The sequence below is a fragment of the Sphingomonas sp. M1A8_2b genome (genome assembly GCF_053345535.1).
The window spans coordinates 1-56893 of record NZ_JBKFAH010000005.1; the positions used below are offsets into that span (position 1 = coordinate 1).

Consider the following 56893-nt stretch of genomic DNA (forward strand, 5'->3'; position numbering starts at 1 on the left):
CCAGTGGGTGAACTTCGACCATTTCTCGCAGTTCGCGACCAATGGCGGCAACACCAACCGCGACTATAACGCGATCACCTACGGCATCGGCGCCGAAGTCGGTCCGCAGAGCATCGGCCTAAAGGGTCTCACCGGCAACGCCGGGTTCCGCATCCGCGCCGAGGTCAACACCTTCGGCGCAGCGCAGAGCTTCCGCCCGATGCTCGGCATCATCACGCACTTCTAAGCGACGGCCCGGTATCGGGCACACGCGAGGCGCGTAACGGGGGCGGGGAGTGGCATCGGTCACTTCCCGCCTTTCGTGTGTCCGGGCTCGATCGACTGCAAACACCGCAGGATCGATCTACAATCGCGGCCCTGTTTCCGCTGCTCGGAACATGACCTACCTACAAGCCGCCAGAATGCATCTTGGCACCTTTGGACGACCCCTCCGACCGAACGGGCTTCCTTCGCTGGCGGGGTGGATGTCATCGGCGCGCGCCGTCGTCCTTGGCGCTTTGTACCGCCAGCGCGATGACGCTGGGGCGCACTGCGCGGCCTTCCCTATCCCTTGCAGCGCTCGTGCCGCCACAGATAGGAATAGGAACCAGGCCCGGTTCCGACCTGGGAAAGCGTCAAGACGACGCAAAACGCGGGTTTTCGCAAATACGTATCTGATTTTGTGCGTCGCTAAGCCTACCTCCGATCCTATCAATACCGCAGGTACGTCATCGTCGGCGGGCTCGGCATGATCTACATGTCTATATTCCAACATGTCGACATGGTGATGCATCGACCACGCCTTCTGCTGTCCCCGGAAACGTGACGCTAACGACCTAGAGGAGGTCGTTAACCATCTCCGATTAAACCGACCGTGCCGGGCGATCGACTACGGCATAACGGGGGTGCGACGATGCCGAGCGATAAACTCGACCACGCGGTGGTTCACCCGCTCAATCAGCCGTTCCTGCTGTACGGCGTGCTGTGTTTCATTTTCGGGATGGCGATGTACATCACCGGCGTCCTGCTGGTCCTTCCGCGCTATCTGCTCGGGCTGCACGATCTGCTCGATCCGGTCGCCGGGTGGCTGGTCTGGTATAGCGGCGTGCCGATCATGGTCGGCATCACGCTTGTGCTGTTCGACCTGCTGTACATGCTCCAGCACAAGAAGCCCGACGTTCCGGTCCGCTATATCCCGGTCCAGCGACGCCGCGTCACCGTAGCGCTGACCGCGTATAACGACGAGGACAGCATCGCCGGCACGGTCGAGGATTTCCTCACGCATCCGCTGGTCGAGCGCGTCATCGTCGTCAGCAACAACAGCAGCGATGCGACTTACGCACGGGCCGAACTCGCTGGCGCGCTGACGTTCGACGAGCTGGCGCCGGGCTATGGCCGCTGCGTCTACCGGTGCCTGAGCGAAGCGGTCCGGTTCGAGGATACCGAGTTCGTCGTGCTGTGCGAGGGGGACAGCACGTTCCGCGCCTATGACATCGAGAAACTGCTCGCCTATGCGCCGCATGCCGATGTCGTGAACGGATCACGCACGGTCGAGCCGCTGCGGCAGTATCTGACCCAGCTGACCGCGTTCATGTATTACGGCAATCTGTTCGTCGGCAAGCTGCTCGAGGCCAAGCATCTCGGGCGCGGCACGATCACCGACGTCGGCACCACCTACAAGCTGTGCCGTCGCGATGCGCTGATCGGCCTGCTGCCGCATCTCAACCCGGCGGTGAACCTCGAGTTCAACGCGCATTTCCTCGATACGGTGCTGCGACGCGGTCTTCTGCTGCTCGAATGCCCCATCACGTTTCACGCGCGAATTGGCGTCAGCAAGGGCGGCAACGTCAACAACTGGCGCGGATTCTCGGTCGGCACGCGGATGATCTACGGTCTGTTGTCGGACTGGAAACGCTACGCATGAGCGGCGATTATCATGGCTCGCGGCTGGCCGAGGATCATCGGCGCGGCGCGGTGTGGCGCGCGCTGTGGCACTATGTCTTTCGCCACCGGATCGCGGCCGATGCCTGCGTGCTCGATCTTGGCGCGGGGTATGGCGACTTCATCAACAGCGTCACCGCGCGGCGTCGGATCGCGGTCGACACCTGGCTCGGCCTGGCGGACCATGTCGCCCCGGGCGTCGAAGCGCATGTCGCGCCCGTCACCGATCTCGCCGCGATCGAGGCGGGCAGCGTCGATTTCGCCTTCGCCTCGAACCTGTTCGAGCATTTGCCGCAGGCCGCGTTCGTCACGGCGCTCGGCGAGATCGCCCGGACGCTGTCGGGGCGCGGCACGCTGACCATCCTCCAGCCCAATTACCGCTATGCCTTTCGCGAGTATTTTGACGATTACACGCATGTCGCGGTCTATTCGCATATCAGCCTCGCTGACCTTCTGACAGCGCATGGCTGGGACGTGATCGAGGTCCGGCCGCGGTTCCTGCCGCTAACGGTGAAGTCCCGCCTGCCGGTCTGGGCGCCGCTGATCGGTGCCTATCTCCGCTCGCCGTTCAAGCCGATGGGCAAGCAGATGCTCGTCGTCGCGCGCCTGCGATGATCGACCCAGCGCTGAAAGACGATGCCGCAAGATCGAAAGCACGACGTTGGGCGATCGGGGCGATCTGGATCAGCCTTGCGCTCACGCTCGCGTTGCTGGCGGGCGACCTGGTCAGGCTGATCCGCACGGGGTGGGTCAACGCATTCTACCCCTATGATCTGGATTACGGGGAGGGGATCGTCTGGCAGCAGATGATCAATATCGTCGCGGGCCGCGGCTACGCACCGCTCGGCGTCTACCCCGCGATCGTCTATCACTACCCGCCGGTCTATCATCTCGTCGTCGGCGCGGCGTCGGCGCTGTTCGGCAGCGATGGGCTGGCGACCGGGCGGCTGATTTCGCTCGCCGCGACGCTAGTCATGATCGTGGCGATCGGGCGTCTTACGTTCGCGGCGATCCCGTCCGACACCCGCCGGCGCGTCCGTATCCTCGCGGCGATCATCGCGGGCGGGTATGTCGCCAGCATCCCGACGATCGCGGTCTGGGCGGGGTATATGCGCGTCGACATGCTGGCGGCCGCGCTATCGCCGGCCGGGCTGTGGCTGACGCTGGGTGCCGTGGAGCATCGCGGCCGCCTGATCCTGGCGGCGCTCTGCTTCGTCCTGGCGATCTACACCAAGCAGACCTCGATTGCCGCGCCGATCGCCGCGTTCGCGGCGCTGTGGCTGGTGCGTCCCAGCACCGCCTGGACGCTGTTCGGGTTGTGCGCCGTGCTGGGTCTTGGTGCATTGGCGGGGTTGAGCGTCATGACAGCGGGCGGGTTCCTGCGGCATACGGTGGTGTACAATCTGAACCGGTTCGATCCGTCGCGCGCGATGCTGTTGCCGCTCATTCTGATGCCGCAGATCGTCGCCATCGCGATCGCCGCGCTGGCGGTCGGCGCGACGTGGCATCGCCTGCGCCCGACCACGTTCAAGACGCTGCGCGCAAGACTGCGCGCGCAGGGGGGGCAGGGGGGGCGCTGCGATTTCGCCGTGGTCCTGATGTTGGCGTTTCTCGTCCTGAAGACGGTGATGCTGCCGACCATCCTGAAATCGGGTGCGACCGACAATTATCTGATCGAATGGCTGTGCGCGATCGCCGTGTTCGTGGGCATCGGCGTCGTGCCGGTACTCGCCGTCGCGCTCGACGACCGGCCCTGGCCGCGTGCGCTGCTGGTCGCGATGGTCCTGGCAGGACTGCCGATCCATGCCTATCGCTCGCTTGCGGCGGTCCGCGAGGTCCGCGTCGCCGATGGCCTCCACCACGATCTCGTGGCGCGCATCGCGCGCTCGCCCAAACCCGTCATATCCGACGAGATGGTCTTGCTGATCCGCGCGGGGCGACCGGTGATGTGGGAACCTGCGATCGTCGCGGAGTTGGGCCATGCGGGGCTTTACGACGAAGCAGCCTTCGCCAGGCTGATCCACGACCACCGGTTCGGTTTCTTCATCACCGTCGGCGACCGCGGCGATTACCCCTACGATGAACGCTATAACCCGGTCATCGCCAGTGCGATCGACGCCGCCTATCCCCGACGCGAGCAAAGCGGATCCCTGACGCTCCATCTGTCGCGCTGAATCTTCAATGCGTTTGGTAAGAGCTCTGCCAAATTTACAGTTAGAAGGTTATGCAGGCTGTTCTTGCGCCGTCCGGGTTAATCAAGCTGCATCGAACCGCCCGGCGAATTCGCGATCCGCATAATAGCGTAGTTTGGTGGCGATGAGGGGCCGCTGCGCGGCGAGAAACAGAAGTTGGCGGTCAGGGCTGAGCGTGCGAACCTCGTCAGGGGTAAGGAGCGGCCGGCCGACATGTTGCTGACCGCAGGTTATCCCGGTCCCCTCGCCGTCGAGTGCCCGGCTCATTGTTTCGAACACGACCGTCTCCTGGCCGAGCAGGTCGGAGACGAGCTTGGCACTCTGCTGATCGTTGACACCAAACACCTGCAGGACGCCTGCGTTTGACAGGAAGGTGCCCGCTCGCTGGCCGTACAGCGCGCGCAACTGGTGGATGTCCTGCACGATCGGCCAGAGCTGGATCCCATAGCCCGCCATCAGTCCCATCGCGCGCTCGACCGGCTCAAGGTGGCCAAGTGCTGCGAACTCGTCGAGCAGGAACAGCACCGGCCAGACCGGGCGTCCCGGCGTCCGTGCAAGTTCGGTCAGCGCCTGGGCTACCATCAGGCGAAGCCAGCGGGCATAGGTGTCGAGCCGGTCGGGTGGCAGGACGAGGAAGATGCTCGCCGGTCGTTCCTTGAGGTCGGCGAAGCGGAAATCCGAGTGGCCGAGCGTCGCGGTCATGCGTGGTGAGTCAAGGAAGTGGGTATGGCGCTGCGCCGACGACAGCACGCCCGCGGCTTCGCGACCGGACTTGCCAAGGTGTCGATTGGCGGCGCGCGCGACCAGACCGCCCATGCCTTGCATCCGTTCGAGCAGGGCAAGGAAGGCGGCCGGCGCCAGCGTCAGATGCTCGCGCAGCGTGGCAAGGGTCCTGGTGGAGGCGGGCTCACGCGCCAGGATGTGCATCAGCAAGCCGGCGATCAGTGCCTTGGCCTCCTCGTTCCAGTGCGCCTCGGTCTGCTGGTTGTGCGCATCGTGGACCAGCGCGTCAGCGAGGGTCAAGCAGTCGTCGGCAACATCGAGGCCGGTCGGATCGATGCGGTCTAGCGGGTTGAACGCGGCCGGCACCAGGCCGGTGATGCCGAACGGGTCGAGAACGTGGACGGGTCCGAAGCCCCTGCGCTGACGCGCGGCGATGAGGGCATTCTCGCCCTTGGGATCGATGCAGACGCAAGCGAAGGGATAGTCGAGCAGGTTCGGGATGATGGTGCCGACACCCTTGCCGCTGCGCGTCGGCGCAATCGTCAGCAGATGGGCGGGACCCAGGTAGCGCAGCAGCTTGCCGGACTTGCGGTCGCGGCCGATCAGGAGACCGGCGTCGCCCATCAAATCGCGCGTCTCGACGTCGGTCGCAAAGCGGGCGGAGCCATGAGTGTCGTCAGCGTCTGCGCCACCATAACGCAGGATCAGGGGCTGGAAGAGCGCGTGTAGCGGTACGGCCAAAATGATGAGCCAGATCAGCACCTGGCTGATCGCGACGAGCGTCGGATAGCGGGCCAGGCTGAAATACCAGATCAGCCCGTCCGTGCCGAGGATCAGGACGATCGCCACGGCCAGCATAAGCACGACGACGCCGAGCAGATGGCGGGCGAAGCGGAAAGGGGCAAACACCAGGCTCTGGATCGCCCAGACCGGGTTCTGCCGCGCGATACGGACGAGGTTGCGCGAGGCGCGGGTGAGCTGGCGAAACCACGCCATCGTCACGCCGCCTGGAAGAGGGTGAGGCGGACGATCCCGGGCAGGGCGGTGATCTCCGCCTCGATCGCCGCCACCTCTTCCATGCGGTCGCTGGGCCAGTCTCGCGAGATGCTGACGCTGCCTGCGTCGGTTTCGATGTCGATGAGCCGGGTCTGCGGTAGCAGGTCGAACAGGTGCACCAGCCTGTCGTGCAGATCGGGTGTGACGCAGCGGCTTCCCAGTCCCACCATCTGGAGCTGCCAGGAATGGGATACGGCCACAGGAATTGCTGTCATTGCACTGTCTCCGGATGGGGAGAGAAGCCGTTCGCAGGTGCACGCTCTAACGCAGCCCGGCCAACGTCATGGCGGTCACTCTGACTGAGCTGCGGGCGGCAAATAGGGAGGACACGTAGCGTCATCGCCGACGCCGGTTCTGCGCCGAAGATGTGCCTACCAAGCCGGCGATCCGCCGAGCTCGAGACGCGTTGCCTTTGTTCATCACGGGACCTTCTCCGGTGACGTACCTTCCGTGTCGAATGCCCGCTTCCCGCGCCGCTTCCACAAGGCAAGCGTGTTGCCGGTATCGTCGGCACGGGCACGACCGACCAGCTCCAGCAACGCACCGTAGATGGTGGCGCGATCGTCGTCGGTGAGATCGACCAGGCCGGCCTTTTGAACGAGGCCGCCCAGTTCGATCAGGTGGCGGGTGCGTTCACGACGTTGCACGACCCAGCCCCGTGTATCAGTTCTACGCCGCGCTGCTTCCAGACGCAGGACCAGGACCCTGTTGCGCCGCTCCGCCGTCGCTATGGCCGTCAGGCTTCGCCTTACCCCTTGGAGCGACGTCTGAAACGGCCTTGCGGCTTCGTCGCTGAAAGAAGGCAGCGCCGGTTGCACGCCACGCCTCCTTCTGATCAGCATCATCTGCCGCAACCGCAGCAAGCAGCACACCTGCAAGGGTCTCAGGCTCGAGTCCTTGAGCACCTGTTGCGACGACCAGCTCACCAAGCTGTTGAATCTTCTTCGCTTTGAGGTCTCGTGCGCGATCGTTCAGCGCTTTGAGCTCGGCGTCATAGTCCCGGACTTTACGCATCGTGTCTGTTCCTGCATGGCTCATCACGAAGGCAGACTATGCCCCTCACGTGTTACAGCTACAAGTCATGAGCGACCAACCGAAGTGGTCGTAAGTGCGCGCTTATACGTCGTTGCCGACGTACGCTCAGAAGTTTAAAAGACGCGGCGTCATGGCGATCTACCACTTTTCCGCCAAGGTCATCAGTCGCGCGAACGGTTCCAGCGCCGTTGCTGCGGCTGCATATCGCTCTGCTTCGGACCTGTTCGATAACCGTCTGGAACGGCATCATAACTTCACGAAAAAAAGTGGCGTTGTTCACTCCGGAGTGATGTTGCCCGATGGCGCGCCCGAGCGGTTGCAGGATCGCACGACTCTCTGGAACGAGGTGGAGGCGGCGGAGAAGCGCAAGGACGCGCAGCTCGCCCGGGAGATCGAGTTTTCGATCCCGCGTGAGATGAACCGTGAACAGGGCATCTCGCTCGCGCGCGATTTTGTCGCGGAGCAGTTCGTGAAGCGCGGCATGGTCGCGGATCTCAATGTGCACTGGGACAAGGCCGAGGACGGCACCCCGAAGCCGCACGCACATGTCATGCTGGCGATGCGCGAAGTGGGGCCTGACGGCTTTGGCCAGAAGGCGCGCGACTGGAACCGCAACGAGTTGTTGCAGCACTGGCGGGAGGCGTGGAGCGCGCACGTCAACGAGCGACTGGCGGACCTCGGTATCGACGCGCGGATCGATCATCGCTCCTATGCCGAACAGGGCATCGCGCTCGAGCCGCAACACAAGATCGGGCCAGCGGCCTCGCGGCGACCGGGGCAGGGGCTCGAAGCCGAGCGGCTCGAGGATCACGACCGTATCGCGCGCGAGAACGGCGAGCGTATCATCGCCGATCCGAATATCGCGCTCGATGCGATCACGCGGACGCAGGCGACATTCACCAACCGCGACCTTGCCCTGTTCGCGTTCCGGCATTCGGACGGGAAGGATCAGTATACCCGGGTGATGGCGGCTGCGAAGGCGTCGCCGGACCTCGTCGCGCTGGGCAAGGACGGGGGTGGCAACGAGCGGTTCACGAGCCGTGAAATGATCGCGACCGAGGTGCGGCTGGAGCGGGCGTCCGACAGGCTTGTAGAGAGCAGGGATCACTTCGTCGCTGCTACTCGCGTTCAGCGCGCCCTGGGCGCGGCGCAGGGCAGGGGGCTTACCTTGTCCGACGAGCAGCGGGACGCGCTTGGGAGGATCACCGAACGCGACGGACTTGCGTCCGTTGTGGGCTATGCCGGCAGCGGCAAGTCGGCGATGCTGGGTGTCGCCCGCGAGGCGTGGGAAGATGCCGGCTACACGGTGCGCGGTGCCGCATTGTCCGGCATTGCAGCGGAGAATCTGGAGAGCGGTTCCGGCATCACGTCGCGCACCATCGCGAGCCTCGAATATGCATGGGGCAGAGACCGTGAACAGCTTGGGCCCCGCGACGTGCTGGTGGTCGACGAGGCGGGCATGATTGGTACGCGGCAGATGGAGCGGCTGCTGTCGGCTGCGGACCGGGCCGGTGCCAAGGTCGTGTTGGTGGGGGACCCCGAGCAGTTGCAGGCGATCGAGGCGGGGGCGGCATTCCGGTCGATCAGCGAGCGGCACGGTGCGGCCGAGATCACCGAGATCCGTCGGCAGCGGGCTGCTTGGCAGCGTGACGCGACCCGGTGGCTTGCGACCGGTAGGACATCCGAGGCGATCGGCGCGTACCGCGAGCACGGCATGGTGCACGCGGCGGACACGCGTGAGGCGGCCAGGGCCGCACTTGTGGAGGGCTGGGACAGGCAGCGCCAGGCAGAGCCGGGTTCGACCCGTATGATCCTTACCCATACCAACGCCGAGGTGCTGGTGCTCAACGGCGAAGCGCGTGAACGGCTGCGCGCAACTGGCGACCTTGGCGACGACGTCGCCGTGCAGGCGGAGCGCGGCGAACGGCAGTTCGCGACCGGCGACCGGATCATGTTCCTGCGTAACGAGCGCGGGCTGGGGGTGAAGAACGGTACGCTGGGCACGATCGAGCAGGTATCTGCCGGGCACATGGGAGTCAGGCTTGATGACGGGCGTCAGGTCGGGTTCGACCTCAAGGACTATGCCCATGTCGATCATGGCTATGCCGCCACCATCCACAAATCGCAGGGCGTGACGGTCGACCGCGTCGACGTGCTCGCTACGCCCGGCATGGACCGGCACGCCGCCTATGTCGCCCTGTCGCGGCACCGGGACGGGGTACAGCTGCATTATGGCCGCGACGATTTTGTAAGCGAGGCGAAGCTCGCCGCGGTACTGTCGCGCGACCGGTCGAAGGACATGGCGGCGGACTATGCGGCCGAGCCCGAGGAGGCCGCTCGTGCCTTTGCCGACAGGCGCGAGATCCGACTGCCGGAGCGGGCGCGTGAGATCATCGAGAAGGTCGAGGCCAAGGCGCGTTCGATGTTCGCCGGGTTCAGACCCAAGCCGCAGGAGGTCGCATCGTTCGTGCATGAGCCCGACGGCGCGACCCGTCCGGGTGAGGCGAAGGCGATCCAGCGTTATGCCCGTGCCGCGGTCGATATCGCGCGCATGCAGGACAAGGATCTCCCAGTGTTGGCGTACCAGGAAACCGCACTGGCGCGTGCCGGCGAGGCGCTCGACAGGGCTCGCTACAGCAGCAGCAGCGATCTTGCGTCGGCGTTCGCGCGCAATCCGCAGCTGGCCCGGGATGTCGCGGCTGGCGACATGAGGGCCGCGTCCCGTGCTCTGGCCGAGGAAGCCCGCGTCCGGGCCGACCCGGCGCTGCGTGCCGACCGATTCATGGAGCATTGGCGGGTGCTGGAGGCCGAACGTGGTGACGCCCGTACAGGCCCCGTCGCGCGGCGCATGGCCGTCATGGTCGACGACCTCCGGCACGACCCCATGCTGCAGGAAGAGCTGGCCCGCCGCGCACCCGAGCTGGGGATCCGCATCGAGAGGGCGCTGGCGATCGAGCAGGTGCTCGATCGCCAGAGGCAATTGGAGCGCGACCGGCAGCAGGATCACGATTTGAGCCGATAGGAGATAGCGGATGGCGGACGGCGAAGACGAGGCGGCACGGGCATTCGAGGACCTTCGTGCCGAGGTGTCGTTGATGCGTAGCGCGGTCGATCGGCTGGCGGCCGAGCGCGCCGAACCGTCGGACACGCCGGACTATGCGGAGACGCTGGGGATCATGTCCCGGAACCTCTCCGCGACGGCGCAGCGCATTGATGCGGTGGTAAACAGTCCGGCGCTAGCGCTTACTCCGCATGAAATCGGCCGGCAGATCATAGAGATCGGTACTGCGGGGCGGAACGAGGATCGCCGTGCCATCGCCGCTGCCCGGCAGGTGATCGAGGAGGTCGCAACAAGGCTCGGTCGTCAGCTGGATTCGCATGTCATGGCCGAGGATCAGCGGCGCCAGCATCGGCGCGCCAGTCTGACCGCGCTATTGGTGGGTGCGCTGTTGTGGGCGATCCTCGCAGGCCCGATCGTGCGCAGCCTACCGTCGAGCTGGCTGTCGCCGGAACGTATGGCGGCGCGGACGTTGCGCATGCCGATGTGGGAAGGCGGCCAGCGCCTGATGCGGGCGGCATCGCCCAGAGCGTTCGCCAGCATCGTTGCAGGTAACCGGCTGGTGACTGCTGATCGTGATATGCTGCAGGCCTGTCGCAAGCGGGCTGGCAGGGCAGGGAAGCCCGTGCACTGTGCGATCGAGGTGAAGCCGGAAGGTTAAGACATGGCTGATGATGTGCCCGTACAGTATCGCGCTGCGCTCGAGGCCATGCTGGATCAGGCGCTATGCGATGAGGCGCGGATCGAGCCGCAAGGCTGGGCAAGGCGACTGGTTGCGTGGCGGTATGAGTAGATGGCTGGACTACGTGTTCAAACCAGAAGCGCGTGCGCGGCGCGAGTGCTGCTGTTCCTAGACCACGACGGTGGAATCGAACCATGTCCTTAGCTAAGAGTATCAGGCTGAAACCGGTTTTTGCATCGTAGTGAGGGTGCCGGCATGATGAGATTCGGCAAGCCCCATGGTGAACCCATCAATTGCTCATGAATGAACGTGAGGCTATGCCGCCAGGCAATGTCTTCCGTTCAACTGATCCGCTCCAAGCGACATGGTGACTCCCGCGGGTGGTTCACCGAAACCTATAACGTCGATACTTTTACAAGATGCGGTATCGAGTGTCGTTTCGTACAAGATAATCATTCGCTGTCGGTGTCCGCGTTCACGCTGCGTGGCCTGCATTTCCAGACCCCGCCGCGGGGGCAGGACAAGCTGGTGCGGTGCATTAGAGGACGAATTTTCGACGTCGCGGTCGATATTCGCAAGGGGTCGCCGACCTTTGGCAAGTGGGTTGGAATGGAATTGTCGGCGCAGACCGGCGACCAACTTTTCATCCCGGTCGGTTTCGCGCACGGCTTCCTGACGCTCGAGCCCGATTGCGAAGTTGTCTACAAATGTTCGGACACCTATGCACCCGAAACCGATCGCGGCCTACGCTGGGACGATCCGGCGATCGGCGCGGGGGGGATCGCCTGGCCGATCCCGATCGGCACGTTTCCCGAGCTCAGTGCGAAGGACAAGGTCCAGCCGCTGCTGACAGAGTTCCACAGCCCATTCCCCTATGACGGACGTCCGCTCGTCCCGCTCGTCTGAAGGATAGATTGATGCGCATTTTCGTAACCGGGGGCGCGGGATTCATCGGCTCGGCGCTCGTCCGTCACCTGATCGAGACCACCAGCCACGAGGTGCTCAACTTCGACAAGCTGACCTATGCCGGGACGCTGACGACCGTCGAGCGCGTCGCGCAGTCGAACCGCTACCGCTTCGTCCAGGGCGACATCTGCGATGCCGACGCGGTCCGCGCGGCGATCGCCGAGTTCAAACCCGACGTGATCACGCATCTCGCGGCCGAGAGCCATGTCGATCGCTCGATCGACGGTCCCGGCGCGTTCGTCCAGACCAACGTCGTCGGCACTTACACGATGCTCGCAGAGGCGCGCGGCTATTGGCTGTCGCTGGATAACGACGCGAAGGCGGCGTTCCGGTTCCATCACATCTCGACCGACGAGGTCTACGGCTCGCTCGGCGATACCGGGCTGTTCACCGAGGAGACGCCGTACGATCCGCGTTCGCCCTATTCGGCGTCGAAGGCGGGCTCAGATCATCTCGTCAGCGCGTGGGGGCACACGTTCGGGCTGCCGGTGCTGATCACCAACTGCTCAAACAATTACGGGCCCTACCACTTCCCGGAAAAGCTGATCCCGCTGATGATCGTCAAGGCGCTCGCCGGCGCCGACCTCCCGGTCTACGGCAAGGGCGATCAGGTCCGCGACTGGCTGTTCGTCGAGGATCACGTCCGCGCGCTGCACGCGGTGTTCGAAAAGGGCGAGCCCGGCCGGACCTACAATGTCGGTGGCAACACCGAGAAGCAGAACCTCGAGGTCGTGAAGACCGTCTGCGCGATTCTCGACCGGCTGCGCCCGCGCGCCGACGGTCAGTCCTATGCGACGCAGATCACCTATGTCGCCGACCGCCCCGGCCACGACAAGCGCTATGCGATCGACGCGACCCGGATCAAGGACGAGCTTGGCTGGGAGCCGGCCGAGACGTTCGAGACCGGGATCGAGAAGACCGTCGCCTGGTATCTCGACAACCAGGACTGGTGGCAGGCGATCGTCGCCGAGCACAGCGCCGACCAGCGCCGCGGGCTCTCGGTATGAGCGAGGGCCGCATGAAGCAAATTCTCGTCACCGGCGGGAACGGCCAGCTCGGCACCGAGCTGAGGCGCTATCCCTGGCCCGACGGCTGGGCGGTCACTGCGATCGACATCGACGAGCTCGACCTGCGTGATACCGCGGCGATCGCGGATATGGTCGCGTCCAGGCCCTGGGCCGCGGTGATCTCGGCCGGCGCCTATACCGCAGTCGACAAGGCCGAGAGCGACATCGTCACCGCCTGGGCGGTCAACGCCATGGCCCCTGCGGCGTTTGCCGAAGCCTGCGCGAAGGCGGGTATCCCGATCGTTCAGGTCTCGACCGATTACGTCTTCGACGGCGCCCGCGACGGCGCGTGGGACGTCAACGATCCGGTCGCGCCGCTCGGCGTCTACGGCGCGTCCAAGCTTGGCGGCGAACTCGCGGTCCGGACCTCGGGCGCCCGCCACGCGATCGTCCGCACCGCGTGGGTGGTCAGCGCGCACGGCAACAACTTCGTCAAGACCATGCTCCGCGTCGGCGCGACCACCCCGAGCTTGCGCGTGGTCGACGACCAGCAGGGCAGCCCGACGTCCGCGATCGATCTCGCGGCTGCGCTCGCGACGATCGCGATGCGCCTCGTCGACGATCCCGCCGCCCCCACCGGCACCTATCATTTCAGCAACGCAGGCGCAGTGACCTGGGCAGGTTTCGCCCGCGAAATCTTCGCGCAGAGCGCGGCACGCGGCGGGGCCAGCGCCGAGGTTCAGGGCATTGCGACCAGCGATTATCCGACCCCGGCGACGCGCCCCGCCAATTCGCTGCTCAGCCACGCCGCGATCACGCGCGATTACGGCATCCATCCCCCAGCCTGGCAGACCGCGCTCGGCAACATCCTCGACGAGCTGCTCGGGGCCCCCAAGAAGGACATCTCCCAATGAAGGGCATCATTCTCGCCGGCGGTTCGGGGACGCGGCTGCATCCGGCGACGCTCGCCGTGAACAAGCAGCTGCTGCCGGTCTACGACAAGCCGATGATCTACTACCCGCTGTCGGTGCTGATGCTCGCCGGCATCCGCGACATCCTGATCATCTCGAGCCCCGAATATATCGACAATTACCGTCGGCTGTTCGAGGATGGGTCGGCGTTCGGCCTTGCCATCTCCTATGCCGAACAGCCCAAACCCGAGGGCCTCGCCCAGGCCTTCACGATCGGCGCGGACTTCATCGGCGACGACGATGTCGCGCTCGTGCTCGGCGACAACATCTTCTTCGGCGCGCATCTGAGCGACCTGCTGGCGAACGCGGTCGCGCGCAAGGGGCGCGCAACGGTGTTCTCCTACCGTGTCGAGGATCCCGAGCGCTACGGCGTGGTCGAGTTCGGCGAAGGCGGCAAGGCGGTCAGCCTCGAGGAAAAGCCTCTGAACCCAAAATCACACTATGCGGTGACGGGTCTGTATTTCTACGACAATCGCGTCGTGCAGTTCGCCCGCGATCTGAAGCCATCGCCGCGTGGCGAACTCGAGATCACCGATCTCAACCGTCTTTACATGGATGCAGGCGATCTGTTCGTCGAACAGATGGGGCGTGGCTATGCCTGGCTCGACACCGGCACGCACGACAGCCTGCTCGAGGCGAGCGAGTTTGTTCGTACCATCCAGAACCGACAGGGCATCCAGATTGCGTGCCTGGAAGAGATCGCGTTCCAGCAGGGCTTCATCACGGCCGAGCAAGCCCGTACGGCCGGTGAACGATTCATCAAAACCGCGTATGGACGCGCAATACTGAACGCCGTTTCCGACCGGGAAACCGGATTTCCGGGATAGGCAATCCGCTTACCGGGAAAGGACGATCGTCTATAACTGCCATCCAGGCGGCAAGCAGGTCTCTATTGCTTGCCGGAAAGCGATACGAGGCATACCGCGCTATTTAAGTTGATTTTGTAGCGGCTCTGCCAAAAGCGTACGCGCTGTTAATTCGGTATGGGGTGGTTCTTGCTTGTAACTAGCGATCATGGGCGATCCACGCGGGCAAGCAATACCGATGTCCGATTGCTCAAGCCCCTCCTGACGATAGCGGCAACCGCGTATTTCGTGCCGTTGATCGCCCCCTTGATAACGTCTGGTACACTGTCCCTCGACCTGTCGAGCACGGGCAACACGCAGTTGACCTCGCTGATCGCGGCCGTGACCGCATTGCTCGTCTTTCGGCGCGTCACGATCTACCCCGGATCGCGGGCGTTCGGCTTCATCCTGCCCGCCTTCTCGACGACGTTCGGGGTCGCTGCGGCGATCCTATTGACGTCGCGCATCAGCTACAGCGGTTCGATGCTGCTCACCGGCTATCTCGCATCGGTGGCCGCGACGTTCCTGCTCGGCTATTTCAATCAGAATGCGGCGCCGCAGCGCATGTATTACGTGCCTGTCGGAAAGATCGGCATCGTCGACGATACGCCTGAGATCGACTGGATCGAGCTCGTCGAACCGGTCGTCCCAGACGACCCCCATGCCTCGATCGTCGTCGATCTGCGATCGAGCCATTCGCCCGAATGGGAACGGATGCTGGCGCAGGCGGCGATCTCGGGCATTCCCGTCTATCATACCAAGCAGTTGCGGGAATCGCTGACCGGGCGCGTGCAGATCGAGCATCTGTCCGAGAACAGTTTCGGGTCGTTGTTGCCCGCGCTTGGGTATCGCGGGATCAAGCGGACGATCGACGTCGCCGCGAGCATCGTGCTGCTGCCGATCCTGCTGCTGCCACTGCTCGTCGTTGCGCTGCTGGTGCGGATCAGCTCGCCCGGGCCCGTCCTGTTCCGCCAGCCGCGCATGGGATATCGCGGTGTACCCTTCGACATGATCAAGTTCCGCACGATGGTCGAACAGTCTGCCACGACCGGCGACGTCGCGGCACGCCACTCGGCGATCACCCGCGATGCCGACGACCGCATCACCGGTATCGGCCGCTTCCTGCGGCGTTCGCGGATCGACGAGCTGCCGCAGATCATCAACATCCTGCGCGGCGAGATGAGCTGGATCGGACCGCGGCCGGAAGCGGTACCGTTGTCGACCTGGTACGAGAGCGAGCTCCCCTTCTACGCCTATCGTCATATCGTCCGGCCGGGGATCACCGGGTGGGCGCAGGTCAACCAGGGGCATGTCGCCGGGCTCGACGACGTCCACGTCAAGCTCCACTATGATTTCTACTACATCAAGTTCTTCTCGTCGTGGCTCGACCTGCTGATCGCGCTCCGCACCATCGGAATCATGGTCACCGGTTTCGGCGCCAAATAATCGCCGCCAAATACTCAGCGCCAAATAGTCAGCGCCAAATATTCAGCGAATAATCCCCGAGACGCTTGCCACGATCGGCGCGCTCACGACGAGTAGGATGACGGCCCACCAGCGTATCCTGCGATAGGCGCCAAGCCGGGGGGCGGGCGGGGCGGTGGGTTGGGGCCTGGGATGGCGCCCGTCATAGCGATGCAGGCGGTCCTGGACACGGCGCTGGCGGGCCATGTGCAGGCGTTCGCTTTCCGCCAGGTCATGGTCGTGCCGGGCTCTGGCGCCTGGCTCCGACAGGCAGCGATAGGCTTGCTGGATCTCGTGCAGGCGGCCCGGCAGGCCCGTCGAGGATCGGGCGTGGTCGGGATGATGATGCTTGGCCAGCCGCACGAACGCGGCGCGGATCTCGGGGTGCGAGGCGTTGCGGGCGACGCCGAGGACCTGGTAGAAATTGCGCTGGCTCATCGGACCTCGCGTGCCTCGACCAGTGCGCGCATCGCGGCGATCCGCTTGCCGGCGGAGTCATGCGCGGCGAACAGCCCGATACCCAGATCGCCGCCACCGAGGTGCCCCAGAATGGCGGCGCCCCTGACCGGATCGAACCCGGCGTCGAGCATCAGGGTGCCGCCCAGCGCATCCGCTTCGCGTTCGATCTGGCGGACGACCCGGCCGCTCCGTCCGAGCGTGCGGCCGATGCCCTGCCTGACGTCGCCGGGCCTGACGTCGCCGGGCCTGACGTCGCCGCCCCGCATGACGATCGCGTGATGCAGGATGTTGTGCGCCATCTCGTGCGCGATGATGAACGCCAGCTCGTCGTCGTTCCGGACCGCCGACAGCAGACCGGTCGTCGTGAAGACGTGGCGCCCATCGGCATAGGCGTTGCGCTGGTTAGACCGCGCGAGGTGGACGTAGGACGGGCAGGCGAGACGCGGCGTCACCGTGACGGTCGTGATCACTACGTCGCGCAGCAGCGAAACCGGAAACGGCGTGGCCGTCATATGTGCGAACAGGTCGCGGACGGTGTCGGCGCGGGCATGCGCTCGGGCGGCATCGAACGGTGCGGCAAGCGCGGTCTCGGGCGGAATCCCGCGGCCATCGATCGCCAGCATCACGTCGCCGGGGCGTATCCCTGCCAGTGCCGCAGGACCGCCCGGCACGACCGCGATCACGCCGGGGCCACGATCGAGCGCCTGTCCGGCGATCATGCCCGGGCGATCGGCCAGCTCGAACTGCGAAAGATGCTGGAAGACGAGGCCGAGATCGGGTTCGAGCGCAGGACAGTGCGCGCGGCCGGCGGTGGCGAGACGAAACGCGATCTGCTCCACGCGCCCATCGGCTTCCCGGCCGGGCGATGCGGATATCTGGGCCGACATCTGGGCCGATGTGGGGGGAGATATTGGGTGTCCGGCCGGCACGAACGCAGCGCCGATTGCGGGTTCGACCGCGATCGACGCGACGATACCGAGTATTCCGAGCAGGAGATTGACCGAAGGCATGGGCGATCAATCGATCGATTTAAGCGGGCAGACAAGAAAAAGGCCCGGAATGGATAACCATCCGAGCCGTTCTTCTATCGTAAACCAGATCGATTACGGGCTGTTGGGCGAATCGTCGTTCTTGTCGACGGCTACATAGATGCCGAGACCAACGGCAACGACGGCCAATGCGGCGACGATGAAGCCACCACCGCTGGCAAGTGCGTTGTCGCCATCGACCGACTCTTTGGCCGGCTGGGTCAGCGGGGTAGCGACGGGAGCCGCTGCTGCGATCGTCGGCGCCGCAACGAGCGAAAGCGCCGTCATCGCCGTGTAAAGTGCCTTCAGTTTCATTGCCTTCATCCCCTTTTAGGATTCAGAGAACCTAATATTGCCTACCGCATAGACCCGATCAGTTAGTATTGTCCACCTCAAAATCACGATGATTTGCGATATTCGACATGGACTTAACGACGACATTGAAACTCCGCCCGTAACGGCAAGTTCCTTCGTCTGTCCGGTACCGGACGGGATTCCATCCTCGAAGTCATCGCGCACGCGGTCGACCGACGAGATCGGCCCGGATCGTCGCGAGGACTCAGAGGCCGTGATACTCGCGGTACCATGCGACGAAACGCGGTACGCCTTCGGCGATCGTCGTCCGCGGTTCGAAGCCGAGATCGTTCTGGATCGCGCTGATGTCGGCGAAGGTATCGCGCACGTCGCCGGGCTGCATCGGCAGCAGCCGGCGTTCGGCGGGGCGACCGCAGGCCTGCTCGATCAGCGAGATCATCTCGCCGAGGTCTTCCGACTGGCTGTTGCCGATATTGTAGATCCGGTGCGGGCTGACGCTGCCGCCTGCCTTGAGCGCGCCGTCGTCCGCAGGCGGATTGTCGACGCAGGCGACGATGCCGGCGACGATGTCGTCGATATAGGTGAAGTCGCGGCGCATCTGCCCCTCGCCGAACACGTCGATCGGACGGCCTTCGAGGATCGCCTTGGTGAACAGCCACATCGCCATGTCGGGACGGCCCCAGGGGCCATAGACGGTGAAGAAGCGCAGGCCCGTCTGCGGGATCCGGTAGAGATGCGAATAAGTCTCGCTCATCAGCTCGTCCGCCTTCTTGGTGGCGGCATAGAGCGACAGCGGCTGGTCGACGCGGTCCTCGACGCGGAACGGCAGCGTGTCGTTGCCGCCATAGACCGACGAGGACGACGCATAGACCATATGCTCGACCTTCCGGTGCCGGGCGATCTCGATCATGTTGAGATGCCCGGCGAGATTGGCCTGCAGATAGGCGCGCGGGTTCTCGATCGAATAGCGGACACCGGCCTGCGCGCCGAGATGGACGATCCGGTCGAAGTGCTCAGCCTCGAGCGCGGCGTCGAGCGCGACATGATCGGAGAAATCGACCTGCTTGAAGGCGAACCCGGCCCCCAGCTTCTCGAGCTCGGCGAGGCGCGCATGCTTCAGCGAGACGTCGTAATAGTCGTTGAGGCTGTCGATGCCGAGCACCGTGTCGCCGCGGGCGAGCAGGTGGCGGCTGACGGTGAAGCCGATGAACCCGGCCGCGCCGGTAACGAGAACGCGCATGCGGTCACTCCTGGAAATTCGAGACGCGCTCTAAAGACACAAGAGCGGGTACGGCAAGAGGGGGAGGATTTTGAGTTCTGCCGAACGCAGGGCCGCACAATCCCAACCCTTTTCGTGAACGGGTGCGCTCCGAACTATGGTCAAAATTCGTCCGAAGTGCCGGGAACCATGATGTTGCGATAGGGGAGCCAAGTGTAGGAGTAGGATCCATGAACCAGATAAACATATTGCACTGCGATACTGTACGATATGATCGATAGGGTCGCTATGATCCGCGATTTTTGGGTCAAGGAAGGAAGCGAGGTGATGCTGCCATAAACAAAGACTTGAAGCGGGATCAAAAACAGCGATAGCCGATCGATGCCGACCGACGACGATGAAAATTGCAGACCTAAGACCGACATCACGGCCAAGCTGGAAAATATCGTCCAGATCATCTTTTCGGAAGATGGAATAATAAAGTTCTTGCGAAAGGCAAAAAATACTGCAGCGGCAAGAACATTCATGGAAATCCGAATAGCTGCGCCGCTGGATTGATAGTTACTGTTGATGTAACTTGCGACGAGGCGGTCCGATGATCCGCTGAGTGCGATGACCGCAAGTATGACGAACATGATTGAGCCGGTGATCCCGACCAGCAGATTGCGCTTCGCCACTGGCGCGAGCAATATGGGCAGGAAAAGTATCGCCGTCTTATGGAACAATGCCCCAAAAGCGACCTTGGTCACGATCTTCCAGGCCCGGTCATGGCGTGCCGTCGAGATCGCCCAGCATATAACCCCGATCGCGGCAGCCTGTCGCGTATAGCCCATGCCGACGACGATAACGAGATAGGGGACTGATACAGTCATCGCTAGCCATGGATTCGGCTGCCTACGGACCAGGCTCGAAAGGCCGAGGATAAAGACCGTGGCGCAGGCCAGATTGGCGACATAGACTCCCCCGTCCACCTTCGCCGATATCCAATTCAGGAATGCGTAGGCGGGCTCGGTCAGTCGACATGCCTCTGCCAGAGATTGCATCGAAATGTCGCGATACATGTCTTCGTAGGTAACCCAGTCACCCCCGACCTGATATCTCAACCCCACCATCAAAATCGTGAAAACCAGCGCCGCGCCGTACAGGATGCGCTCGAGACCGATATTCCCCTTCGACGAGTTCGACGAGAACTGAACGGTGCCGATCAGCCATATGCCGAGTAACACGAAATAAGGGATCACGATTTCAAACCTTGTTTTTATCGACGAGGTGATGAGGGGAGCGACCCCGAGGGCGTAATTTCTCAGTCCGTTGGCAGCGATCCGGTTCGGCATAAACCCTAACCAGCTTCTGGCAAGCAGCCGAATGGTTGGCCGTCCGTCCAACCATGGGGAGCGCCGTGATATACTTGGTCACGGTATCCTGCGGGGTATTCCAGCGGCATAAAGAAGCGTCGATGGGCTGCATTCTTGATCCTCACTCGTTCGTCGCGTGCAGGGGTTTGATATTCGGACCAGAATAAACGATCGGATGTGAAAGCCCGCTAGGGTCCTCGTATTGCTGGAGTAAGATTGTACCGTGGACATTTCTTCGATGCGCCGGCCGGCGTCGCTGTACATGAGCTACGACGGCATGTTGGAACCACTCGGACAAAGTCAGGTGATTGCCTATCTGACGCCACTGGCGAAAGAATTCTCGGTTCATCTCTTCAGTTTCGAGAAGCCGGGAGACAGTGATTGGCATGACGATATGGAGTTGCTACGGGCGAAAATACGCGATGCGGGCATCACGTGGCACCCACAACGCTATCACAAACGACCCAGGATCATTGCGACAGTCTATGACATGGTACGCGCAGCGGTAGCCGTGACAGTCGTGGCACGCCGTCATCGGGTCAAGCTGTTTCATGCCCGCAGCCTGTTGAGTGCCGTGATGTTGATGCCGGCGCTGCTCGTTGGCCGGGGACGGCTGCTTTTCGATATTCGCGGTTTCTGGACCGACGAACGCGTCGAGGGCGGCATCATCAAACCGAATTCGGTAGTCGAGCGGACGCTCCGCTGGCTGGAACGGGCGGTGTTCCGCCGCGCTGACCATATCGTCACGCTGACGCATGCTTCCGTCGAATGCCTGCGCGACGATCCCCGGTTCGGTTATCCCGCAGCACCCATCACGGTCATCCCGACGTGCGCCGACCTCGATCTATTTACCCCCGGCGATGCGAACACGCCCGGATCACCGTTCGTTGTCGGCTATGTCGGACAGATCGGCGCTTGGTATCGGTTCGACGCAATGATCGAGTTGTACAAATCCTTTGAACGCCGCCTCCCGGGGGCGCGGATGTTGATCGTCAATCGCAGCCAACAAGAGGAAGTTCGACAGGCGCTGTACGATGCAGGCGTTCCGGCGAGCCGATATGAAGTGGTGGCGGCAGACCGTGCCGACGTTCCCCGGCATGTCCGGCGGATGGACGTTGGGGTAGTGCTGATGATCGATGCTTTTTCGAATTTCGCCCGCGCGCCGACCAAGCTGGCCGAATATCTGGGGTGCGGAGTGCCATGCGTGGGCGACCCCCAAGTCGGCGATCTCCATGCGATACTCGATGGCGAACAGGTCGGTGTAACGATGACGGATCATTCGCCTGCCGAACGCGACCGTGCCGTCGACCGGATTTTGACCCTGAAGGCGGACACGCAGCTCGCCGCCCGGTGTGTCGCCTCGGCACAGCGACACTTCTCCTTGGCCGACGGTGTGGAGCGGTACCGCGAGATATACCGATCACTGCTTATCGGGGCGGCCTGATGCCCCGCATTCTGGTACTGTGCCCGTACCCCCAAGGGATTGCTGCGGGTCAACGACTAAAATACGAGCAATATCTCGATGAATGGCGCTCGGTGGGATTCGATGTTGTCGTCTCGCCGTTCATGGACGATGCCATGTGGCAATCGGTTCATAAACCTGGGCGTCTGGTTACCAAAATGCTGGGCATTGCGCGCGGTCACGTGCGCCGGCTTTGGGATCTTGCGCGCATGTGGCGTTACGACGTGGTCTACGTTTTCATGTGGGTGACGCCGTTCGGAACCGGGTACATGGAGTGGCTCGCGCGAGCGCTTGCGCCTCGGCTGATATACGACATCGAGGATAACCTTCTGACGGACGAGGGCGCGCCAAGAACGCTGCGGCAGCGGATCAAAAATCCCGGCAAGGTCCGTTTCCTGCTGAAGCGAGCAGATCATGTCGTTACGGCTTCGCCCTTCATGCTCGATCGTTATCGAGCACTGAATAGTAAGGCGGCGGTCACACTGATCTACCCTTCGATCGACACCGACCTGTTTTGCCCGCGGAGCGATGCAGCAGATGAGCGAAAGCCGGTAATCGGTTGGACCGGAACGTTCAGCTCGGCGCCCTATCTCGACCTCTTGCGTCCGGTCTTCCAGAAATTGGCCCAGCGGGTCGACTACAAACTGATCGTCATCGGCAATTTCCCTTATACGCTAGCTGGCGTCGATCTGACAGTGCTGACTTGGTCGCCCGACGAGGAAGTCGCTCAGATGCAGCGCCTCGACATCGGCGTTTATCCGCTACCTAGCAACGACTGGGTGCTGGGCAAGGCGGGGCTGAAGGTCATCCAGTACATGGCATTCGGCCTGCCGAGCGTATCGAGCGCGATCGGCACTGCAACGCGGCAGGTGACCGATGGCGTCGATGGGTTCTTGGTCGAGACCGAAGAACAATGGCTCATTGTCCTGGAGCGTCTGTGCAAAGACGCCGACTTGCGACGCCGGGTCGGCGAGGCGGCCCGACGCGAGGCCATCGCTCGCTATTCCCGGCGAGCGACCGGCAAGCAGTATCTTACTGTTATTCGGTCGGTTATGAACGATGATTAATCGAATGGTACGAGATGCCGCTGGAGGCTGCGCTGCCGCGGAGGAATGATGAGAAAATGAGTGAAAATCTCGACCGGAAGACGATCGATGGGTTTGGCGATGAATGGGACAGCTATGACCAGACCGATATGGCTAGCGATGAGCATGACCAGTTGTTCAGCGCGTATTTCTCGATCTTCCCCTTTGTCGATGTACCGAAAAATGCCGAAGGATTCGATCTCGGCTGTGGATCTGGTCGTTGGGCGGCCCTTGTCGCGCCCAGGGTTGGCATTCTCCATTGCATCGATCCTTCCGACAAGGCACTCGCCGTCGCACGACGTCGACTAGCGGACGAACCAGGCGCACGGTTTCATCTCGCGACCTCGCAGCAGATCCCGTTGGCAGATGCCAGCCAGGATTTCGGCTATTCTTTGGGCGTTCTCCATCATATCCCGGATACACGCGCAGCTTTGCAGGACTGCACTCGCAAACTGAAGCCTGGCGCACCTTTTCTGGTCTATCTCTATTATCGGTTCGATAATCGTCCCGCATGGTTCCGGGCGGTATGGAGAGCGAGCGACATCGTCCGTCGCGGGGTGAGCCGCTTGCCCTTCGCGGCACGCAAGACCGTGACGAGCGTAATGGCGGCAATTGTGTACTGGCCACTCGCCCGTATCGCGGGGCTGGCGGAGAGACTGGGGATGAACGTTGCAGCCCTGCCGCTCAGTTTCTACCGCAACACCAGTTTCTACACGATGCGCACGGATGCGCTGGATCGCTTCGGCACCGCGCTCGAACACCGGTTCACCCGCCCGGAAATCGAGGCGATGATGAGCGAAGCCGGACTGGGTGATATCCGCTTTCATGACGGTGAGCCCTTCTGGATCGCCTGTGGACGCAAGCGGCTTTGAGGCACGCCCCTGGACATCCGAGCGGTATTTTCATTCCGTGGAAAATCGCATGACCTTCGGTTTTGTGGACCGTCACGCGTGCCCGGCTTGCGGATCGGCGGATCGAGTCACATTGGTCGACACACCGCTCGACGGAGAGGTGATAGGTCCGGTCATCCGTCGGTATTATGCGGTCGATCCGGCCCAACTCGCGGGCGGGCGCTACGTCGTCGTCGAGTGCTGCGAATGCGCGGTGATCTATCAGGCACAAGTGGGTGACGAGGGCCTGCTGACGACCATCTATGACGACTGGCTGAACGCGGTGCAGGACACTGATGATCAGGCTGGGCTGAACTGGCTTGCGGCGCATCCGCGCAACAGCCGTGACGGTCATGAGGCGATGACCGCTGCGGCTATGTTAAAGCGTCCGGTGGAGGGGATGAAGACGCTCGACTTCGGCATGGGCAAGGGGCTCTGGGCCAGTATAGCCCACCGCCTACGATGCGAGTCGTACGGCTTCGATCTTTCCGAAACCAGAATGAAGGAGGCGCGCGCGAAGGGCATCGTGGCCATCGCTTTCGGCGACATCGCCGGGCAGAATTTCGATTTCATCAATACAGAACAGGTCATGGAACATGTGACAGATATACGATCTGTGATGGAGGTGCTGTCCAAAGGACTGCGCAAGGGCGGTATCTTGAAGATTTCGGTCCCGGCGCAGGGGAACATTCGCGATAGCTTGGCCAAGGTCGCCGCAGGCGCGGTGGTGGATCCGCGCGAGATCATTCCGGCCTTGCCGCTTGAGCACGTCAACACCTTTTCTGCCAAGGGCCTGGAACAACTCGGCCGGAGATTCGGGCTTGTGAAGGTACGACCGGGCTTCCTCCAGAGAGCGTGGTTCATCCGGGATCCCCGCAACTGGCTTTCCACCAGACCTAAGAACACGCTGAAAGAATTCGTCAGGCCGTTCGTTCGCTATGAAAACGATCGGAACCTGACAATCTGGCTGATGGCCGGGTAGCGATCCTGATGTTCGCGAGCCTTCGGGAATGACCCTATCCGATACCGATCTCCGTCCGCCGGATACCGTTCAGCGCCGGCTAGCATTATTTTTGCCCGATATGAGCGGGGGAGGGGCGGAAAGGGTCGCGCTCGCCTTGATTCGCGGTTTTGTTAAGCGGGGGCATGGTGTCGATCTCGTGCTGGCGAACCGACGCGGCCATTTGCTGCCGCTGGTCCCCGAAGGGGTAGAGATCTTCGATCTCCGCGCACCCACTTTGCGGCACACGCTTTGGCCGCTGATCCGCTATCTGCGGCACCGACGCCCCGACGCGCTCCATGCGATGATGTGGCCGATTACCGTGATCGCTGTGCTGGCGAAGCTGTTATCCCGCGTCACAACGCGTATTGTCGTCAGCGACCATATTGCGCTGTCCCGACAATATGGTGGTAGCGCGCGGACGATGCGCGCGTTGCGACTGACGGTTCGCGCGCTCTACCCGTATGCCGATGCGCGCGTGCTGGTGTCGGCAGACGCGGCCGACGATCTCGTCGCGCTCAGTGGACTGCGGCGCGCAACGATTGAGGTCATCTACAACCCGCTTGACCTTCCCGAGGGGCTGATACGCGATGCGTCGGCCGAACGGCGGTGGGGCGATAACGGCGCGGCGCGGATCGTGACACTCGGCGTGCTCAAGGAGCAGAAGAACCAGGCTCTCTTGTTGCACGCCTTTGCGAAGATCCGCGCACGTCGATTGGCGCGGCTCGCGATCGTTGGCGATGGCGCGTTGCGCCCGATGCTCGAGGAACTGGCCGCTACACTTGGTATCACGCAAGACGTAATCTTTGCCGGCTACGATCTCGATCCGTGGCCCTGGCTGGCTTCGGCTGACGTATTCGCCTTGTCATCCGACTATGAGGGGTTCGGCAACGTGCTGGTCGAAGCGCTTCATGTCGGTCTTCCAGTCGTCAGCACCGATTGCGAAAGCGGGCCGCGCGAAATCCTGAGCGACGGCACTTACGGCCGCTTGGTCCCCTGCAACGATCCGTCGGCATTGGCGACGGCGATCGAGAATGCGCTCGACCACCCGCATGATCCGTCATCGGGGCGAGCACGTGCAAAGACGTTGTCGGGGCAGGAATCGATCGACCGCCATCTCGCTACGATGCTCGGCTGACCGGCACTCTAGGCTGGGCGATTGCGACGAAGCGGTTGCCGAGGTCAAGCGCGAACCAGTTGCCAATCGCGGCTGTTACTATGCCTATGCCGCCGATGGCGTGGCGCACGCGCGCAGCCTTGCCGATGGGGGCCTTGCCGATGGGGGCCTTGCCGATGGGGGCCTTGCCGATGGGGGCCTTGCCGGTGGGGGCAGACGAGGCCGATCTATAGGGCCACCCATCCTCGCTCGTCACGAACATCCGCAACTCGTAGCCGGCATTCTCTAAAAAGCAGCGCTGCTGTTTCGCCGAAACGCGCGTCAGGTGGTAGGGCGTGAAACTTCCTTCCGCGGCGGGCTGGACGCGTCGTTTGAGCCAGCCAAAAAGCCGCGAGGCGAAGAGCACCGCGCCGGGATTGTCCTCCAGTGGTCCCTCGATAAAATAGACCCCGCCGGGCGCGAGCAGATCGTCCAGAACGTGCAGCGTGTCGGCGGGATGCGGCAGGTGTTCCAGAACATCGCCGATATGGATAGCGTCGAAGCGCAAACCGGACGCCAGCGCGCGATCGAGTGAATGAACCGGACATCCGCTCAGCGCCGCAGCATGTGCGATCGTGCCCTCGTCGAGCTCAATTCCGTGCGCGACATAGCCTGCGCGTTTAGCTTCCTTCAGGAATGCACCGTTGCCACAGCCATAGTCGAGCAGCGATCCGCCGGGCGTGAGAAAAGCCGCAACCTCATCCAGAGCGCCTGCGCCCGTGGTGTCCTGTTCCGTCGCGTAATGTAGATCGTGATAACTTTCCTGGCTGTACATCACGGCGAAGTCCGCATCGTCCGGGACAGGATGCAGGAACGTGGCACCGCAATCGGCGCAGGTAAAATGATCGAACCGCTTATCGTTCCACCGAGTGGCATAGGGAAACTGCGGCGCTTTTGCCCCGCCGCCACATAACGGGCACGTGGCAGTCGTATGATCTGGCTGTTCAATCAGAGGCGCGGTGCTCATCGTGTTTCCTCGTAACATGCCTCTGCCGAATGAGACATAGCGGTCTCGTCGCCTCCTGAGAACCAGATCGGCCCAGCCGGAGACTGGCTATGCGCATCCCGACCCAGGCAGCGATCAGTCGGCGCAGCGCCGGCGAACTGACGACGGCAATTGTGAGCGCGCCTGCGCCGAGAACCGCCAGGCAGGCAATCAGGGGCAGCCGTCCTTGTGGCAGAGGCAGGAGCATACGGGCCGCTATCCCGAACATGGCCGTGGGGACGGCGATCCGCATCACGTCGCCGAACAGCCACGCCAGATGCAAGCCTGGCGCGAAGCGCCGATGGACTATCGCAGTCCAGACCAGCAGATAAAGCATGTTGACGCCCAACCAGGCTCCGCCTGCGCCTGCGATGCCGTAGTGCAGCGTCCCCCAGAGCAATGCCGGCAGCAGTATGACGAGCATTAAGATGAGACCGCGCACGTGCAAGCGAAGGTCGCCCATCGCGAACTGTAGAAAGAAGACCATCGCTGATAGGGCACTTGCCGCATTGCCTGCCGCGTATAAGGCGAGGGTAGAGCTCGCGCGTTGCGCCAAGTCGGCGCGACCGGTCCACGCCCATAGCACTGCGCTTGCGAAACACGCCAGAATGGTTGCGGTCGATGCGGCGATCACTGCGATCAACTGTGTCGAGCGGCGATAGAGATCAAGGAGTTCGGGCACGCGGCCGGCTGCATGCAGATGCGCAAGGCGCGGCGAAAGTGCAAAGGTGATTGGTCCCGCAGCCAACGCCACGCCGCTTGCCGCAACTACAGCTAAGCTGAAGTAACCGTAATCGGCGAGTGTCAGCAACCGGGACAGGATAAGCTTGTCGACCTGCGAGATAATCGACCACAGCGATGCACCTATGCCGACCGAGAAAGAAAAGAATAGCACGGTTCTCAACCGACGCGGTGCGCTCACGGCTGCATGCGCGGACACGGTCCCGCGCATCAACGCATGACATTTCAGCCGTAGCGCCACTACTTCAACGATTGCGACCACCAACTGGAATGCGAAGAACCCGACCGGATTGGAACCGAGCAGCAATAGCCAGGGGATTACAAGTGCGTACCGCGCTGTCGCGATCACCGCGTTGAAACCGCTCAACCAGATGATCCGCTCAAGACCGCTTACTGCACCGCGATACAGTCCGGAGCACAGCCGCAGCGACAGGGCCGGCGCCATGATCATCAGCGATGTCTCCACGGTCCCGAGCGACAGATGCTCGATGCGCAGCCAATGTTTCGCCAGCCATGGCGCCCCGACGATCATCGCGAGCGCCGTGAGAGTCGCAACGATTGCAAATACCGCTTCAAGGAGATGGAGCAGGCGACGCACTTCTTGGGCGCCCAGTACACCAGCGCGGAACTGGGCCATCTCACGAGCCAGCGTCGGCGAAAGACCCATGTCGAGCAGGAGCAGCCAGGCTTGGAGCATCACAAAGATGGCGACCAGTCCGTAGGCTTCGTTGCCCATGAAGCGCAAATATAGGGGCAACATAACGATGCCCGCGAGCGCGACGTAAATCTGCGCCCCGTAGCTGGCGATCATGTTGGATTTGAGCGAGGTGATCACTGTGGGGCCTTGCGACGGCCGCAGCGTGCCGGGGGCTTGTTCCTATGATCAATTCGGGGTCGAGATACCAGCGGTCTGCTTCGCAAAATGGCAACCGGAAAATCGTGTTCCGCTCTTATCGCCTCCGTATGGCTATGTCGTTCAAGCACGGCGCACGGTAATACTCCGGCATGTCGGCGGGACGCAGCGTGGTGTCCGACCGTCGCCCCAGGAAATAGACGCCGCTTGCCGCGTCGCGTGCCGGGGCATGCTGCACGAACCGGTCCAGCATCCGCAACCAGAAAAACGGTGCCGTGACGATGGCGGCGCCACGTCCTCCCGCGCCGAGGCTACGTGCCATATGCTGTATCGACCACAGCAGCGCGACCCCCGGTCCGAGCGCGGTCCCCGCCGCGACCTGCTCAAAGCGGCGAAACAGCCAGCGATGACCACTGAAGGTAAATCGCGTGAAGTCGTAGGCCGCCATGTGGACCTGCTGCATGAACGGCGTTTCCGCGAGCACGATGCCGTTTGGTTTGAGCACGCGGTGAATCTCGTTCACCACACGATGCGGTTCCAGCACATGTTCCAATACTGCTTGAATGACGACCCCGTCGAAACTCGCGGCACGGAACGGCAGGCTGTGCCCGTCGCAGATCACTATGGTATAGTCCGTCGCATAGACATCGGTACCCACCATATCGATCGCGACCTCATCGTAGAGGGCGCTGACGCCGTCGCCAACGGTCCCGCCTCCTATCACCAGCACGCGCGGCCGCGTCCGACGGTCGAGCAGGCGTAAAAACGCGCCAATGGTTCGCGGCGCGACCGGATTGCCCCCATAGGTCAGCCGATCGAGCAAGCGTCCGATCGCGCTGCCATGTTTGACGGGCGGTGTCTCGTCGCGATCGACATACGCCTCGCGACCGAAGATGCTGTCGTCGAAATCAATCAGCACGGGTTGTCCAGATGAAACCGGGAAGTGCGTGTCGCACGCCTCGCAGTGATCGAGTCGAATCAACGCCGCCCCACAGCATGGACACTGCAGGATATCCAGGAGCGCAGTGGCAGGCGCATTCATGAGTTCACTATCTGGCCCAAGGTAAAATTTAGTCAAATAGGAATTTCATGGTCCCACTGCGTCGGCATGGCGGAAATCTCCAATTCAAACATACTCTGGATTGAAAATGGATGGTGTCATCGAAATCCGACATAGTCGCGTATATCGTCCATTTTCCAAATCCCTACATAGCGGGGAAACTCGCCGTCGACATGCTCGATCAAGTAATGAATCGGCTTGGGAAAGTTGAAGGGAGCGCGTTCCAAATCCAAGAGTCTGAAACCGCCGGTCGTTATATTCATATTCTTCAACAACCTCGCCTTGTGCGAGGTGATCGCGGCGTATCTGATCTTGGACGCCGATGCCTGTCGAAAGGCTCGGTTGATATCCTCGAACGACAAATGAAACAGCGTATCGCGGCAATGCCACAGGTCGGCATCAGGAAAAGTATCCTGGCAAATATCAAACATGCGCACGTCGAGGTTGGGATTCGATCCGCGAGCAGCATTCAACGCCTTGTCCGCGATGTCCCCGCCGATGTACGATATTCCCGTTTTGTCCAGAACCAGCGGCATCCAGTTCAGATCTCCGCAGGGCGCATCGAATATTGATTTTATCGATAGATCGTGAATTATCTCAATGAGTTGCGATCTGTATCGTGCTGTTTTCGACACTTCCGAACCGACCCCGCTCTCGCTCTCGTCGGATCCCCAGTAATTCGAAGCGTAAATGGCATCGAACGTCGTTTTTGTGTCTTTTCCTGCCTCGGGAAGGGATGGCTCGAATATTATCGGGAACGGCACCATGCCAAATCGCCGGCCAGCCTTGTTTGCAATCTTGTGAAAAATATTCCGACGGGGGAGGATTATCATTGCTCGATCTTGCTGAGGACCGGGTATTTTTGCAAGTCGGTTCTCGATTGGGATGCCTCGAAATGACCAGGGCCGTGTTGAATTGAGCAGGGCCGTGTCTTGAAGTGACCAGGGCCGTGTCTTGAAGTGACCAGGGCCGTGTCGAGATCATGCGATAGTATGCGCGATTAGGCCGGCATATTCACTCCAGCATTCTTATAAGGCGGGTGGGAACGCCGCCCACCACCGAATGCGCCTGCACAACTTTGCTAACCACGGCTGTAGCCGCGATGACGGCGCCGTCGCCTATCGTGACACCCTTGAGGATCACGGCATTGGTGCCAAGCCAGACGTTGGAACCGATCGTCACCGGGGTCACATCGAGGCCCTGGAGACGATAGGGTATAGTACGGGACGCGATGCGGTGGTTGTGATCGCGGATCGTCACGTTCCCGGCGATCAGCGCATCGGCTCCGATATCGATGCGACCGACCGCGACGATTGTGCAGTCCGAGCCGATGAAGCCATCCGGACCGATCGTCAGCCGTCCTTCGGAATGCAGCAGACATCCCGATTCGATGTGGGTGTGGTCGCCAATCGAGATCGTCGCGCCGTTCATGACACGAATCCTGGTCCCCCTGCCGACGAAGACGCCGCGTCCCACACGGAGACCCGGATAGCATCGGCCATACCATGCCACGATGATGGCTGAACGCATCAGATCGCATGTGTTTGACAGTGTTCGCAAGAGCTTGGCGATCATCACGGTGGACGACTTTACAGGAAGGATTCAACGATCGGCGACGCTGATATCCGTTAGGGGGCGGGTTCCGATGTCGGTGTTGCCGGCCCCGGTCAATCCCGTTAGGACGCCATATTTCGGGGGGGCATAAGACCATGTGCGGCATCGCGGGCACAATTGGTATCCGACCCATCGATCCGCATGTTGCTGCGACGATGCGCGATACGCTGGCGCACCGCGGGCCTGACGATGGCGGCGCCTGGTTTTCCGACGATCGCCATGTCGCCCTGCTGCATCGACGGCTGTCGATTGTCGATCTCTCACCGCTCGGCCACCAGCCGATGCAATCGGTGGGGGGGCGATATATTCTCGTCTATAACGGCGAGATCTACGATCATCTCGCGATCCGCGCGGAACTCGAGACGGCGGGCGTCGCGCCGGCATGGCGGGGCCATTCGGACACCGAGACGCTGCTCGCGGCGATCGACGCCTGGGGCGTGCGCCGCGCGCTCGAACGCGCGACCGGCATGTTCGCGATCGCCTTGTGGGACCGGCGCGAGGGTACGCTGACGCTGGCGCGCGACCGGTTCGGCGAGAAGCCGCTCTATTACGGCTGGGCAGGGGGGATGTTCGCGTTCGCCTCCGAGCTCGGCGCGATCCGGACGCTACCCGGGTTCGCCAATCCGGTCGATCGCGCCGCGCTCTCGTCGCTGCTGTCGCGGACCTATATCCCGTGTCCGCAATCGATCTATCAGGGCATCTTCAAGCTGCCGCCCGCGACGATCCTGACGCTCACCCCCGATGCCGTCGCCCAGCCGCGCACCGCGCCGTTCGCCATGGGCCGTCACGACGGCGTGACGCTCGAGCCATATTGGTCCTACCGCGACGTCGTGCGCGACGGTCTGGCCGACCCCTATGCGAGCGAAGCGGAGTCGATCGAAGCGATCGAGGCGGCGCTGTCCCGCGCGGTCGCGGGCCAGTCGATCGCCGACGTGCCGGTCGGCGCGTTCCTGTCGGGCGGGTTCGATTCCTCGACCGTCGTCGCGCTCTACCAGGCCGCGGCACGCGGCACGATCCGCACCTTCTCGATCGGGTTCGAGGAAGCGGGCTTCGACGAGGCGGTCTATGCGCGCGAGGTCGCGGCGCATTTCGGCACCGAGCACCGCGAGATGTATGTCGGCGCGGCCGATGCGATCGCGGTCATTCCGCGGCTGCCGGCGATGTACGGCGAACCGTTCGCGGATTCGTCGGCGCTGCCGACGCATCTGGTCAGTGCGTTCGCCCGCCGGCACGTCACCGTGGCGCTGTCGGGGGATGGCGGCGACGAACTGTTCGGCGGGTATAACCGCTATCTGCATGCGCCGCGGCTCTGGGGGGCGCTCGCGTCGCTGCCGCACCCGGTACGGCGTCTTGCGGCAGGGGCGGGTGCGCAACTGCCCGACGCGGTATGGAACGCGCTGGGCGGTATCGCGGCGCGCAAGCGTCGACCGCCGTTCTTCGGGGGCAAGGTCCGCAAGGCGCTCCGCACCGCGGCCGATGCCCGCGGGCTCGACGACGTGTTCGCCTCGCTGCTCGACGAATGGCATCTCGCCGCGACGCCCGTGCTCGGCACCGACGGCCGCAGCCGCCCGCCGCTCGACCTCGACATCGGCGATGCGCCCGACGCGATCCGGATGATGTACGCCGACGCGACGAGCTACATGCCCGACGACATTCTCGCCAAGGTCGATCGCGCGGCGATGTCGGTCAGTCTCGAGACGCGCGTGCCCTTTCTCGATCATCACGTCGCGGCCGCGGCCGCGCGCGTGCCGCTCGACCAGAAGATCGTCGGAGGCAGCACGAAGCATGTGTTGCGCCAGGTCCTCTATCGCCACGCGCCACGCGCGATGTTCGAACGACCCAAGGCGGGGTTCGCGATGCCCGTCGGCCAGTGGTTGCGCGGACCGCTGCGCGAATGGGCCGAGGATCTGCTCGATCCTGGGCGGATGCGGCAGGAGGGCTATCTCGATCCCGTCCCGATCCAACGGCGCTGGCAGCGTCACGTGGCCGGCACCGCGGAAGATACGCCTGCCTTGTGGGCCGTGCTGATGTTTCAGGCGTGGCTCCGCCAAGGCGGCGCAGCGCCCGACAGCGTGTGAGTCGCGCGATTTCCGGAAGCCATGACGCATGATGACGCGCGGGGAACCCGGCGGGCGATCGCCTGAGTCGAGGACGATCGTCCTGTCGATCAACACGAGCTGGAACATCGTTAATTTCCGCAGCAACCTGATCGCCCGGTTGCAGCGCGAGGGGTATGACGTGGTCGCGCTGTCGCCCGACGATGGCCACCGCGCGGCGCTGATCGCGCTGGGCGTGCGGCATTTCACGGTCGAGATCGACAGCAAGGGCCTCTCGCCGGTCCGCGATCTGGCGCTCGCGCTGCGGTATTTTCGTATCCTGAAGCAGGTGCGCCCGCTCGCGTTTCTCGGCTGGACGATCAAGCCCAACGTCTACGGCTCGCTCGCCGCGCACGCGCTCGGCATCCCGGTGATCAACAATATCTCCGGGCTCGGCACCGCGTTCATCAAGGTCGGGCTGGTGACGCGGGTGGTGCGGCTGCTCTACCGCACCGCACTGGCGCGGTCGGCGACGGTCTTCTTCCAGAACCGGCACGACCGCGATCTGTTCGTCGCGCAGCGGCTGGTGCGGGGGGCGCGTACCGCGCTGCTGCCGGGCTCGGGGATCGATCTGGCGCAGTTCGTGCCGGAACCGGCCGGGGAGGGGCCTCCGGTCTTCCTGATGGTCGCCCGGCTGTTGCGCGACAAGGGCGTGGTCGAGTTCGCCGATGCCGCGCGGATCGTCCGCGCCAGCCGCCCCGATGTCGAATGCCATCTGCTCGGCTTTCTCGACGTCCAGAACCGCACCGCGATCGACCGTGCCACCGTCGCGCGCTGGGAACGGGAGGGCACGCTGCACTATCTCGGCGAGGCGGCCGATGTGCGACCCTATCTGGTCCAGGCCGCGGCGGTGGTGTTGCCGTCGTACCGCGAAGGCATGCCGCGCTCGCTGCTCGAGGCGGCCGCGATGGGGCGACCGCTGATCGCGACCGACGTGCCCGGCTGTACCGAGATCGCCCGCGCCGGCGAGAACGCCTTCCTGTGCGAGGCCCGCGACGCGCGGTCGCTGGCCGACGCGATGCTGGCGTTTCTCGACCTCGACGCGGCCGCGCGCGCGGCGATGGGGCGGCGCAGCCGGGAGATCGCCGAGCGCGAGTTCGACGTGTCGGTGGTCGAGGCGCGCTATCTCGAGGCGATCGCGCGCGCGACCGCCCAAGGCTGAGCTACAGGCTCAACCTACAGGCTCATGTGCCGCGCCGACGAGGGCGCGCGACTGCGCCGCGCATAGGGACGCACCCCCGACATCAGGCCGAGACACGCCGCGAACACGGCCGACAGCGCCGCGGTGCGCAGCGGATAGTCGACGACGCTGTGCAGCAGAATCGCGGCGGTCGCGATGACCGCGGCCTGCGCGAACGGATCGGGCTCCTCGGCCCGCCAGATCGCGCGCAGCCGCACCACCCACCAGGCCAGGAACAGCGCCGCGAAGCCGATCCCGACGATGCCGGTTTCCAGCAGCAGTTCGAGCCAGTCGCTATGCGCGTGGTTCATGAAGGTGGTGGTGACCGAGCCGAGCGGCTCCTGCGTGTGGTAGACCGGCTGGAAGCTGGCTGTGCCCGAGCCGATCGGGAAATATGCGCGCGCCGCCTTGAACGTGAGCGCGAACGAGGTCTGGCGCGACAGCTCGACATTGGTCTTCTGGGCGCCGAACAGATTGTTGCCGAACGGACCGACGACGATCGTGACGATCGCCGCGAGCGACATCAGCCCGGTCGCGATGACGAGGCCGCGCCGTATCGCAGGGCGCTGGCGCCCGAAGGTCAGCCAGGAGATGAGCGCGACGGGGACGCTGAGACCGATCCCGGCGAGCGAGGAGTTGATCAGCAGGCCGACGAACACGACCGCATAGGTCGCGGCCACGAGCAGCCGGATCGCCGACGCGCTGCGCTGCGACTTGCTGCGCTTCAGCAGCGTCGCCTGGAGCGCTGCGAGGAAGGGGATGCAGACCAGCAACAGCGTCGCGTTGTGATTGGCGTTGGCGAAGAACCCGACCGCCACGCCGTAATTGGTGATCTGATAGAGATAGGCGCCGGTTCCGCCGATGACCTGGAGCGCACCCAGTGCGACCGACGCGAGCGTGACCACGACGATCGCCGCGGCGATACCGCGCCCGCGAAACGCGCCGAGCACGATCACGCTCAACAGCACGGCGATCGCCGGCAGCAGCCACAACAGGCTCGACGGCGCGATATCGGGCGCCAGCGTCAGCGGCAGCCAGGGCAGGGGGATGCCGAGCAGCCGATAGCCTTCGACGACGGGGCCGCGGCCCGGCAGCAGCGTCCATAGCGCGGGCGGCAGGGGGACGAGTTGCAGGACCGCGATCGTGACGAAGATCGCGAGCAGGCCAAGCGGCGCGCGGATCTGTGCCGGCGGGCGTTCCTGCAGCATCGTCCACAGCGCCCAGCCGATCAGCGGCAGGCTCAGCAGCTGGAGCAGGAAATTGGCGGTGAAGCCGGCCGCGCTCGCACCGCCGAGCAGCAGGCAGGCCAGCAGGAAGACGGGGACGATCGCGTGGCGGATCATGGTTTTGAGTCCGATACGGGGCGAAGATCCAGATCGCGCAGAGTCACGCTGAGCGGCGACGGAAACTCGCCGGCCTCGCCGCGCAGCGTCAGGAGCTGGCTCGGGCAGTTTGCGGGTACCACGACATCGGCCGCGATCCGGTGCGGTTTGGCGGTCGCGGTGACGGGCAGGGTCAACAGCGTGTCGGAGGCCGCGGCCTTGCAGGCGAGCGTCCAGTAGAGCTTGGCGGTGGCATCGGTCTTGCCCGGATCGACGGTAATCGCGAAGCGGTACCGCCCCGGCCGCAGCACCAGCAACTGGCTGGCGAGCACACCGCTGTCCCGCCCATAATACTCCACCCCAACACTCCCACCCCGCAGATCCGCCGCGCCAAGGCTGCTGGCGGTCAAGGTCCAGTCGAACGGAGGGGCCGCTTTGGTTTCTCGGAACCCGGCATTGGTGATCGGCATGGCGGCTTGCGCGGCCGATACGCCGTAGATCCGTTGCCACACCGAGCGCGCGGCTGCGTATTGGCGGCGCTCGACCAGACGGTTCACCAGAACCGGGCCCCAACTCTCGGCCCTGCCGGCCTCGGCGCGCGCGGACGGGCTTGCGAGCCTGAAGATCGCATCGGGCGCGAGGGCGGACTTGGCCAGCGCGATCAGGACCGCGCGCTCGAGCACCGGATCGGTGTTGAGCGTCCGGCGGACCGCATCGCGGGTTTCGGGCACCATCGTCATCTGCGCCATCGCCGTCGCGATCGGCGCCTGCGTCGCGCCGAGGATTCGCGCGAGGACCGAGAATTGCGTCGCCGCATCGGCATAGCGCGCAGTGCGCAGATAGCGATCGAGTAGCAGCAGATGGATCAACCGCTGGCGCGGATCGAGCCGTTGTCCGGCCTCCAGCGTCGCGACCGCGCGGTCGGGCATGTTGTCGAGCAACTGTTGATGCCCGAGGATCAGATAGGCGCGCGCATCGAGCGGCGCCGCTGCGGCTGCTCGCCGGACGGCGTTCAGGGTTTGCGTATCGAGGATACCGTGTTGTGCCACCAGCTTGTCAGCCGCTCGGCCCAGCACGACGTCAGGATATTCCGGGGCGAACCGTGCGATCTCCGCCGACGACGTCGGCAACGTACTGACCATCGCGGATTTGAACGACAACCAGCCCAGCGAGACGCTAGCGACCGCCAGGATCGCCGCTGTGGCAATGCCGCGAACGCTCATCGTAGCATCACGCGGCCTGCTTCGCCCGGTCTCACGGCTCATCGTGCATCGTTAGCATGATCCGGCGCTTCTTGTCGTTGTCGTCGGCAACGTAACGGTACTGATCCTTGCTCTGTCCGTAGCCGTAGCCATACCCATACCCATAGCCGTACGATGCCTGCGGTTGATAGCGCGTCAGGATGGCGCCGACCATGCGAGCACCGGCAGTTCGCAGCCGGTTCTGCGCCTCGACCGCCGCGCGAGTCCTGGTGCGGCCGGATTCGATGACCATCAGCGTCGCGTGTGCAATCGACGACAACAGCGGAGAGTCTGCCAGGCCGAGGATCGGCGGGCCGTCGATCACGACGACGTCGAACGTCGCCGAGGCGTCAATGAGCAACGACGCGAAACGTGCCGAGGCGATCAGTTCGGGTGGGCTCGGCGGAATGGTGCCCGACGGCATGATCCACAAACCCTCCACATCGGTGTGCAGGACGTGTTCGCTCAGCGAACCCGTATTGGTGAGGATATGCGACAGGCCGATATTGTCGCGCCCCGTGACGAAGGCCGGACGGCGCATATCGGCATCGATCAGTAGCACCGATTTGCCTAGGCGCGTGAAGCTGTGCGCGAGTGCCCAGGCCGATGTCGACTTACCCTCTGCCGGTCTCGTGCTGGTGACCAGGAGCGTCTTGGGTGCGCCGCCTTCGGTCACGAACTGCATCGCCGATGCGGTCGATAGATACGCTTCGGAGACTGGCGACAGCGTATCCTTCAATTCCTCGATGGGTTTCGTACTCTTGGCGTTGGGGATCCCACCAAGGAACGGCAACTGCAGCTTGTCGCGAACGTCGTCTGGCGTCTTGATCGTGTCGTTGATGAATTCAAGCGCGATCGCAGCCAGCATGCCGGCAACAAAGCCCAGTACGGCACCGATCATGAGATTGAGATATAGATTAGGCGAGAACGCCCCACCGGGGACCAAGCCACGATCGACCACCGAGGCGACAGCGGTGCCGATACCGCCGGCGACACCGATCTCCTTGTAACGCTGGAGAAGCGCATCGTAGAGCGTGCGGTTGGTATCGACGTCGCGCTTGAGGATATTATACTGGATCAGGCGGCCGCGTTGATCGAGCACCGTACCGCTGAGCCCCGCAACCTGCGCACGAAGCCGGTCCTCCTCGGCGCGTGCCGCCTGGAAGTCCTGACGCAGCGTGCCGATACGATCGGAATTGGCGGTGCGCGTCTCGGTGACCACCGACGCCCGCAACGCATCGATGCGCGCCTTGAGCGCCATCATCTCGGGATAGTCGGGACGAAACGTCTGGAGCTTCTGCTGATATTCGGCATCGAGCGCTGCGATCTGCGCGCGCAACGGTGCCGCGTTCAGGCTTCCTTCGGTGGTGGCGCCGCCCAAAGTCGCTTCGCGATATTTCTGCTCTGCCGCGATCCGCCGCGCCTGCGTGGCGGCAAGCGCGGTGTTCAGCGAGACCAGCGAGCTACCGGTCAGCGAATTGGTGTCGCCCCCTTCTTCGCTGCTGCCCGTGCTGATCAGCCGCTGCTGTTGCGCGTAGGCGGTAAGCCCCCGTTCCGACTTTTCCAGATCGCGACGCGTGGTCGCAATCTGACGCTGAAGGAAGTCGCGCGCGTACGAGGACGACTGGTAGCGTCGTTCAAGATTTGTCGCGATATACGCATCGGTGATGCCGTTGACGATCTTCGCTGCAAGTTGTGGATCGCGCGCAACGAATGATACGCTGACGATCATGCTCTGCGGCTGTAATTTTACCTGCGTTCCGCCCTGTACGAACCGTGCTGCGGCTTCGGTGTTTGCCGCGCGGTCGGTGCCTTGGCCGACGATCGCCGGATCTGCCGCAAGGTTCAGATTTTGGGCAACGCGTTCGGCGAGCGCTCGGCTGCCGAGCAAGGCGAGCTGCGTGCCGACGAAATTGGTGTCGTTGCGCGAACTGCTTTGCCTGCCGCCCTTGCTTCCTTCGTCTGCCATGATCTCCACCTCGGGCGGGTTGAGCTCAAGTGAGGCGACGGAGCGATATTTCAGCGGTGTCAGCAGCGTGATGAGAACCGCTGCAGCAATGCCGGTGCCGATCGCCGCGAGGATCAACCAGCGCCATTCGACCGCGATGCGCCACAACAGCGACAAGGAGAGTTCGCGACCGCTATGCGTATTTCCGTAGCCGCCATACCCACTGTCCGGGGTCAAGGGGGCGAGATCGCGGCGCTGATCCGGCTGCACGGTCAGGTTCGTAGGACTCACGGCCCCTGGGCTTGCCATGTACAAAAAGTCCTAAAGGCGAGGCGTCAGAGCGCCAGGAAGATGGAAGCGAGCGGCAGGCTCTGCATCAGGTCGCGCTGGGTTTTCTTCACGCCCGATCCGTCGACCACGACCGTGTCGCCGGGATAGACTTCGGGATCCTTCATCTCGCCACGACGAATGCTCGTCAGGTCAAATGCCGCTGCCATACGCTTGCCACCGATGGTCCGAAAAATGGCGACACGGCGGGGGTTGGCCAAATCGTCGGTCCCACGCGCAAGTGCAATCGCTTGAATGAGCGTGAGTGCCCCGGTTGCTGGATAGATGCCGGGTTGGCGGACCGATCCATCGACGGTCACGACGCGGCTTGCCGACGACTTTAACGACACCGTAACGCTCGGATTCCGCAGATATTTCTCGTCAAGCCGGTGTCCGATCACGGTGGCGAGCTCGGTCGTGCTGAGCCCTACCGCATCGACGCGACCGAGCAGTGGCATGGTAATCCGGCCGCTCTGATCAACATCGTAGTCGCGGCTGAGATCGGCGACCTGGAACACCATCACACTCACCGTGTCTAGCGGCGCAAGCTTGTAGGTATCGTCGACCGCAACGATCTTTGGCGCGTCGGGTGCGCCGAAGTTGGTGGAATCATAAGATATGGTTCCACCACGCGTCGATGCGCACGCCGCCAGCAGCAAGGCGAGACCGATGACAGCCATCCGGCTCATCAATCCGATTTTTATCATGTCACTGCCCTGCAACCGCCCCTGCATCCCCGTGATGCGTGTTTACACATCTACAATTAACCCCGGTTTGCCGCAAGTCGAGCACTGATACGGTCCAATGAGGCGGGCCGCTGTTATAATAGCAGACCAGACCGTGTTGACACCGGAAGCAGGGGAGCGAATGCAGTTGCATGCTCCTGATATCCGGTCTTGCACTGCTGCTGTCGAATAGCGACGCGTCCGGTCGGGTCCCGAGTGAGATCATCGTCGTGGCGAAATCGCGTAAATGCGATCTTTCGAGCGCCGGGCGGACGCTGCGCATTGTCGATTTCAAGACATACGCCGTCGAATGGGCGGCGGGGCGACCGGTCAGGATTATCGTTCCGCGGGCGGCGCGGACGAAGTGTCTCGCCAAGATCATGTTCAAGCTTCACGATCACGGCGTGACGCAAGCCGAATTCGTCGACATGCCTGATACTTCGGTGATCGAGGCCGCCCCGTCGAGGTCCCGATGACGCTCCGGGCGAAGGTAGTGGACTGACGGGACGGCGCATCGCATAGCGATGTGATGTTCGCGCTCGTCCTCGACTGGGAAATGTTCAAGGTCTGGTTGAGTGCGACGTCCGGCCTGACGCATCACGATTTTCATCTGCTGCTCGGCGTGCTGCTGACCCTTGGGTTCGGCTGGCTGCTGCGTCGGCCACTCGGCTCTTGGATGCCGCTGATGCTCGTCCTTGGTCTCGAACTGGTTAACGAGACGTTCGACTTCATTCGCTATTATGTCGACAGCTATTCCTGGGGGCCGGGACCGACATGCGTCGATATCGCGCTGACCATGGTACCTCCGCTCGCGATCGTGCTGGCGGCGCGGTGGGATTCGCTCGACTTCTACCGGTTCAGGCGGCGTCCAAGGGATACGATCGCGGTTTCGCTGCGCTAACGTCTATTGCGGACCGGTCGCCAGAAAGCGGAGATCGTTCTCTTCGATCACTGCGGCGGTCAGAATGCCGGTCCGATAGGCACCAGTATCGATCCCGATCCGGTTGGCGCGCCGGTCGATGCCGTCGCTGATCGTATGGCCATGGATCACCATGCAGCCATGATCATGCGCATCGGACAGAAAGGGCTGGCGAATCCAGCGTAGGTCACGTGGCTGCTGTTCGTCGATCGGTATGCCCGGCCGGATGCCGGCATGCACCAGGAGATAGTCGCCGAACCGGAAAGTGTCGCCGAAGGTCTTGAGAAAAGCGACATGCGCGGCCGGGATCGCGTCGCGGAGCACCTCGGCAATCCGTTGCTCGTCCATCGCCTGCAAGGCGGCAGTCGCGACGCCGTAGCTTTCCACGCAGGCATCGCCGCCAAAGCCGAGCCAGTCATGCGCGACGCCCGGTTCGCCGGCCAAGGTGCGCAGCAGGAACTCTTCATGATTGCCCATGATAAACAACATTTTGGCAGGAAAATGCCGAAGGCTTTGCAGCCGATCGACGACGCCTGCGGATGCCGGGCCACGATCGATCAGGTCACCGAGGAAAACGACCGCGGCGGTCTTCACCGGTCGATCGGCGATGTCGTCTTCGATCTGGCCTAGCAGATCGTCGACGAGATCGAGGCGGCCATGGACGTCGCCGATCGCATAGAGGCGCGTGCCGGCCGGGCCCGAAAACACGGGTTTCGACGATACAGTGGCCGACATGCGGCGGAACAACTTAGAAAACACGCAGACCTCGAACGCGAACACGCGCGGCCGCATGGTGACCGCTCCGACTGCATGTAGGCGCGATTGTTACATCGTCCATAGCTTCATTCCGTCGGGCACCTGTCCCGACCCCGCAAGCGCGTTCTTCAGATCGACGATCCCGCCACCTGGCGCCAAATGCTTTGTAAAACCGGCAAAATTCTCGACCAGCTCGCGGTGGGGCACGGCCAGGACGATCAGATCATAGGCCTCGACGGGCGCGGCGACGAGCGTCAGGCCATATTCGTGCAGCGCTTCGGACGCCGAGACGAGCGGATCATGGACGTCGACCTGGTGGCCAAGACGCTGGAACGCGGCGACCAGATCGGCCACCTTCGAGTTGCGCAGGTCGGGGACGTTCTGCTTGAACGCCAAGCCGAGCATCAACACCTTGACGGCGCGCGCGGTGCCCGACCCCGCAAGCCAGTCATGCACGTCTTTTGCCACCCACGCCGCCATACCGTCGTTCATGTCGCGGCCCGCCAGGATGATGCGCGGATCGCAGCCGAGTTCGGTCGCGCGGTGCGCGAGGTAATAGGGGTCGACGCCGATGCAGTGCCCGCCGACGAGGCCGGGCTCGAACTTCAGGAAGTTCCACTTGGTCCCTGCCGCGGCGAGCACGTCCCACACCGATAGGTCCATCTTCGCGAAGATCTGCGTGATCTCGTTGACGAAGGCGATGTTGATGTCGCGCTGCGCGTTTTCGATCACCTTGGCCGCCTCGGCCGCCTTGATCGAGGCGGCGCGGAACACGCCGCCCGTCGTCACCTTGTTATACAGGTCGGCGATCGCCTCCAACACCTCGGGAGTCTGGCCGGAGATCACCTTGGTGATCCGGTCGACGGTGTGCTCGCGGTCGCCCGGATTGATCCGCTCGGGCGAATAGCCGAGAAAGAAGTCCTCGCCGCATGTGAGGCCGCTGACGCGTTCGAGCTCGGGGCCGCAGAGATCCTCGGTGACGCCGGGATAGACGGTGCTTTCATAAACGACGATCGAGCGCCGCCCCGGCTTCAGCATGCTGCCGACGGTGCGCGTCGCGGCCATCACGATGCCGAGATCGGGCTGGTTGTCGGCATCGACCGGGGTCGGCACGGTGACGATGTAGAAATCGGCATCCGGACACGCCGCGGGATCGGTCGTCAGGCGCAGGCTCGATGCCACGAGGCGATCGGCGTCGATTTCGCCGGTGCGGTCATGTTTGCGTTCGAGTTCGGCGATCCGGCCGGTGTCGACATCGAGGCCCCAGGTTTCGAACGACTTGGCCAGCGCAACAGCGAGCGGCAACCCGACATAGCCGAGTCCGACCACTATTACGCGCGTAGTACCGGCCATGTTCGACACCTTATACATGTTCTGCGAGACGTCGTTTTCCTTACCGTCAACGGTCGTAACGACAAGTCGCGATCATTACAGCGTAGCGAGCCGACGTACTGCGCGAATATCTTGCAAGCTTGGGGCAGCGCCGTTTCGCGTCGACCGCGCTTCGGCACGCGAGATTCCGGTGCATCGCGCGATAGTGCGGAGCGAGCCATGCGGCGACCGTTCACAGGGCCGTTTACACGGCCGTTTATTCCGATAAATGGTATTCTCGGAATAAAGAAGGCGGTTGTCCGAAACGGTGGAATCGTCCTTCGGGGATCGCACGTGTCGTCCGACCGACGCCTGGAGCACTGCCACATGAACGACGACCTCGCCGACACTACGCTCACGCGGCTTTCGTCGGCACCGTTGATCCCGTTGTTGCTCGACGACGAGATCGAGGCGGCGCGGGCCTATGTCGCTGCAGCGCGTGCGCCGTCGACGCGGCGGGCGTATGAATCCGATTGGCGGATATTCCTCGCTTGGTGTGCGCCCCGTGCGATCGAGCCGATGCCGGTCGCACCCGAGGCTGTCGCACTATTCCTGTCGGCCGAAGCACAGGCCGGCGTTCGGCCCTCGACGATCGGGCGCCGGCTGGCGGCAATCGGCTATATGCATGCGCAGGCCGGCTTCGACCCGCCGCAGCAACGGCCGGGTGCGGTCGCGATCCGCAATGCGGTGGCGGGGATCCGGCGCACCCACGGTATCAAGAAGGTCCAGAAACGCGCCGCTGACGGCGACATGTTGCGCGACATGTTGCGCGCCTGTGACGGCGAGAGCGTGCGCGCCGTGCGCGATCGGGCCTTGCTGGCGATCGGCATGGCGGCGGCGTTGCGGCGCTCCGAACTGGTCGTGCTGGAGATCGATGACGTCGCGATCACGCCTGAGGGGCTGTTGATCACGATCCGCAAGTCGAAGACCGATCAGGAGGGCGAAGGCGCAATTATTGCGATCCCCGAGGGTCGGCGGATCCGGCCCAAGGCGTTGTTGCTGGCGTGGATCGCCTGTGCCGGGTTCGACACGGGGCCGGTGTTTCGCAAACTGACCCCGCAGGGGCGGATCACAGCCAGGCCGATGAGCGATCGCGGGGTAGCGCTGGTGGTCAAGGCGCGCGCTGCGGGCGCGGGTTACGATCCGGCGCAGGTCTCAGGGCACTCGCTGCGCGCCGGCTTCCTGACCGAGGCGGCACGGCAAGGCGCGACGGTGTTCAAGATGAAGGAGGTTAGCCGGCACAAGTCGCTCGAGATCCTGTCCGACTATGTCCGCAACCACGAACTGTTCCGCGACCATGCCGGGGAGCGCTTTCTCTAGAGCGGACCTCGCATGCCATATCGCACCGAAAAGGAGCGTTGTTATACGCAACGATCACCGATCACCGATCAGCGGATCAGATAAGCGATGTTAGATTCTGTCGACGATCGAACCGAACCAAAGCACTGCATCATTGCAGCAGTGACCTCCATCGATTCCGAAAATAACCAAAAACCGATCCGTAATAGCTTGTATAATGAGCTTTTATATTCTTTCATTCCGAGCCTACAACATATTATTTATCAATTGATTTGATTTAAATCAAATATTTATGCATGCTACGCCCGGCAGGTGAAAAATGTTTGATAAAGTAATAAAAAACAGAGCCATCCCGGCCCTTCTTTTGCTGCTATCGATAGCGATGGTGATCTGGCAAAATTGGCCAGCCCCCGTCAAGCCGGCCCTGGCGGAAATCAGCGAGCAATGGCGGCCGGAACTATCGACAGTTCAATCAATATCCGAGGCTCTACCCATTGTCGCCGTCTACATTTCCCAACAGGTTGGGACACATGACGAGCGGGTCGTTCGCGGCATAGACGCCTTTGTACGCGACCGGTTCGTCCACGGATTTTCGTATATCGCGGCTCGCGACAACTGGCTCCTCAAGTCAACGTTCGGGATGATATCCGACACGTATAGATCGCCGGTCGATGTCGATGATATTCTTCGCCACCGCCGTGCGATATGCAGTCAGCAGAGTATCATTTTCATGGAACTGCTGCGCCGTTATGGCCTGTCCTATGGCGCAGTTCTGTTTGCATGGCCCGACCCGGATCCAACGTATCATGGCCACTTCGCAGTAGCGGCGCGCGTTGACGGCCATTGGCGATATTACGATTCCGACCTTGAAGCGACTGGTTCCCCGTTGGTGCAATCCGTTATCGATGGGAGCGCGATCGCGGAAACCTACCCGAACAATCCCCGGCTTATCGAGCGAATGACATATGCAGCCGCGCATGGCGGCATCGCCCTTGCGCATGTCAATACTTATGCCGCACCGCGGGGTAAACTTCTGCAGGACTTCACCTATGCCATAAGCAAGGTCATGCCGTTTCTTCTGGCTGCCCTGGCGCTTATACTCTTCGTTATGCAGCGAAAACATCTTCGGCGTTCTACGCCAAGACATTGACCTATCTATGGTGCCGAGCGCAACCCGCTTTGGGGACCAGCGCGCAGGGTGTCGAAGGCGCGATGGGTGCGAAAATTGCTGAAGCAAAGTAGGAAACGGCGGTTATGTCTTGCCACTCGTCAAAACGCAGATCAAATAAATAGTCGAAGTCACTCTTCGTCGGTCACCCCAGCCCTCTAAAATTGCGTATTCGGTGTTCGACGCGGCGATAGTCTCTCGGGATTAACCTAGTTTGGTAGCGGCATTTGCGCGATCCGTTGCATTTTGATCCAATACCTTCTGCCAGGCAATTGCATCTCGCGCGCGTTTGCAGGCAAACCTGTGCTTTCTCTTATTTTCCAGCATCTTCATATAAATACACCATCCCATCGCGATCACAACGATTAGAAGAGTGCAAGTAACGATATATATCACAGGATCATCCTCTGTTTATAAAATAAATACTCAATTAAAAAAAACTCGAGGAACCTGAGTTATTATACTTATAAATCCAGACTATTGCTTTTTATAGATAAATTTATTCATTTATATGGAGATTGTAGATAAATAAAATAGGTAATAACTGCAAATATATAACAGATCGCCCAAAATAAAGACCCCTAATATATTGTTTCGTAAAATGTATCAGAGCCGAGGTGGCTATCCTTGATAAAACGATCGGATCGTGGCCAGCGGCAAGCAGTGCCGGGATCGGCATGACGCGTCGTTTTAGCATGTCGACGACCAGCGGCAGTACCTGATACTAAACATCGACCTGTCGACCTGTCGACCTGTCGACCTGTCGGGCTGGTTTATGTGTCTGAAGCTTCGCTTATCTTCTGGAACAAAAAATCCGCGTAGGATCGGACGATCAGGCGGCTGTCGTCTGGCCCGTAAAATGGCGCCGCTTGGGGTGGGGCGCCTGATACGCTCAGCACTCGGTAGCGGCGTGCTACCGACGTATCTGCGAACCGGAAATGGCACCCCCACAGGACGAGCAGTCCGCCGGGGCGTAGTGCGCGGTCGAGTTGGTTAATTGTAGCAGCGAAACGCTCGAACGGCATGATGTCGTCGCATGACTCCGGCAACTCCGCCTCAAGCCGCCCGTGGCGGAGAACGGAAAGGCACAGAACGGCATCGTAATAGGCTTTTCTGGTGGGATCGGGGCGACTGGCGCAGACAAAATTTATCGCTGCCCAATCCGAACGGCGTCGGGCGTCGCGGCGCGCCCGCGCGATGCATGCCGGGTTGATATCCACCGCATCGATCTGCGCGCCCGGTAGGTGGCGCGCGAGCGTAAATACTTCCTGCCCCGTCGAACAGCCGAACGACAGCAGACGGGGGCGGGCGAGGTCGTCCAGATGTGACGCCGTGGCGGCGAACAGTAGCGGATGGCGATTCGTCCAGGTGTTGGTCGCCGGCTGCAGAAGTTCCGCCCGCGCCGATCGTTCCAGCCGCAGGGTCGCTGCCTTGACCGGCGACACCAGCGATTGCGTCGTAACGACGATGCGCGTCAGCCATTTACCACCCGGCCAGCGCCGTACGGTGGCACCCCACGTCCTGCGGCCGCGATAGGTTAATGTCGGGACTTGCCTGCTCATCGCCAGCTGCTACCTTTGGGTTCCATCACAACCATGCCAGCGTGCCGAAATCGATCAAGCGCATACCGATGACGACGGGGCCATATGGCTGGCCCATATCGCTCCTGTGGCGGGCAGGACGGCGGACGCAGCCATGCGTGATCCCTGTTCAATCGTTCTTGAGCCGCGCCGGATGCTCACAATCGCGCAACGCGTTACCGCCCTGCGTGTGGCGGTCATGGCTGCACCGCAAAAAACCGCCTTGCGCGCCGAACTAGTTGATCATCTCATCACGTTGGAGCAATTTGACGACGCACTGACGCTCATCTCAAAATGCCCCGACGGCGGGCGCAACTACGGCGCGCAGATGGCTCTGGCGACTTGCCGCCTCGTAGGGAAAACGCGAAGCGGCGACGACGCTGCATATGTCGCTGCCGATTGTGCCGCCAACGTCGCTCCCACGCCGCGCAGTCTTTCGGCAGCGCTGGCCCTTAGAGCCAAAGCAGAACGCCGGCTGGGCTATGCCACGACCGCGCAGGCGACACTGATCGCCGCGCTGGACCTAGACCCCGCCAATATCGATGCCTGCAAGCGGCTTACAGCGCTGCTGATTGCGGCGGGCGATTCTGCTGCGGCGTTGGCGCTGACGGACACGTTGTTGGCCCGCGGCATCGCCCATCCGCAGGTCCTGAACGCCCGAGCCGTGGCGCAGGCGCGGCTTGGACGGATCGATTTTGCACGCGAAACGGTGGGGTTCGACCGCTTCCTGCACCGCGCCACGCTGGGGCCGCCCGAAAGCTATGCCGATATCGAAGCGTTCAATGCTGCAGTCGCAGAAGAACTGGTCGCGCACCCTACGCGACGTCGCGACCCGTTCGGGTCGGCGTCGCGTGAGACGATCCGTGTGGACGCACCAACCAGCGGCAATGCACCGCTCGCGACGGTGCTGATGGAACAGATCACCCGCGCCGTGTCAGACTATGTCGACGCACTGCCCCCGGACACACATCCGTGGCAACAGGCGCGTCCGTCTCGCGGTATCGTACATGGCACTTGCGCGATCACTGGGCCCGACGGATTCGAGACATGGCATATCCACCAACAGGGCTGGCTTAGCGGGGTCTATTATGTAGCAGTACCCGATGGCGTGGTCCACGGCACCGGGCCCGACGGTTGCATTGCGTTCGGCCTAGATGATGCTTTCGCCGGCGCCGAGGCTTCGGACGCCTATGGGCAGACAGTGATCCGGCCAAGTACCGGTATGCTAATGCTATTCCCGTCGCACTGCTATCATCGTACCTTTCCTCACCGCGGGGACGACCGCAGGATCTGCATGGCGTTCGACGTGTGGCCGCGCTGACCTCGATGGCGGTGCGGTGCATCGGCTTTGGCCGTCGGATTTCGACCGAAATCGCGCTACCCGGGGCGCTCGTCGACAAAGATCCCCGCGCGGCACAGATCGTGATCCGCCGCATCGCGCTCCCGATCGCGAACTGTCAAACAGAGCCGACACTGCTGCGAGACGGCGCCACCTTGTGCTTCACCCCGCACGGCGTGGCAGAATATCGCTGTGCCGCGACTGATCCCGCCACGATCGATGTGATCCCGCGCCCCCATGTAGCCGAGGACGAACTCGCAGCGCTGCTGATCGCAACCGCGCTTCCTGGGCTGTTGTGGCTGCAGGGCGCCTTCATGCTTCACGCCACTGCCGTGCAGATGCCGGGGCGCGACCAGGCGATCGCCATCGCCGCCCCATCGGGGACCGGCAAATCGACCATGCTTGCCGCACTCGCCGCGCACGGCGCTCGCGTTCTTGCAGACGATACCGTGTGCTTGCATATCGGCGACAGCGGATCGATCGAAGCTAGCGGACTGCCGGGCGGCTATTTTGCCCGTGAGGCGGATGATGATGATCTCGATCGGCGCTTCGTGACGATCGATCCGACCCGCGCCTTGGCGCAAGCCAAGCTGCGCGCGATCCTATTCCTTACACGCCATCCGGCGGAAACATCGGCGAGCTTCGTTCGTCTGACCGCGCTTGAGGGGCTGGCGGCGCTCCTGTCGCATCGACATCGCGCGGCGATTCCGGCCCTGTTCGGCAACACGGGTCGGTGCTTGGCGGATGCGACGCGGATTGCACGGCTACCTGCGTATGCGTGGCGCCGCCGTACTGGATCAATCCCCTTGACGCCCTATGAATGGGCCACGATTGACCGATTAAGTGGAGGATAGGACAATGACTGAGCGACGCTGGCAACGCGCCCCAAACTGGTACGGCGCTGAGTTTGAGGACAGTCTGGTCATGGTCGATGTCGAACTCGGCACGTACGTCGGCCTTAACGACACGGCTGCGGCAGTGTGGGAAGTAATCGAGCACCCCGCCACCAGCGACGACATCGTACGCTATCTGCGCGCTCGATTCGACGTGCCGGCCGACGTGTGTGCGGCAGCAGTCGATGCCGCGCTAGTGCGGTTCTGCGATGCCAAACTCGCCGTTATCACTTGATTGAGGTCAGCCTTCACGCCACCGCGTTAGGAATTCGCAGGCATGGGCCGTCAGCTGGACTCGAAACGTATCGTCTAGTTCAGGAGACTGGCCCGATGCGATGCGTTCCAGCCCATCGCCCAGCCATTCCAGGTCGAACCATTCGTCGCACTTGCTGCGACGGAATGCGGCGATGCGGGCCAGTGCCGCTGGTACCTGCTCGACCAGCCGGAGTTCATAGTCGGGTGAGAACGGCATTCCCGCTCTCCGCCGGGTAATCGTTTCTGGTAGACGACCGGTGAGGACAGCACGCGCCGGCCAGCGTGTCATTCCCTCCCCCACCATGAAATTCGCGGGGAAGCCGGCGAACAGCCGCAGCAGCCGGATATCATGGAATGGGCGCACAAGACGTAATTGCCCTGCCCGCATCTCACTCACGTCGCGGCGCATTGGCGCTCGAGCGCCCGCGGAATAGTCCCATGTCTCCCCGGCATAGCGGAACCAGCGCGGATCCCGCTGGCCGGCGACCGCGTTCATCACGGCCGGCCCTGGCGTCATTCGGCGGTCACGTGCTAATGCAACGTTGAGAAAAGCGTCTAAGGGAGTGGCGCTCCTCGCGTAACTCAGTTGGCGGACCACGTTGCGTGCCGCGTCGCGGATCTCACGCGCGAGATGGCGCGGCCACCCGTGCCAGGAAACTATCGGCGTCGGCGCGGTGAAGGTCAGTTCACCATGGCCGCCGTCGAACAGTTGGCCGATCCCTATCGCTTTGGCGGTTTCGGCGAATGCTGCATAGACATAGTCTCGCGGTGATAGCGGCGGAAAATTGCTCGCACTCAACGTGCCTTCCGATGGGCGGTAAATATTGACGTCCAACGGGGGCACGACGCGATTCAGTGGCATCCCCAAAGTGTCGGCAACGATCGCGGCAAACGCCGTTTCGTCGGTGACGCCCCGGCCTGGCGCGACGGCCGAACTCAGCGCTGGCAGCGACGAGCCTCCCTCGGTCGCCAGGGCCCAGGCGACGAGCGACGAGTCGAGCCCACCACTGAGTAAAATACCCGATTGCGGCGATCGTGCCAGTTGCCCCCGGACAATATCGCGTAGCAAGCCTTCCGCGGCCTCCATTGCCTCGCCCCGGCTGCCCATCCACCGTGGTACGCTGATGAAAGGATCAACGACGTGCGTAGACACATTCCCGGTTTTGGAAAGCGCCACGCAGCCGCCGCGCGGCACGCTTCGTACACCACGCACTATGGCGTGCATGCGCTGCTCGTCATCGAGGGTACAGTTCGTTAGCGACAGCAGGAAGGCATCTTCGTCGAGGTCGCGACCGACCCAGGCAAGTCGGCTCAGCACATGTATCGAAGGCGCGATCGCGAGCCGTGTCCCAACGTGTGCATAAAGCAACGGCATGCGCCCGCCGATGCCGACGAGCATTGTCACGGTGCCCCGCGCGTCGTGATCGAACATTAGCCAATCACCCAGCATCTCGGCGGGCAACGCCGCCCCGAATCGATCGAGTGCGGTGCGCACGAGCCGTATGACGGGCGTTGTTGGTAACAGGCCAAGCCGGTCGGCGATCTCTACCGGCTCGTCCAGATACCCTAGGAACAAGGTTGTGCGCTCGCCGTCTGCGAGGCAATGTACCGCGTCCGGTGCGATGCCATCGACCGCCGCTGCAGCTATCTTGACCCCGAGCGGTACGTCCAGACCTAGCAATGCAAGATCGCGCTGATCGACGGGTGCGCCATCAAGGTCGAACCGCGCGTAAATGCCGCTCAGTTCCATCGGCGCAGTCCTCATCCTCGCCATTACGTACGCGTCATCGTTGCCATCGGACTGCCGTCATCAGATCCGGCGACGAAGCCGAGGCGCTGGTACAATCCGATCGCAGGATTGTCGCGCCGTACCCGCAGCGATGTCGCCATATCCAGTCGGTCGGCAACCTGTAGCCACGATGTCAACAGCCAAGTCCCGTAGCCGAGCCCCCGCGTCACGGGTAGAATGGCAACATCAACGCATCGGCTGTGCCCGAGAGTGCAGTCGATCATCAACCGTCCGATCGGCTGATCACCGCATAGTAGGATACGACGCGTTGCGTGCGGATACGCAGCGGCATGGCCAAGTCGCTGGATTACAGATTGCTGGTGAATGATATTGTCCGACGCCAGTCCCTGAAGCGGCGAGCATACCGCTGCAAGAAAATCGAGAAATATGGCATCGGCCGCCACCTCTGCGCGTAGCGTCAATCTGCACGTCCGATGACAAGCATCGGTATTGATCGCTATTGCGGAAGTCGGAATGCTGGGCAATGTCCTCCGACTATGAACGTGTCGAGTTTGGGAATGTAGATCCATCGGGACCGCGACCGTTGAAGATTTCGCTATCTGCGACATCCAACACCTCGATCCGCGGATCGTTCCAAGGCTTCAGTAGCACGGGTTGGTCGGAGTTTTCCATATCGATATCCTCAGGCAACAACATCTATTTACGAATCGCGTAAGCTAGACGAATGGAACGCATAGACTACCCATCAGCGGTTGCAATACGTTCGATTGCATCTGTAAAAAAGGTTGTCTAGCATCGTCCGATGACACCCGCACACTTGGACACGCGCGCTATCGCGATCGACGAATTCATCCCGATGGTAGGGCGTACACTTCTCGCGGACTGCGATCCGTGCGTAGCCGAACTCGTACTAGTAGCTGTCCACCCCCACGACCGACAAATATCAGCGCGCATCTCTTTTACCTTGGTCTTTCGATCTGAATCGGAAATCCAGCTTGTGACGGGCATGTATCGCTTGCGTTCCAGAAATTTCGGGCCGGATACCGTCTATATCGAGCCGATGATACCGCCATGCGACGCCGTTCGGGGCAATTATTATCAGGCTGTCTTCAATTAGGGTCGGCAACCTAGCGGCTGCCGACCCGCATGATAGTCAAGGGCGGCTTGGAAATATGCCCTCAACCGCGATGATCATCGTCAGTACCTGATAGGGGCTGAGAACGGATACGGGCTGGCTATTGCCGGCCGGCGACACCGATACGGTGCCGGCTACGTTTAATCCAGCAAGCTGCGTATCGGTCGCCGATCCCGCCGGCGTGTAGATTGCTGGTTTGGACGCTCCATTGGGTGCGATGTCGGTGGCTCGGCCCAACGCAGCGTTCGCAACGGGCCCGACGGTCTTGCCTTGTACGGCGCTCGCCGCTGACAAGGTCGAGCCGATTCCCGAAAAAACCGCAGCGTGTGTGTGTGTCGGCAGCTGCGCAGACGTCAGCGCTACGGCTTCGGTGCCCGCTGACTGGCCAAGCGTATAATTGGATGTGCCGCTGCTCTGCCCCGTTCCGACCGCGGTGCGGCCGCCGAGATTGGGAAGGCCGAACGTCTGTCGGCCATCACCGCCGAATGTAATACCCAACAACGAGAATAGCGCCTGATTTTGGCTGATAGGCAGCAACTGGCCATTGCATGTTGCCCAGCCTCGCGGCGCGAAGTTGAAGCCGACAGCCATGATCTGGCCAAGAAAGGGATCCATCGTCCGATATCCTCTGCATTTCGATTATTGGCAGCTACGCGACACACCTGAGCAACGACGAAGCCTTTAACGGTCCGGCCCTTGAGCAGCTAAATGCTACACCTTCATTAGTTCGGGTCAACTGCCATAACATCCAATTTGATCAGGTGTTATTGGTCGACCTCAGATCGGATTACCACGAGCGTCGAGATAGCCGAACCGGCGCATGACCTCGCCATGATCGGCAATAATCTGGGCGACCTGCGTGTCATTCAGGTACTGGCGCCAATTGCCCGAAACCCCTTCGCGAAAGAAGCGGATCATTGCGGGTGGCCGCTCCGCAAAGCCCTTTTCTGCTTCCTGTGCACGTAGGTTGGCAAAGCTGCTGTGCCGCACCGCCTCGGCAATCCGCGCGGGATCGGCGACGACTTGCAGGAAATGCGCCGCATCGGTCAACACGCCCTGCGGATTGGCGTGCATGTCCTCATAGCGTATCACGTGAACCGCTATGTCAGCCGCATCGACCCAGCTGCGGACGTGGCCAGACCAGTCGAGATAGATCTGGCGTACCTGCGTCGCGAGCCGGTCACGATGTCCATTATGGCCATGTGTCGGGTCGCCCATATAGGTGATAGTGCGATCGATTGTCCGCCCGTTGTGCGCTGCATAGGATAACGCCACATCCAGCGGGTTGCGCAGAACATAGACAACACCAAGCGTCGAAGTGCCCCCGAACATCGGCGTACCGTTTCGCAGCTGGACGTAGGCATCGTGGACCTTGTGATAATCCACGCCAATGCCGCCCGGACGCCAACCGTAGACTGCCGGACGCAGCTGGTCGACTTCGTCAAAGTCAAGATCTCCCGTGTCGAACCCCAAGACCGTATCCAACCAGTTCCGCGAACTCGCGATCGGCGTATCTAGCGCATTGATGTCCGCAGGCATTTCGCCACCGTTGAGCAGGTTGCGCAGCCAAGCGCGAAACCACGTGTTGCCCGACTTGGGGTAGGATGCGAGCCAGTAGATGCCACGCCTTGCCGTCAGCGGACCGCCCCTAGATCGTCCAATATGGTATCGATTACACGATCAACCGTGAAGCCGCGTGCTGGTCGCGCGATCCGCGCGACGCGGACGTCCGCCGCCAATCGCGCGCACAGCGAGAGGTACAGTGAACGCTGCCCCATCGCTTCGACGAACTGCGGCCGGTAAATGTTGGACCGCACCTCGTTGAACTTGGCGAACCCAGCCAGCGGTTCGATCGTGACTATGTCGCCGTTGGTAATTGCGAGCGTGTAGACAGCGTGAACCGGCACCACGGCATCGGCGAAGCCCGTCGACACCGGATAGCTGAACTTCTCCAATTTGGGCCGGATCCTATGCAGCGGCGCGGTGTCGATCGCCAGCGCCTGCGTGGTATCTGCCCACAGCTTAATCCGAGGAAGTCCCGGGGTGACGCAGCGGTGATCGTCGACCATCACAAGGTCGTCGGTCAACAGCGGGAAACCGCGCCGGTGGAATCCTGCCGCAAGCGTCGATTTGCCCATGCCCGCGGGGCCAACGCACACCACGCAGCCGTCCCCGACGCGTATGGCGTTGCCGTGCAACATCAGGTGACGGCGTTGTGCCAGCAGAACGCCCAGGGCTGTTCCGAGCAGGAAAGCGCGGATGCCATACATATCGCCCGCTTGGTCGCGATCGATTACGATTTTTCGTCCCGCTGCAATCCGAAACCGCGCGATGCCGGGAATGCACAGCCAGAATTGCTCTGGCGTCGCCCACACGAACGGCCCGATCCGCTGCGCGGTATTCGGCCCCGCCTCAGGCACGGTACCAAGAGTTATCGCGATGTCTGCGTCGTTTTCCGCTGCATCTTCGGCGAGCAGTTCAGGAAGCGGCAACGCGCTGCCGATGGCAAGTCCATAGGCGCGATACCGATGAGGTAACGCGGGCTGCATCGCCCCATCAATCGATAGCACGACGGCGATCCGATCGGGGCAGGTGAACGAAACAGGCGACAGTCCCGAAGCGCTGCGGACTTGCTTGTCCACCGCACACGGTCAATGTACCGCTGGATACCCAGGCATGGGCTTCCAGCTTCCCGGCACGCGCGCTATTCGCGGCCGCAAAGCGTGCACCTAACTGCACCGCATACGGCACGTTGAACCCTCGGCACAATAGCGCCGCCGTCAGCGCCTGCGGATAGCAATCCGCGCGGAAGGGAGCATGTCGCCCGGCGATGCCGATCGCCCGCCCGATGCGCGCCGCACGCGCCAGCTGCCGCGCCGTGTTCGGTGGTGACGCGATCATCGCGCCCCGGTCCGCGCCCAGCCGACGCAGGATATGTCGCGAAGCAAGCAGCGCAATGATCAAAGACGACGCGCCGATCATCCACCAGCACGTGACGACGAGCAATAGGTCCGCAGACGACAGAGTCTTCGCGGTTCTCCATTTGCGCGCGACCGTTCGGACCACACCAAGTTTTGCTGCAATTTCGAGGATTAGGCGCTCCCGTTTAAATGTCCGCAACGTCATACGACCGCCGATTGACAAATTTATCCTAACCGGCAAGCAATCGCCATGACAAGGCTTCGATTGTACGATCCGACCAAGGCATTGCGGATGATGAAGGATAATGCCGTTTCGTCAGTATCTAACATGCGAGGCCGCTAAAGCATGTTTGGCCGGACACAAGGACACGCGGGCTCGATTCGCGATCTCTTCGCGCTGACACGGCAGCGCGATCTTGCGGTTTTGGCGGCGCTCATGACCGCGACGTCGCTGACCGAAGGGATCGGCGTGCTGGCGCTGGCGCCTATCCTCGCCAGCTTCGATCGCGTACGGCATCTACCGGGCATACTTGGGCGGCTGGTCGATGCGAGTGGCATTACGCCTACGATTGGGGGGCTCCTCACCGTCACGCTGGCATTGGCCATTGCGCGGACCATCCTCGTCCATGCTCAGACGATGGCCATGTCCCGGACCCGGAACGAACTGGTCGACCGGCTACGCGTTGCCGCCTTCGCCGGGGTAATCCGCGCCGATTGGCGCTGGCTAGCACAATCGCGCGCTTCGGATGTCGGCAACCTCATCCTCACCAACGTCAACCATATCGGTTTCGGCTTGACGTCTGTCCTTGCGCTCGCGTCGGCAGCGATAGGCGGCATTGTCTATCTCTGTGCATCGTTGATCCTGTCGTGGAAACTTGCGCTTGCCGCGTTTATTAGCGGCGGCACGGTGCTCGTCATGTTCGCCGGCCAGCGACGCCGTGCCCTTGCCCTTGGCGTGGCGCTCGGTGGCACGCGCGCTGCGTTCCACAGCTTTGTCCACCAGGGGCTCGCGGGGGTGCGCCTTATCAAGGCGTTCGGGACCGAAGACGCGCGGATCGCCGACCTCGACAGAGCCGCCGAGACGATTCGGGGTCAGATGGATCGTCAGGAGCGTATGTCCAGCTTAGGTCGTGGCGCCTTGCAGGCGGGCGGGCTGATCGTTTTGACTGGGATTGTTTATATTGGCGTTGCCGTCGTTCATGTCGCACTATCGCTGCTGTTACCGCTGTTGTTCGTGTTTGCGCGGCTGTTGCCGCTGCTTGGAAGCATCCAGCAGAACTGGAGTTCATGGAACCATGTTCGGCCTGCGCTAATCGAGACGCAAAGGCTGCTCGCTGATACCGCGGCTTTCCAGGAACTTCCCGCTGATCCGGCACACGTGCCGCTAGCATTGCGCGAAGCGCTAATCCTCGACCAGGTCACAGTGACCTATGCGGAGCGCGGCGTCCCGGCGCTTGATGCCGTATCGCTTTCACTGGCCGCCAACACGACGACGGTGCTCTATGGTCCCTCCGGCGCTGGCAAAAG

The 56893-nt window shown here is 62.5% G+C and carries 54 protein-coding genes and 1 pseudogene (1 of these 55 cut by a window edge); 28 read left to right on the top strand and 27 right to left on the bottom strand.

Annotated features, from left to right (window positions below):
• The 4 genes and pseudogenes from ACLBWL_RS17100 to ACLBWL_RS17115 all read left to right on the top strand — a co-directional run.
• Positions 1-226: pseudogene (locus tag ACLBWL_RS17100) on the top strand (opacity protein); the annotation flags it as partial.
• Positions 227-892: 666 nt separating this feature from the next.
• The gene (locus ACLBWL_RS17105; protein WP_447795063.1) at positions 893-1903 is read left to right on the top strand and encodes a glycosyltransferase; all 1011 of its coding nucleotides are present in this window, start codon (positions 893-895) and stop codon (positions 1901-1903) included.
• Positions 1900-2535 carry a methyltransferase domain-containing protein gene (locus ACLBWL_RS17110; RefSeq protein WP_447795064.1) on the top strand — a complete coding sequence of 212 codons (636 nt, stop codon included), beginning with the start codon at positions 1900-1902 and terminating at the stop codon, positions 2533-2535. The genes ACLBWL_RS17105 and ACLBWL_RS17110 overlap by 4 nt, the downstream gene beginning before the upstream one ends.
• Positions 2532-4094 (top strand): hypothetical protein, encoded by a 1563-nt coding sequence (locus tag ACLBWL_RS17115; RefSeq protein ID WP_447795066.1) that lies wholly within the window; start codon positions 2532-2534, stop codon positions 4092-4094. Before ACLBWL_RS17110 ends, ACLBWL_RS17115 begins: the two co-directional genes overlap by 4 nt.
• A gap of 81 nt (positions 4095-4175) precedes the next feature.
• Here the strand turns inward: ACLBWL_RS17115 and ACLBWL_RS17120 are convergent, their stop codons facing one another.
• The 4 genes from ACLBWL_RS17120 to traD all read right to left on the bottom strand — a co-directional run bounded on the left by ACLBWL_RS17120 (position 4176) and on the right by traD (position 6905).
• Positions 4176-5831, bottom strand: a complete 1656-nt coding sequence (locus tag ACLBWL_RS17120; protein WP_447795068.1) for a type IV secretory system conjugative DNA transfer family protein — start codon at positions 5829-5831, stop codon at positions 4176-4178.
• A gap of 2 nt (positions 5832-5833) precedes the next feature.
• Complete coding sequence (locus ACLBWL_RS17125; RefSeq protein ID WP_447795069.1) at positions 5834-6106, bottom strand: hypothetical protein; 273 nt, start codon at positions 6104-6106, stop codon at positions 5834-5836.
• Positions 6107-6310: 204 nt separating this feature from the next.
• Positions 6311-6538, bottom strand: a complete 228-nt coding sequence (locus tag ACLBWL_RS17130; protein ID WP_447795071.1) for a conjugal transfer protein TraD — start codon at positions 6536-6538, stop codon at positions 6311-6313.
• Positions 6539-6560: 22 nt separating this feature from the next.
• On the bottom strand, positions 6561-6905 hold the full coding sequence (traD, locus tag ACLBWL_RS17135) for a conjugal transfer protein TraD (RefSeq protein ID WP_447795073.1): 345 nt from the start codon (positions 6903-6905) through the stop codon (positions 6561-6563).
• A 151-nt stretch (positions 6906-7056) separates the two neighbouring features.
• Here traD and traA point away from each other — a divergent pair, with 151 nt between their 5' ends.
• The 8 genes from traA to ACLBWL_RS17175 all read left to right on the top strand — a co-directional run bounded on the left by traA (position 7057) and on the right by ACLBWL_RS17175 (position 15901).
• A complete protein-coding gene (traA, locus tag ACLBWL_RS17140) occupies positions 7057-9948 on the top strand; it encodes a Ti-type conjugative transfer relaxase TraA (RefSeq protein ID WP_447795075.1) in 2892 nt (963 codons plus the stop codon).
• Between the two features lie 10 nt (positions 9949-9958).
• Entirely contained in the window at positions 9959-10645 is a 687-nt protein-coding gene (locus ACLBWL_RS17145) for a DUF6118 family protein (RefSeq protein ID WP_447795076.1), read from the top strand.
• 3 nt (positions 10646-10648) lie between these two features.
• The gene (locus ACLBWL_RS17150; RefSeq protein ID WP_447795078.1) at positions 10649-10777 is read left to right on the top strand and encodes a hypothetical protein; all 129 of its coding nucleotides are present in this window, start codon (positions 10649-10651) and stop codon (positions 10775-10777) included.
• Between the two features lie 219 nt (positions 10778-10996).
• A complete protein-coding gene (gene rfbC / locus ACLBWL_RS17155; RefSeq protein ID WP_447795080.1) occupies positions 10997-11572 on the top strand; it encodes a dTDP-4-dehydrorhamnose 3,5-epimerase in 576 nt (191 codons plus the stop codon).
• 11 nt (positions 11573-11583) lie between these two features.
• Entirely contained in the window at positions 11584-12639 is a 1056-nt protein-coding gene (gene rfbB, locus ACLBWL_RS17160; RefSeq protein WP_447795081.1) for a dTDP-glucose 4,6-dehydratase, read from the top strand.
• A gap of 11 nt (positions 12640-12650) precedes the next feature.
• The gene (gene rfbD / locus ACLBWL_RS17165) at positions 12651-13553 is read left to right on the top strand and encodes a dTDP-4-dehydrorhamnose reductase (protein WP_447795083.1); all 903 of its coding nucleotides are present in this window, start codon (positions 12651-12653) and stop codon (positions 13551-13553) included.
• Positions 13550-14437 carry a glucose-1-phosphate thymidylyltransferase RfbA gene (rfbA, locus tag ACLBWL_RS17170; protein WP_447795085.1) on the top strand — a complete coding sequence of 296 codons (888 nt, stop codon included), beginning with the start codon at positions 13550-13552 and terminating at the stop codon, positions 14435-14437. Before rfbD ends, rfbA begins: the two co-directional genes overlap by 4 nt.
• Before the next feature lie 225 nt (positions 14438-14662).
• On the top strand, positions 14663-15901 hold the full coding sequence (locus ACLBWL_RS17175) for a sugar transferase (RefSeq protein ID WP_447795087.1): 1239 nt from the start codon (positions 14663-14665) through the stop codon (positions 15899-15901).
• 42 nt (positions 15902-15943) lie between these two features.
• Here ACLBWL_RS17175 and ACLBWL_RS17180 read toward each other — a convergent pair whose 3' ends face one another.
• The 5 genes from ACLBWL_RS17180 to ACLBWL_RS17200 all read right to left on the bottom strand — a co-directional run bounded on the left by ACLBWL_RS17180 (position 15944) and on the right by ACLBWL_RS17200 (position 20274).
• Positions 15944-16357 (bottom strand): J domain-containing protein, encoded by a 414-nt coding sequence (locus ACLBWL_RS17180; protein WP_447795088.1) that lies wholly within the window; start codon positions 16355-16357, stop codon positions 15944-15946.
• A complete protein-coding gene (locus ACLBWL_RS17185) occupies positions 16354-17388 on the bottom strand; it encodes a M48 family metalloprotease (RefSeq protein WP_447795090.1) in 1035 nt (344 codons plus the stop codon). Before ACLBWL_RS17185 ends, ACLBWL_RS17180 begins: the two co-directional genes overlap by 4 nt.
• A gap of 93 nt (positions 17389-17481) precedes the next feature.
• The gene (locus tag ACLBWL_RS17190; RefSeq protein WP_447795092.1) at positions 17482-17721 is read right to left on the bottom strand and encodes a hypothetical protein; all 240 of its coding nucleotides are present in this window, start codon (positions 17719-17721) and stop codon (positions 17482-17484) included.
• A gap of 244 nt (positions 17722-17965) precedes the next feature.
• Positions 17966-18961: an SDR family NAD(P)-dependent oxidoreductase gene (locus tag ACLBWL_RS17195; RefSeq protein ID WP_447795094.1), complete on the bottom strand. Its 996-nt coding sequence runs from the start codon at positions 18959-18961 to the stop codon at positions 17966-17968.
• Positions 18962-19101: 140 nt separating this feature from the next.
• On the bottom strand, positions 19102-20274 hold the full coding sequence (locus ACLBWL_RS17200) for an EpsG family protein (RefSeq protein ID WP_447795096.1): 1173 nt from the start codon (positions 20272-20274) through the stop codon (positions 19102-19104).
• Positions 20275-20518: 244 nt separating this feature from the next.
• Here ACLBWL_RS17200 and ACLBWL_RS17205 point away from each other — a divergent pair, with 244 nt between their 5' ends.
• From ACLBWL_RS17205 to ACLBWL_RS17225, 5 genes are all read left to right on the top strand, one after another.
• The gene (locus ACLBWL_RS17205; RefSeq protein WP_447795098.1) at positions 20519-21739 is read left to right on the top strand and encodes a glycosyltransferase; all 1221 of its coding nucleotides are present in this window, start codon (positions 20519-20521) and stop codon (positions 21737-21739) included.
• Positions 21739-22824, top strand: coding sequence for a glycosyltransferase family 4 protein (locus ACLBWL_RS17210; RefSeq protein WP_447795100.1), 1086 nt, complete (start codon positions 21739-21741; stop codon positions 22822-22824). Before ACLBWL_RS17205 ends, ACLBWL_RS17210 begins: the two co-directional genes overlap by 1 nt.
• 56 nt (positions 22825-22880) lie before the next feature.
• Positions 22881-23714 carry a class I SAM-dependent methyltransferase gene (locus ACLBWL_RS17215; protein WP_447795101.1) on the top strand — a complete coding sequence of 278 codons (834 nt, stop codon included), beginning with the start codon at positions 22881-22883 and terminating at the stop codon, positions 23712-23714.
• A 49-nt stretch (positions 23715-23763) separates the two neighbouring features.
• Positions 23764-24714 (top strand): class I SAM-dependent methyltransferase, encoded by a 951-nt coding sequence (locus tag ACLBWL_RS17220; RefSeq protein ID WP_447795103.1) that lies wholly within the window; start codon positions 23764-23766, stop codon positions 24712-24714.
• 100 nt (positions 24715-24814) lie between these two features.
• Positions 24815-25870: a glycosyltransferase gene (locus ACLBWL_RS17225; RefSeq protein ID WP_447795105.1), complete on the top strand. Its 1056-nt coding sequence runs from the start codon at positions 24815-24817 to the stop codon at positions 25868-25870.
• Here the strand turns inward: ACLBWL_RS17225 and ACLBWL_RS17230 are convergent.
• The 5 genes from ACLBWL_RS17230 to ACLBWL_RS17250 form a co-directional block, all read right to left on the bottom strand.
• Positions 25854-26855 (bottom strand): class I SAM-dependent methyltransferase, encoded by a 1002-nt coding sequence (locus ACLBWL_RS17230; protein ID WP_447795107.1) that lies wholly within the window; start codon positions 26853-26855, stop codon positions 25854-25856. The genes ACLBWL_RS17225 and ACLBWL_RS17230 overlap by 17 nt on opposite strands.
• Entirely contained in the window at positions 26833-28449 is a 1617-nt protein-coding gene (locus ACLBWL_RS17235; RefSeq protein WP_447795109.1) for a lipopolysaccharide biosynthesis protein, read from the bottom strand. Before ACLBWL_RS17235 ends, ACLBWL_RS17230 begins: the two co-directional genes overlap by 23 nt.
• Before the next feature lie 115 nt (positions 28450-28564).
• The gene (locus ACLBWL_RS17240) at positions 28565-29386 is read right to left on the bottom strand and encodes a class I SAM-dependent methyltransferase (protein WP_447795111.1); all 822 of its coding nucleotides are present in this window, start codon (positions 29384-29386) and stop codon (positions 28565-28567) included.
• A 239-nt stretch (positions 29387-29625) separates the two neighbouring features.
• Complete coding sequence (locus ACLBWL_RS17245; protein WP_447795113.1) at positions 29626-30360, bottom strand: class I SAM-dependent methyltransferase; 735 nt, start codon at positions 30358-30360, stop codon at positions 29626-29628.
• A 181-nt stretch (positions 30361-30541) separates the two neighbouring features.
• Positions 30542-30958, bottom strand: coding sequence for an acyltransferase (locus ACLBWL_RS17250; RefSeq protein WP_447795115.1), 417 nt, complete (start codon positions 30956-30958; stop codon positions 30542-30544).
• A gap of 278 nt (positions 30959-31236) precedes the next feature.
• Here ACLBWL_RS17250 and asnB point away from each other — a divergent pair, with 278 nt between their 5' ends.
• On the top strand, positions 31237-33219 hold the full coding sequence (gene asnB, locus ACLBWL_RS17255; RefSeq protein ID WP_447795117.1) for an asparagine synthase (glutamine-hydrolyzing): 1983 nt from the start codon (positions 31237-31239) through the stop codon (positions 33217-33219).
• A 28-nt stretch (positions 33220-33247) separates the two neighbouring features.
• Positions 33248-34399, top strand: a complete 1152-nt coding sequence (locus ACLBWL_RS17260) for a glycosyltransferase family 4 protein (protein WP_447795119.1) — start codon at positions 33248-33250, stop codon at positions 34397-34399.
• Between the two features lie 14 nt (positions 34400-34413).
• Here the strand turns inward: ACLBWL_RS17260 and ACLBWL_RS17265 are convergent, their stop codons facing one another.
• The 4 genes from ACLBWL_RS17265 to ACLBWL_RS17280 all read right to left on the bottom strand — a co-directional run bounded on the left by ACLBWL_RS17265 (position 34414) and on the right by ACLBWL_RS17280 (position 39962).
• Positions 34414-35760 (bottom strand): O-antigen ligase family protein, encoded by a 1347-nt coding sequence (locus ACLBWL_RS17265; protein ID WP_447795121.1) that lies wholly within the window; start codon positions 35758-35760, stop codon positions 34414-34416.
• Positions 35757-36962, bottom strand: coding sequence for a hypothetical protein (locus tag ACLBWL_RS17270; protein ID WP_447795123.1), 1206 nt, complete (start codon positions 36960-36962; stop codon positions 35757-35759). Before ACLBWL_RS17270 ends, ACLBWL_RS17265 begins: the two co-directional genes overlap by 4 nt.
• 31 nt (positions 36963-36993) lie before the next feature.
• A complete protein-coding gene (locus ACLBWL_RS17275) occupies positions 36994-39165 on the bottom strand; it encodes a GumC family protein (protein WP_447795125.1) in 2172 nt (723 codons plus the stop codon).
• A gap of 98 nt (positions 39166-39263) precedes the next feature.
• Positions 39264-39962 carry a polysaccharide biosynthesis/export family protein gene (locus ACLBWL_RS17280; RefSeq protein ID WP_447795127.1) on the bottom strand — a complete coding sequence of 233 codons (699 nt, stop codon included), beginning with the start codon at positions 39960-39962 and terminating at the stop codon, positions 39264-39266.
• Positions 39963-40132: 170 nt separating this feature from the next.
• Here ACLBWL_RS17280 and ACLBWL_RS17285 point away from each other — a divergent pair, with 170 nt between their 5' ends.
• Positions 40133-40456, top strand: coding sequence for a hypothetical protein (locus tag ACLBWL_RS17285; RefSeq protein ID WP_447795129.1), 324 nt, complete (start codon positions 40133-40135; stop codon positions 40454-40456).
• Positions 40457-40509: 53 nt separating this feature from the next.
• Positions 40510-40881, top strand: coding sequence for a hypothetical protein (locus ACLBWL_RS17290; RefSeq protein ID WP_447795131.1), 372 nt, complete (start codon positions 40510-40512; stop codon positions 40879-40881).
• Positions 40882-40884: 3 nt separating this feature from the next.
• Here the strand turns inward: ACLBWL_RS17290 and ACLBWL_RS17295 are convergent, their stop codons facing one another.
• Together ACLBWL_RS17295 and ACLBWL_RS17300 are read right to left on the bottom strand one after the other, a co-directional pair.
• Entirely contained in the window at positions 40885-41691 is an 807-nt protein-coding gene (locus ACLBWL_RS17295) for a metallophosphoesterase (protein ID WP_447795132.1), read from the bottom strand.
• Positions 41692-41724: 33 nt separating this feature from the next.
• Complete coding sequence (locus ACLBWL_RS17300) at positions 41725-43008, bottom strand: nucleotide sugar dehydrogenase (protein WP_447795134.1); 1284 nt, start codon at positions 43006-43008, stop codon at positions 41725-41727.
• A 345-nt stretch (positions 43009-43353) separates the two neighbouring features.
• On the opposite strand from ACLBWL_RS17300, the gene ACLBWL_RS17305 reads away from it, so the two are divergent.
• A complete protein-coding gene (locus ACLBWL_RS17305) occupies positions 43354-44346 on the top strand; it encodes a site-specific integrase (protein WP_447795136.1) in 993 nt (330 codons plus the stop codon).
• A 298-nt stretch (positions 44347-44644) separates the two neighbouring features.
• Positions 44645-45475, top strand: a complete 831-nt coding sequence (locus ACLBWL_RS17310; protein WP_447795138.1) for a hypothetical protein — start codon at positions 44645-44647, stop codon at positions 45473-45475.
• Positions 45476-46266: 791 nt separating this feature from the next.
• Here ACLBWL_RS17310 and ACLBWL_RS17315 read toward each other — a convergent pair.
• Positions 46267-47055 (bottom strand): class I SAM-dependent methyltransferase, encoded by a 789-nt coding sequence (locus ACLBWL_RS17315; RefSeq protein ID WP_447795140.1) that lies wholly within the window; start codon positions 47053-47055, stop codon positions 46267-46269.
• Positions 47056-47188: 133 nt separating this feature from the next.
• Between ACLBWL_RS17315 and ACLBWL_RS17320 the strand changes: the two genes are divergently transcribed.
• Genes ACLBWL_RS17320 through ACLBWL_RS17330 form a run of 3 tightly spaced genes read left to right on the top strand, consistent with a single transcriptional unit; the run spans position 47189 to position 49540 of the window.
• A complete protein-coding gene (locus tag ACLBWL_RS17320) occupies positions 47189-48394 on the top strand; it encodes a putative 2OG-Fe(II) oxygenase (RefSeq protein ID WP_447795142.1) in 1206 nt (401 codons plus the stop codon).
• Positions 48382-49266, top strand: a complete 885-nt coding sequence (locus ACLBWL_RS17325) for a hypothetical protein (RefSeq protein ID WP_447795143.1) — start codon at positions 48382-48384, stop codon at positions 49264-49266. Before ACLBWL_RS17320 ends, ACLBWL_RS17325 begins: the two co-directional genes overlap by 13 nt.
• Before the next feature lie 4 nt (positions 49267-49270).
• Complete coding sequence (locus ACLBWL_RS17330; protein ID WP_447795145.1) at positions 49271-49540, top strand: PqqD family protein; 270 nt, start codon at positions 49271-49273, stop codon at positions 49538-49540.
• 6 nt (positions 49541-49546) lie between these two features.
• Here ACLBWL_RS17330 and ACLBWL_RS17335 read toward each other — a convergent pair whose 3' ends face one another.
• Complete coding sequence (locus ACLBWL_RS17335) at positions 49547-51310, bottom strand: asparagine synthase-related protein (RefSeq protein WP_447795147.1); 1764 nt, start codon at positions 51308-51310, stop codon at positions 49547-49549.
• A gap of 23 nt (positions 51311-51333) precedes the next feature.
• The gene (locus ACLBWL_RS17340; protein WP_447795149.1) at positions 51334-51771 is read right to left on the bottom strand and encodes a GNAT family N-acetyltransferase; all 438 of its coding nucleotides are present in this window, start codon (positions 51769-51771) and stop codon (positions 51334-51336) included.
• Between the two features lie 341 nt (positions 51772-52112).
• On the opposite strand from ACLBWL_RS17340, the gene ACLBWL_RS17345 reads away from it, so the two are divergent.
• Positions 52113-52427, top strand: a complete 315-nt coding sequence (locus ACLBWL_RS17345; protein ID WP_447795151.1) for a DUF6916 family protein — start codon at positions 52113-52115, stop codon at positions 52425-52427.
• Positions 52428-52463: 36 nt separating this feature from the next.
• On the opposite strand, the gene ACLBWL_RS17350 is transcribed toward ACLBWL_RS17345, so the two are convergent.
• From ACLBWL_RS17350 to ACLBWL_RS17365, 4 genes are all read right to left on the bottom strand, one after another.
• Entirely contained in the window at positions 52464-53060 is a 597-nt protein-coding gene (locus tag ACLBWL_RS17350) for a phage tail protein (RefSeq protein ID WP_447795153.1), read from the bottom strand.
• 162 nt (positions 53061-53222) lie between these two features.
• Positions 53223-54107: a sulfotransferase domain-containing protein gene (locus ACLBWL_RS17355; RefSeq protein ID WP_447795238.1), complete on the bottom strand. Its 885-nt coding sequence runs from the start codon at positions 54105-54107 to the stop codon at positions 53223-53225.
• Entirely contained in the window at positions 54080-55087 is a 1008-nt protein-coding gene (locus ACLBWL_RS17360) for a hypothetical protein (protein WP_447795155.1), read from the bottom strand. The genes ACLBWL_RS17355 and ACLBWL_RS17360 overlap by 28 nt, the downstream gene beginning before the upstream one ends.
• Positions 55002-55571 carry a lasso peptide biosynthesis B2 protein gene (locus ACLBWL_RS17365; protein WP_447795157.1) on the bottom strand — a complete coding sequence of 190 codons (570 nt, stop codon included), beginning with the start codon at positions 55569-55571 and terminating at the stop codon, positions 55002-55004. Before ACLBWL_RS17365 ends, ACLBWL_RS17360 begins: the two co-directional genes overlap by 86 nt.
• Before the next feature lie 141 nt (positions 55572-55712).
• Between ACLBWL_RS17365 and ACLBWL_RS17370 the strand changes: the two genes are divergently transcribed.
• A protein-coding gene (locus ACLBWL_RS17370; protein ID WP_447795159.1) for an ABC transporter ATP-binding protein crosses the window boundary here: on the top strand, positions 55713-56893 show its 5' portion. The gene runs 625 nt beyond the window's last position; 1181 of the gene's 1806 nt are visible here — the first part of the coding sequence; it begins with the start codon at positions 55713-55715; its stop codon lies beyond the right edge, outside the window.

Excerpts from the sequence above, each read along its gene's own strand:
- ACLBWL_RS17105 (WP_447795063.1), top strand. The coding sequence starts at position 893 with ATGCCGAGCGATAAACTCGACCACGCGGTGGTTCACCCGCTCAATCAG.
- ACLBWL_RS17110 (WP_447795064.1), top strand. The coding sequence starts at position 1,900 with ATGAGCGGCGATTATCATGGCTCGCGGCTGGCCGAGGATCATCGGCGC.
- ACLBWL_RS17115 (WP_447795066.1), top strand. The coding sequence starts at position 2,532 with ATGATCGACCCAGCGCTGAAAGACGATGCCGCAAGATCGAAAGCACGA.
- ACLBWL_RS17120 (WP_447795068.1), bottom strand. The coding sequence starts at position 5,831 with ATGGCGTGGTTTCGCCAGCTCACCCGCGCCTCGCGCAACCTCGTCCGT.
- ACLBWL_RS17125 (WP_447795069.1), bottom strand. The coding sequence starts at position 6,106 with ATGACAGCAATTCCTGTGGCCGTATCCCATTCCTGGCAGCTCCAGATG.
- traD (WP_447795073.1), bottom strand. The coding sequence starts at position 6,905 with ATGCGTAAAGTCCGGGACTATGACGCCGAGCTCAAAGCGCTGAACGAT.
- traA (WP_447795075.1), top strand. The coding sequence starts at position 7,057 with ATGGCGATCTACCACTTTTCCGCCAAGGTCATCAGTCGCGCGAACGGT.
- ACLBWL_RS17145 (WP_447795076.1), top strand. The coding sequence starts at position 9,959 with ATGGCGGACGGCGAAGACGAGGCGGCACGGGCATTCGAGGACCTTCGT.
- ACLBWL_RS17150 (WP_447795078.1), top strand. The coding sequence starts at position 10,649 with ATGGCTGATGATGTGCCCGTACAGTATCGCGCTGCGCTCGAGGCCATG.
- rfbC (WP_447795080.1), top strand. The coding sequence starts at position 10,997 with ATGTCTTCCGTTCAACTGATCCGCTCCAAGCGACATGGTGACTCCCGC.
- rfbB (WP_447795081.1), top strand. The coding sequence starts at position 11,584 with ATGCGCATTTTCGTAACCGGGGGCGCGGGATTCATCGGCTCGGCGCTC.
- rfbD (WP_447795083.1), top strand. The coding sequence starts at position 12,651 with ATGAAGCAAATTCTCGTCACCGGCGGGAACGGCCAGCTCGGCACCGAG.
- rfbA (WP_447795085.1), top strand. The coding sequence starts at position 13,550 with ATGAAGGGCATCATTCTCGCCGGCGGTTCGGGGACGCGGCTGCATCCG.
- ACLBWL_RS17180 (WP_447795088.1), bottom strand. The coding sequence starts at position 16,357 with ATGAGCCAGCGCAATTTCTACCAGGTCCTCGGCGTCGCCCGCAACGCC.
- ACLBWL_RS17185 (WP_447795090.1), bottom strand. The coding sequence starts at position 17,388 with ATGCCTTCGGTCAATCTCCTGCTCGGAATACTCGGTATCGTCGCGTCG.
- ACLBWL_RS17190 (WP_447795092.1), bottom strand. The coding sequence starts at position 17,721 with ATGAAACTGAAGGCACTTTACACGGCGATGACGGCGCTTTCGCTCGTT.
- ACLBWL_RS17195 (WP_447795094.1), bottom strand. The coding sequence starts at position 18,961 with ATGCGCGTTCTCGTTACCGGCGCGGCCGGGTTCATCGGCTTCACCGTC.
- ACLBWL_RS17200 (WP_447795096.1), bottom strand. The coding sequence starts at position 20,274 with ATGCCGAACCGGATCGCTGCCAACGGACTGAGAAATTACGCCCTCGGG.
- ACLBWL_RS17210 (WP_447795100.1), top strand. The coding sequence starts at position 21,739 with ATGCCCCGCATTCTGGTACTGTGCCCGTACCCCCAAGGGATTGCTGCG.
- ACLBWL_RS17215 (WP_447795101.1), top strand. The coding sequence starts at position 22,881 with ATGAGTGAAAATCTCGACCGGAAGACGATCGATGGGTTTGGCGATGAA.
- ACLBWL_RS17220 (WP_447795103.1), top strand. The coding sequence starts at position 23,764 with ATGACCTTCGGTTTTGTGGACCGTCACGCGTGCCCGGCTTGCGGATCG.
- ACLBWL_RS17225 (WP_447795105.1), top strand. The coding sequence starts at position 24,815 with ATGAGCGGGGGAGGGGCGGAAAGGGTCGCGCTCGCCTTGATTCGCGGT.
- ACLBWL_RS17230 (WP_447795107.1), bottom strand. The coding sequence starts at position 26,855 with ATGAGCACCGCGCCTCTGATTGAACAGCCAGATCATACGACTGCCACG.
- ACLBWL_RS17245 (WP_447795113.1), bottom strand. The coding sequence starts at position 30,360 with ATGATAATCCTCCCCCGTCGGAATATTTTTCACAAGATTGCAAACAAG.
- ACLBWL_RS17250 (WP_447795115.1), bottom strand. The coding sequence starts at position 30,958 with ATGAACGGCGCGACGATCTCGATTGGCGACCACACCCACATCGAATCG.
- asnB (WP_447795117.1), top strand. The coding sequence starts at position 31,237 with ATGTGCGGCATCGCGGGCACAATTGGTATCCGACCCATCGATCCGCAT.
- ACLBWL_RS17260 (WP_447795119.1), top strand. The coding sequence starts at position 33,248 with ATGATGACGCGCGGGGAACCCGGCGGGCGATCGCCTGAGTCGAGGACG.
- ACLBWL_RS17265 (WP_447795121.1), bottom strand. The coding sequence starts at position 35,760 with ATGATCCGCCACGCGATCGTCCCCGTCTTCCTGCTGGCCTGCCTGCTG.
- ACLBWL_RS17270 (WP_447795123.1), bottom strand. The coding sequence starts at position 36,962 with ATGAGCGTTCGCGGCATTGCCACAGCGGCGATCCTGGCGGTCGCTAGC.
- ACLBWL_RS17280 (WP_447795127.1), bottom strand. The coding sequence starts at position 39,962 with ATGATAAAAATCGGATTGATGAGCCGGATGGCTGTCATCGGTCTCGCC.
- ACLBWL_RS17285 (WP_447795129.1), top strand. The coding sequence starts at position 40,133 with ATGCTCCTGATATCCGGTCTTGCACTGCTGCTGTCGAATAGCGACGCG.
- ACLBWL_RS17290 (WP_447795131.1), top strand. The coding sequence starts at position 40,510 with ATGTTCGCGCTCGTCCTCGACTGGGAAATGTTCAAGGTCTGGTTGAGT.
- ACLBWL_RS17295 (WP_447795132.1), bottom strand. The coding sequence starts at position 41,691 with ATGCGGCCGCGCGTGTTCGCGTTCGAGGTCTGCGTGTTTTCTAAGTTG.
- ACLBWL_RS17300 (WP_447795134.1), bottom strand. The coding sequence starts at position 43,008 with ATGGCCGGTACTACGCGCGTAATAGTGGTCGGACTCGGCTATGTCGGG.
- ACLBWL_RS17305 (WP_447795136.1), top strand. The coding sequence starts at position 43,354 with ATGAACGACGACCTCGCCGACACTACGCTCACGCGGCTTTCGTCGGCA.
- ACLBWL_RS17310 (WP_447795138.1), top strand. The coding sequence starts at position 44,645 with ATGTTTGATAAAGTAATAAAAAACAGAGCCATCCCGGCCCTTCTTTTG.
- ACLBWL_RS17315 (WP_447795140.1), bottom strand. The coding sequence starts at position 47,055 with ATGAGCAGGCAAGTCCCGACATTAACCTATCGCGGCCGCAGGACGTGG.
- ACLBWL_RS17320 (WP_447795142.1), top strand. The coding sequence starts at position 47,189 with ATGCGTGATCCCTGTTCAATCGTTCTTGAGCCGCGCCGGATGCTCACA.
- ACLBWL_RS17330 (WP_447795145.1), top strand. The coding sequence starts at position 49,271 with ATGACTGAGCGACGCTGGCAACGCGCCCCAAACTGGTACGGCGCTGAG.
- ACLBWL_RS17335 (WP_447795147.1), bottom strand. The coding sequence starts at position 51,310 with ATGGAACTGAGCGGCATTTACGCGCGGTTCGACCTTGATGGCGCACCC.
- ACLBWL_RS17345 (WP_447795151.1), top strand. The coding sequence starts at position 52,113 with ATGACACCCGCACACTTGGACACGCGCGCTATCGCGATCGACGAATTC.
- ACLBWL_RS17350 (WP_447795153.1), bottom strand. The coding sequence starts at position 53,060 with ATGGATCCCTTTCTTGGCCAGATCATGGCTGTCGGCTTCAACTTCGCG.
- ACLBWL_RS17365 (WP_447795157.1), bottom strand. The coding sequence starts at position 55,571 with ATGACGTTGCGGACATTTAAACGGGAGCGCCTAATCCTCGAAATTGCA.